At 43.8% G+C, this 54,084-nt stretch carries 41 protein-coding genes, 1 tRNA gene and 2 pseudogenes; 29 read left to right on the top strand and 15 right to left on the bottom strand.

Going from position 1 to position 54,084, the window contains the following annotated elements; genetic code table 11:
- Positions 1 to 443: 443 nt before the first annotated feature.
- The gene (gene ahpC, locus NI461_RS05555) at positions 444 to 1,007 is read right to left on the bottom strand and encodes an alkyl hydroperoxide reductase subunit C (RefSeq protein ID WP_005097370.1); all 564 of its coding nucleotides are present in this window, start codon (positions 1,005 to 1,007) and stop codon (positions 444 to 446) included.
- A gap of 352 nt (positions 1,008 to 1,359) precedes the next feature.
- On the opposite strand from ahpC, the gene hrpA reads away from it, so the two are divergent.
- From hrpA to NI461_RS05530, 5 genes are all read left to right on the top strand, one after another.
- Positions 1,360 to 5,280: an ATP-dependent RNA helicase HrpA gene (hrpA, locus tag NI461_RS05550; protein WP_253156754.1), complete on the top strand. Its 3,921-nt coding sequence runs from the start codon at positions 1,360 to 1,362 to the stop codon at positions 5,278 to 5,280.
- A 30-nt stretch (positions 5,281 to 5,310) separates the two neighbouring features.
- Entirely contained in the window at positions 5,311 to 6,423 is a 1,113-nt protein-coding gene (locus NI461_RS05545; RefSeq protein WP_151203889.1) for a beta-ketoacyl-ACP synthase III, read from the top strand.
- A gap of 493 nt (positions 6,424 to 6,916) precedes the next feature.
- Complete coding sequence (locus NI461_RS05540; protein WP_151203888.1) at positions 6,917 to 8,920, top strand: hypothetical protein; 2,004 nt, start codon at positions 6,917 to 6,919, stop codon at positions 8,918 to 8,920.
- Positions 8,921 to 9,007: 87 nt separating this feature from the next.
- On the top strand, positions 9,008 to 10,723 hold the full coding sequence (locus NI461_RS05535; protein ID WP_253156752.1) for an AAA family ATPase: 1,716 nt from the start codon (positions 9,008 to 9,010) through the stop codon (positions 10,721 to 10,723).
- Positions 10,724 to 10,848: 125 nt separating this feature from the next.
- Positions 10,849 to 11,832, top strand: a complete 984-nt coding sequence (locus tag NI461_RS05530) for an ion transporter (protein ID WP_174659976.1) — start codon at positions 10,849 to 10,851, stop codon at positions 11,830 to 11,832.
- 180 nt (positions 11,833 to 12,012) lie between these two features.
- Here the strand turns inward: NI461_RS05530 and NI461_RS05525 are convergent, their stop codons facing one another.
- Positions 12,013 to 12,465 (bottom strand): DUF441 domain-containing protein, encoded by a 453-nt coding sequence (locus tag NI461_RS05525; protein WP_151203885.1) that lies wholly within the window; start codon positions 12,463 to 12,465, stop codon positions 12,013 to 12,015.
- A 136-nt stretch (positions 12,466 to 12,601) separates the two neighbouring features.
- Between NI461_RS05525 and NI461_RS05520 the strand changes: the two genes are divergently transcribed.
- A complete protein-coding gene (locus tag NI461_RS05520; protein WP_151203884.1) occupies positions 12,602 to 13,309 on the top strand; it encodes a 16S rRNA pseudouridine(516) synthase in 708 nt (235 codons plus the stop codon).
- Positions 13,310 to 13,328: 19 nt separating this feature from the next.
- On the opposite strand, the gene NI461_RS05515 is transcribed toward NI461_RS05520, so the two are convergent.
- The 3 genes from NI461_RS05515 to NI461_RS05505 form a co-directional block, all read right to left on the bottom strand.
- Complete coding sequence (locus NI461_RS05515; protein WP_151203883.1) at positions 13,329 to 13,772, bottom strand: N-acetyltransferase; 444 nt, start codon at positions 13,770 to 13,772, stop codon at positions 13,329 to 13,331.
- A gap of 97 nt (positions 13,773 to 13,869) precedes the next feature.
- The gene (locus tag NI461_RS05510) at positions 13,870 to 14,217 is read right to left on the bottom strand and encodes a type II toxin-antitoxin system RelB/DinJ family antitoxin (RefSeq protein ID WP_151203882.1); all 348 of its coding nucleotides are present in this window, start codon (positions 14,215 to 14,217) and stop codon (positions 13,870 to 13,872) included.
- 114 nt (positions 14,218 to 14,331) lie between these two features.
- Entirely contained in the window at positions 14,332 to 15,240 is a 909-nt protein-coding gene (locus NI461_RS05505) for a pseudouridine synthase (RefSeq protein ID WP_151203881.1), read from the bottom strand.
- A gap of 128 nt (positions 15,241 to 15,368) precedes the next feature.
- Here NI461_RS05505 and tsaE point away from each other — a divergent pair, with 128 nt between their 5' ends.
- The 5 genes and pseudogenes from tsaE (at position 15,369) to NI461_RS05480 (ending at position 20,209) form a co-directional block, all read left to right on the top strand.
- Positions 15,369 to 15,848 carry a tRNA (adenosine(37)-N6)-threonylcarbamoyltransferase complex ATPase subunit type 1 TsaE gene (tsaE, locus tag NI461_RS05500; protein WP_151203880.1) on the top strand — a complete coding sequence of 160 codons (480 nt, stop codon included), beginning with the start codon at positions 15,369 to 15,371 and terminating at the stop codon, positions 15,846 to 15,848.
- Positions 15,838 to 17,808: a DNA mismatch repair endonuclease MutL gene (gene mutL, locus NI461_RS05495; RefSeq protein WP_174659975.1), complete on the top strand. Its 1,971-nt coding sequence runs from the start codon at positions 15,838 to 15,840 to the stop codon at positions 17,806 to 17,808. Before tsaE ends, mutL begins: the two co-directional genes overlap by 11 nt.
- Positions 17,809 to 17,814: 6 nt before the next feature.
- Positions 17,815 to 18,759, top strand: a complete 945-nt coding sequence (miaA, locus tag NI461_RS05490) for a tRNA (adenosine(37)-N6)-dimethylallyltransferase MiaA (RefSeq protein WP_174659974.1) — start codon at positions 17,815 to 17,817, stop codon at positions 18,757 to 18,759.
- Positions 18,760 to 18,852: 93 nt separating this feature from the next.
- Entirely contained in the window at positions 18,853 to 19,374 is a 522-nt protein-coding gene (gene hfq, locus NI461_RS05485; RefSeq protein WP_174659973.1) for an RNA chaperone Hfq, read from the top strand.
- 176 nt (positions 19,375 to 19,550) lie between these two features.
- Positions 19,551 to 20,209: pseudogene (locus NI461_RS05480) on the top strand (IS5/IS1182 family transposase).
- A gap of 240 nt (positions 20,210 to 20,449) precedes the next feature.
- Here NI461_RS05480 and NI461_RS05475 read toward each other — a convergent pair.
- The 4 genes from NI461_RS05475 to NI461_RS05460 all read right to left on the bottom strand — a co-directional run bounded on the left by NI461_RS05475 (position 20,450) and on the right by NI461_RS05460 (position 23,285).
- Complete coding sequence (locus NI461_RS05475; protein ID WP_253156750.1) at positions 20,450 to 20,989, bottom strand: gamma carbonic anhydrase family protein; 540 nt, start codon at positions 20,987 to 20,989, stop codon at positions 20,450 to 20,452.
- 102 nt (positions 20,990 to 21,091) lie between these two features.
- Entirely contained in the window at positions 21,092 to 22,240 is a 1,149-nt protein-coding gene (gene dacC, locus NI461_RS05470; RefSeq protein ID WP_151203875.1) for a D-alanyl-D-alanine carboxypeptidase PBP5/6, read from the bottom strand.
- Positions 22,241 to 22,369: 129 nt separating this feature from the next.
- Entirely contained in the window at positions 22,370 to 22,750 is a 381-nt protein-coding gene (locus NI461_RS05465) for an MCR_0457 family protein (protein WP_174659971.1), read from the bottom strand.
- Between the two features lie 163 nt (positions 22,751 to 22,913).
- Positions 22,914 to 23,285 carry an MCR_0457 family protein gene (locus tag NI461_RS05460; protein ID WP_174659970.1) on the bottom strand — a complete coding sequence of 124 codons (372 nt, stop codon included), beginning with the start codon at positions 23,283 to 23,285 and terminating at the stop codon, positions 22,914 to 22,916.
- A gap of 110 nt (positions 23,286 to 23,395) precedes the next feature.
- Between NI461_RS05460 and surE the strand changes: the two genes are divergently transcribed.
- From surE to NI461_RS05445, 3 genes are all read left to right on the top strand, one after another.
- Entirely contained in the window at positions 23,396 to 24,175 is a 780-nt protein-coding gene (gene surE, locus NI461_RS05455) for a 5'/3'-nucleotidase SurE (RefSeq protein ID WP_253156748.1), read from the top strand.
- Between the two features lie 105 nt (positions 24,176 to 24,280).
- Positions 24,281 to 25,111 carry a peptidoglycan DD-metalloendopeptidase family protein gene (locus tag NI461_RS05450; protein ID WP_253156746.1) on the top strand — a complete coding sequence of 277 codons (831 nt, stop codon included), beginning with the start codon at positions 24,281 to 24,283 and terminating at the stop codon, positions 25,109 to 25,111.
- 91 nt (positions 25,112 to 25,202) lie between these two features.
- On the top strand, positions 25,203 to 26,132 hold the full coding sequence (locus NI461_RS05445; RefSeq protein WP_151204855.1) for a LysR family transcriptional regulator: 930 nt from the start codon (positions 25,203 to 25,205) through the stop codon (positions 26,130 to 26,132).
- A gap of 61 nt (positions 26,133 to 26,193) precedes the next feature.
- Here the strand turns inward: NI461_RS05445 and NI461_RS05440 are convergent, their stop codons facing one another.
- Positions 26,194 to 27,405, bottom strand: coding sequence for an aspartate aminotransferase family protein (locus tag NI461_RS05440; RefSeq protein ID WP_151206099.1), 1,212 nt, complete (start codon positions 27,403 to 27,405; stop codon positions 26,194 to 26,196).
- Positions 27,406 to 27,564: 159 nt separating this feature from the next.
- On the opposite strand from NI461_RS05440, the gene grxD reads away from it, so the two are divergent.
- Complete coding sequence (gene grxD, locus NI461_RS05435; protein ID WP_151204857.1) at positions 27,565 to 27,906, top strand: Grx4 family monothiol glutaredoxin; 342 nt, start codon at positions 27,565 to 27,567, stop codon at positions 27,904 to 27,906.
- A gap of 87 nt (positions 27,907 to 27,993) precedes the next feature.
- Here the strand turns inward: grxD and NI461_RS05430 are convergent, their stop codons facing one another.
- Positions 27,994 to 30,612 (bottom strand): Lon protease family protein, encoded by a 2,619-nt coding sequence (locus NI461_RS05430; RefSeq protein ID WP_253156756.1) that lies wholly within the window; start codon positions 30,610 to 30,612, stop codon positions 27,994 to 27,996.
- Between the two features lie 228 nt (positions 30,613 to 30,840).
- On the opposite strand from NI461_RS05430, the gene NI461_RS05425 reads away from it, so the two are divergent.
- The 4 genes from NI461_RS05425 to rpmE all read left to right on the top strand — a co-directional run bounded on the left by NI461_RS05425 (position 30,841) and on the right by rpmE (position 34,929).
- Positions 30,841 to 32,991: an MFS transporter gene (locus NI461_RS05425; protein ID WP_253156744.1), complete on the top strand. Its 2,151-nt coding sequence runs from the start codon at positions 30,841 to 30,843 to the stop codon at positions 32,989 to 32,991.
- Position 32,992: 1 nt separating this feature from the next.
- On the top strand, positions 32,993 to 33,394 hold the full coding sequence (gene gloA, locus NI461_RS05420; RefSeq protein ID WP_151204860.1) for a lactoylglutathione lyase: 402 nt from the start codon (positions 32,993 to 32,995) through the stop codon (positions 33,392 to 33,394).
- A 128-nt stretch (positions 33,395 to 33,522) separates the two neighbouring features.
- Positions 33,523 to 34,503: a bile acid:sodium symporter family protein gene (locus tag NI461_RS05415; protein ID WP_151204861.1), complete on the top strand. Its 981-nt coding sequence runs from the start codon at positions 33,523 to 33,525 to the stop codon at positions 34,501 to 34,503.
- Between the two features lie 201 nt (positions 34,504 to 34,704).
- The gene (gene rpmE, locus NI461_RS05410; RefSeq protein ID WP_004971624.1) at positions 34,705 to 34,929 is read left to right on the top strand and encodes a 50S ribosomal protein L31; all 225 of its coding nucleotides are present in this window, start codon (positions 34,705 to 34,707) and stop codon (positions 34,927 to 34,929) included.
- Positions 34,930 to 35,018: 89 nt separating this feature from the next.
- On the opposite strand, the gene NI461_RS05405 is transcribed toward rpmE, so the two are convergent.
- The 3 genes from NI461_RS05405 to epmB are packed head-to-tail and all read right to left on the bottom strand — an operon-like array spanning position 35,019 to position 39,946.
- Complete coding sequence (locus NI461_RS05405) at positions 35,019 to 37,187, bottom strand: EAL domain-containing protein (RefSeq protein ID WP_253156742.1); 2,169 nt, start codon at positions 37,185 to 37,187, stop codon at positions 35,019 to 35,021.
- A complete protein-coding gene (locus NI461_RS05400; protein WP_253156740.1) occupies positions 37,169 to 38,914 on the bottom strand; it encodes a GTPase in 1,746 nt (581 codons plus the stop codon). The genes NI461_RS05405 and NI461_RS05400 overlap by 19 nt, the downstream gene beginning before the upstream one ends.
- Before the next feature lie 9 nt (positions 38,915 to 38,923).
- A complete protein-coding gene (epmB, locus tag NI461_RS05395; RefSeq protein WP_253156738.1) occupies positions 38,924 to 39,946 on the bottom strand; it encodes an EF-P beta-lysylation protein EpmB in 1,023 nt (340 codons plus the stop codon).
- Between the two features lie 372 nt (positions 39,947 to 40,318).
- Between epmB and efp the strand changes: the two genes are divergently transcribed.
- The 9 genes and pseudogenes from efp to NI461_RS05350 all read left to right on the top strand — a co-directional run bounded on the left by efp (position 40,319) and on the right by NI461_RS05350 (position 52,614).
- Positions 40,319 to 40,888, top strand: coding sequence for an elongation factor P (gene efp, locus NI461_RS05390; protein ID WP_151204865.1), 570 nt, complete (start codon positions 40,319 to 40,321; stop codon positions 40,886 to 40,888).
- A gap of 172 nt (positions 40,889 to 41,060) precedes the next feature.
- On the top strand, positions 41,061 to 43,160 hold the full coding sequence (locus tag NI461_RS05385) for a carbon starvation CstA family protein (RefSeq protein ID WP_253150583.1): 2,100 nt from the start codon (positions 41,061 to 41,063) through the stop codon (positions 43,158 to 43,160).
- A gap of 11 nt (positions 43,161 to 43,171) precedes the next feature.
- Entirely contained in the window at positions 43,172 to 43,477 is a 306-nt protein-coding gene (locus NI461_RS05380) for a YbdD/YjiX family protein (protein ID WP_171480640.1), read from the top strand.
- A gap of 368 nt (positions 43,478 to 43,845) precedes the next feature.
- On the top strand, positions 43,846 to 44,796 hold the full coding sequence (locus NI461_RS05375; RefSeq protein WP_151204450.1) for a MoxR family ATPase: 951 nt from the start codon (positions 43,846 to 43,848) through the stop codon (positions 44,794 to 44,796).
- Between the two features lie 12 nt (positions 44,797 to 44,808).
- Positions 44,809 to 45,714 carry a DUF58 domain-containing protein gene (locus NI461_RS05370; RefSeq protein WP_253156737.1) on the top strand — a complete coding sequence of 302 codons (906 nt, stop codon included), beginning with the start codon at positions 44,809 to 44,811 and terminating at the stop codon, positions 45,712 to 45,714.
- An 11-nt stretch (positions 45,715 to 45,725) separates the two neighbouring features.
- The gene (locus NI461_RS05365) at positions 45,726 to 47,726 is read left to right on the top strand and encodes a DUF3488 and transglutaminase-like domain-containing protein (protein ID WP_253156735.1); all 2,001 of its coding nucleotides are present in this window, start codon (positions 45,726 to 45,728) and stop codon (positions 47,724 to 47,726) included.
- A gap of 46 nt (positions 47,727 to 47,772) precedes the next feature.
- Positions 47,773 to 47,849, top strand: a tRNA-Val gene (locus NI461_RS05360).
- Positions 47,850 to 49,064: 1,215 nt separating this feature from the next.
- Positions 49,065 to 51,302 carry an NADP-dependent isocitrate dehydrogenase gene (locus NI461_RS05355; protein ID WP_174659955.1) on the top strand — a complete coding sequence of 746 codons (2,238 nt, stop codon included), beginning with the start codon at positions 49,065 to 49,067 and terminating at the stop codon, positions 51,300 to 51,302.
- A 269-nt stretch (positions 51,303 to 51,571) separates the two neighbouring features.
- Positions 51,572 to 52,614, top strand: a pseudogene (locus tag NI461_RS05350) (metallophosphoesterase).
- Between the two features lie 47 nt (positions 52,615 to 52,661).
- Here the strand turns inward: NI461_RS05350 and NI461_RS05345 are convergent.
- The gene (locus NI461_RS05345; protein ID WP_151206108.1) at positions 52,662 to 53,084 is read right to left on the bottom strand and encodes an OsmC family protein; all 423 of its coding nucleotides are present in this window, start codon (positions 53,082 to 53,084) and stop codon (positions 52,662 to 52,664) included.
- A gap of 146 nt (positions 53,085 to 53,230) precedes the next feature.
- On the opposite strand from NI461_RS05345, the gene crp reads away from it, so the two are divergent.
- Positions 53,231 to 53,938 (top strand): cAMP-activated global transcriptional regulator CRP, encoded by a 708-nt coding sequence (crp, locus tag NI461_RS05340; RefSeq protein ID WP_151204456.1) that lies wholly within the window; start codon positions 53,231 to 53,233, stop codon positions 53,936 to 53,938.
- Positions 53,939 to 54,084 lie beyond the last annotated feature (146 nt).

Genomic DNA, 54,084 nt, shown 5'->3' with positions numbered 1-54,084 from the left:
AAGCCTTGTTTTATAACATTTTGTCTTGATAACCAATATGTTACAAATACAAGGCTTTTTTTTATACTCTTTTTTATATCGAACTCAGGTTAAATAAAAAACTGATCACGGCATTCATGGGTTTTATGATTGCGATTTTCCCGATGCTTTTATTATTTCCCAACCGTTCAATTCAATAGTTGCCATTATCTGCGCTAGTGCTATTCCTGTTTATTGCTCTGGCAGGGAGGAAGGAATATAAGCAGCTGGATATTTGAAAAGTTGATGTTTCGAGCCTTTGAACGATGATTTAAAAATTTTCATATGCAGTAAGTTTAAAGAGGTTCTCAATTATGGCTTGGCACTTTCACATCATGGCTAACCGGATAAAGTAAAATTTTTATTTTTAAATAAAAAACCACGCAAAAAGCGTGGTTTTTTTAATCAGTTTAATCTAATACAAATTAGATTTTACCAACTAGGTCGATTGAAGGAGCAAGAGTTGCATCGCCTTCTTTCCATTTAGCTGGGCAAACTTCGCCTGGGTGAGCGTGTACATATTGAGCTGCTTTAACTTTACGAAGAAGTTCTTGAGCATCACGACCGATACCACCCGCATTGATTTCAACGATCTGGATTTTACCTTCTGGATCAATCACGAAAGTACCACGGTCAGCAAGACCGTCAGCTTCGATTAATACGTCGAAGTTTTTAGCAAGAGTCCAGTTCGCATCACCAACCATGACGTATTGGATTTTTTTGATTTCTTCTGAAGAATCATGCCAAGCTTTGTGCGTGAAGTGAGTGTCAGTAGAAACTGAATAAATTTCAACACCTAACTTCTGGAATTCAGCATAGTTATCAGCAAGGTCACCTAGTTCAGTTGGGCAAACAAAAGTGAAGTCAGCTGGATAGAAGAATACAACAGACCATTTTCCTTTCAGGTCAGCTTCAGTTACTTCGATAAATTGACCATTTTGGAATGCAGTTGCTTTAAATGGTTTAACTTCAGTATTAATTAAGCTCATCATTGTCTCCATGATTGAGGTTTGTATTTAATTTCCAAAAGGATAACGGATTTTTTGTTATTGCTGAAACAGTATTTTTACATTATTAAGATCGGAAAAACCGAATTAACTAATATAAAGTTTACAATTCCACCAAATCTGACTTTTTGATCTATTCAATCACCTAAAGATGATAACTGAATGACAAAAGAGCAGTTCTTCAGCCTGCCTAAGAAGATGAAGGTTGAGGCCCTAAAATTCAAGGGTCTAGTTGAGGAAATTATAAAAATATTCAAAAATCCCAAGCTTCCGCTGACTGGCAATACAGCGTAAAATAGCAGTTTATTGTCTTTTTATATTAGGTGTTTTCTCAGTGCAGAGTCCTTTAAATGTAGATCAGCTCGTTATGGCGCGCGACCGCCATCGTTTAAATCGACTCCAAAAAGGTAAAGATGCAAATCTAAAACAATACGAAGAATTATTTGAAAAATCGCATGCCAAAGTCATGCAGCGTATTGAGCGCATTCCTGAGATTAACCTCAATCAGGATCTGCCTGTCAGCCAGTATGCCGACAAGCTGATTGAAGCCATCCAGCAGCATCAGGTGATTATTGTAGCGGGTGAAACCGGTTCAGGTAAGACCACGCAGTTACCTCAGATTGCGATGCTGGCGGGTCGGGGGCTGACGGGTCTGATTGGTCATACCCAGCCACGGCGTCTGGCAGCACGCAGTGTTTCGCAACGTATTGCCGAAGAGGTTGGGGAAAAGCTGGGAGAATCTATTTCCTTTAAAGTCCGTTTTAACCAGCAGGGTTCACAAGACTCTATAGTTCGTTTGATGACTGACGGTATTTTACTGGCAGAGCTGGCCCACGACCGTTTCCTGACCAAATATGACACTATCATTATTGATGAAGCCCATGAGCGCTCGCTGAATATCGACTTTATCATGGGCTATCTCAAGCAGCTGTTGCCACGTCGTAAAGATTTAAAAGTTATCATCACTTCTGCAACGCTGGATGTAAACCGTTTTAGTGATTACTTTAATGGTGCACCAGTTTATGAAGTGGAAGGGCGCAGCTATCCGGTCGAAGTCCGCTATCGTCCGATTTCAGAAATGAGCATTGGCGGCAGTGATGATGATGAGTTTGATGACTTTGAGGAAAACCTGCCGCGTGCTGTGGTTCGGGCCGTTGAAGAGTGTTTTGAAGATGCGCAGGAAAAAGGTCATCCTGAACATGCCGATATCCTGATTTTTGCCAGTACTGAACAGGAAATTCGTGAGCTGCAGGAGACTTTGCAGAAACATGGTCCAAGGCATACCGAAGTTCTCCCTTTATATGCCCGACTGGCGTTGGCTGACCAGCAAAAAATCTTCAATCCTTCCGGTGGGGGACGACGGATTATCATTGCAACCAACGTGGCAGAGACGGCACTGACCGTTCCGAATATCCGTTATGTAATTGATAGCGGTTTTGCTCGTATTTCACGTTATAACTATCGTTCACGGGTGCAGCGTTTACCGATTGAAGCTGTTTCCCAGGCGGCTGCCAATCAGCGTAAGGGGCGTTGTGGCCGTATTGCGCCAGGTGTCTGTATCCGTCTATATAGCGAAGAAGACTTTTTAAGCCGCCCTGAGTTTACCGAACCGGAAATTAAGCGGACCAACCTGGCCTCGGTGATTTTGCAGATGCAGAGTCTGGGCCTGGGCTCCCTGGAAAATTTCGATTTTATCGAGCCGCCTGATCATCGTCTGGTTAATGATGGCCGTAAGCTGCTGGTTGAATTAGGAGCGATGACTGAGAAAGGTTCTTCTAAAGTGACTGAAGAAAAGCCATCGGCGACTTCTTCCGCTTTAAAAAAAGGGGGAACACAGGGTGGATTAACCAAAATCGGTCAGCAGATGGCAAAAATGCCGATTGACCCGCGGCTGGCACGGATGATTCTCGGTGGTGCGCATTTTGGTGCGCTGAATGAAGTGCTGGTTATTGTTGCAGCCTTGGCTGTACAAGATCCGCGTGAGCGCCCCGCAGACAAGCAGATGCAGGCCGATCAGAAACATGCATTATTCCGTGAAGCAGATTCCGACTTTCTGTTTTATTTAAAACTCTGGGAAGCCCTGCACAATAACCGCGAAAGCATGAGTGAAAATAAACGCCGTAGTTTTGCGCGCAATCATTTCCTTAGCTGGTTACGTCTGCGGGAGTGGAAGAAAACCCATGAACAGCTGGTGGATCTGGCCAAAGGTTTAAAGCTGTCTTTTAATGAAAAGAAGACCAGTTATGAGAATCTGCATCGCGCGCTATTAACTGGTTTACTCTCTTTCATTGCCAATAAGACCGATGAGCGCAATGTATTTATGGCGGTGCGTCAGCAAAAGGCACGTATTTTCCCGGCTTCGACCTTACATAAAACCAATACGCCTTGGGTCATGGCCTTTGAAATGGTCGAAACTTCACAGGTGTATTTGCGTACCTTGGCGAAGATTGAACCAGAATGGATTTTGCTGGCCGCGCGTGACTTGCTCAAGCATCATTATTTTGAGCCGCACTGGTCGAAAAAAGCCGGCGTGGTCAATGCCTATGACCAGATTTCTTTATTTGGCCTGATTATTGAGCCAAAACGTCCGGTGAATTATGAAAAAGTCGATCAGGCCGCAGCGCACGAGATTTTCCTGCGCGATGCTTTAACCACGGGTCATCTGGGCATCAATCCGCCGTTCCTGAAGCATAATCTGCTCAAACTGGAAGAAGTGGAGCGAGTTGAAGACAAGTTGCGCCGCCGCGATCTGGTGGTCGATGAAGAAACGATTTACCAGTTTTATGCCTCGAAAGTACCGCCGGAAGTGGCCAGTCGCCGCAGTTTTGAAGACTGGCGTGCGACGGTCGAGCCACATGAGCCGCGTTATCTGTTTGTTGATGATGATGCCTTGTGGCTAAATGACCGTCCGACGACACAGCAGTTCCCTGACTATTTGCGTAATGGTGAATTACGTCTGGCCACCAGCTACCGTTTTGATCCAAGTCATGATGAAGATGGGGCGACGGTGAAGATTCCATTACAGGCATTGCCGCAAGTCGATGAAAATGTCTGGTCATGGGGTATTCCGGGTTGGCGTCTGGAGCTGATTGAAGCGCTATTAAAAAGCCTGCCTAAAGATAAACGCCGTGCTCTGGTGCCAATTCCAGATACAGCGCAAAAGCTGGCCGCCCGGATTGATGCGGTACATTTGCAGGAACATATTTTCAGTTTTCTGGCTTTCCAGTTACGGGGCGAGCAGATCAGCGAAAAAGATTTTAGCTTTGAGCGGGTCGAGCAATATCTGCTGCCACTCATTAAGGTGGTAGATGAAAAAGGCCGTGTGATTGAACAGGGCCGTGATCTGACAGAGTTAAAAGCACGTTGCCGTACAGAAACCCATAGTCCGGTCAAACAGCTGAAAGGTGAATTTAAAACCTTCCCGGAAAACTTTGTTTTTGAAGCCTCGCAAAAAGTCACAGGCGTGATGGTGAAGCAATATCAGGCACTGGTGCCGAGCAAAAAATTTGCTGTGCTGGAACAGAAAGATGAATCTGGTGTGGTCATTCAGACCTTTAATGATCAGGCTGAGGCCGTCAAACAGCATCGGGAAGGAATTATCCGGTTGGTGCATATGCAGCTGGGTGATCTGGTTCGCCAGCTGAAAAAGCAGATTTCCAAACCGTTGGCGCTGGCGTATTCGCCTCTGGGAGACAAAGCCCAGTTAGAGCAAATGTTAGTTTATGCCACACTGCAGATGTCAGTTAAAGAGCTGCCTGTCAATGTGCAAGAGTTTCAAAAAACAGTGGAAGATGTAAAAAAATCTTTCCTGACATATGGGCAAACTGCGCTCAAAGAGATCACGGATATTTATATTCAATGGCAGGAAATTCGTCGTAAACTCCTGGTGCTCGACGCTTCTATATTTGGAAAAAATATCGATGATATTGAGGACCAGCTTGATTTGATGAGTCTTTCTGACTTTGTTTACCAGAAACCATCCGACGTATGGCTGGAATTTCCACGCTATTTGAAAGCCTTGATCTTGCGTTTAGAGCGCTTGCCCAATAACCTACAGAGGGATGATTCCGCCATTGACCAAATTGATCCGTGGATGGAAAAATTATTTAAGTTTAAAAATGACGCTCGCCTTAAAGAATTGTATTTTATGGTCGAGGAGTTAAGGATCTCATTGTTTTCACAACCCATGAAAACGAAAACACCCATTTCTCCAAATCGCCTGCAAAAAGTATGGGAACGTCTGGGAATCAGTTAAGATATAGGTCATTTTGAGAAGGAGTTTTACATGGGCATCCGCATTACAGGTACTGGCTTGTTCCATCCAGAAGAGGTCATTACCAATGAAGAGTTAGTTGAAAGTTTAAATGCTTATGTGGAACTGTATAATCACGAAAATGCCGACAAGATCGCAGCAGGCGAACTGGAAGCGCGTCGTGGTTCTAGCGCAGAATTTATTGAAAAAGCATCAGGTGTACAGCGCCGTTATGTCGTTGAGAAAAGCGGGATTCTAGATCCGAAACGTTTACGTCCAAATTTACGTGAACGTTCAGATGATGAAATCTCACTTCAGGCTGAATGGGGCGTTATTGCTGCTCAACAGGCCATGGAAAATGCCGGTGTAACTGCTGAAGATATTGATATCGTAATTTTGTCATGTTCCAACCTGCAACGTGCTTATCCGGCCGTGGCGATTGAAATCCAGACGGCTTTGGGAATTCAGGGCTATGCCTATGATATGAACGTCGCCTGTTCAGCAGCGACCTTTGGTTTGAAGCAGGCGCATGATGCGATCAAAGCGGGCAGCGCACGTCGTGTGTTATTGGTAAATGTGGAAATTACTTCTGCACATACCGATTTCCGTTCACGTGACTGTCACTTTATTTTTGGTGATGTGGCCACCGCTTCCATCATTGAAGATACAGAGACTAAAACCGGTTTTGAAATTCTGGATACCCAGCTTTTTACCCAGTTCTCGAACAATATCCGCAATAACTTTGGTTTCCTGAATCTCTCAGAAAATGCAGATATTGATGATAAGCGTTTCCGTCAGGACGGCCGTAAAGTCTTTAAAGAAGTGTGTCCACTGGTGGCGAAAATGATCACCGCCCAGCTGGAAAAAAACCAGATTGTACCTACAGATGTAAAACGCTTCTGGTTGCACCAGGCCAATGCCAGTATGAATGAACTGATTTTGAAACTGGTGGTGGGCAAAGAAAATGCCAAACCGGGTCTGGTACCGATCATTCTGAATGAATTCGCCAACACCTCTTCTGCAGGGGTAATTATTGCTTTACACCGTACTGCAAATGAAGTTGAAGATGGTGAATATGGCGTGCTGTGTTCATTTGGTGCGGGCTATTCTGTAGGCTCAATCCTGGTACAAAAGCATGTTGCCTAAGCCAGAAGCGCTATTACAGGTCTACTGCAATGCACATCGCTAATTCATTATATCTAGAGCCTCATTGCGGTTCCGATAATGATGAATAAGGGGTAAAAGAAACATCAAATGGCCATGAGCAGTACGCTGATTATGGCCATTGTTAGGTGCTGCTATACTCAAATAATGCTTTTCCCAACGCTTATCTTTTTTGTTTTTAGCCTATGCGGCCGTAATCTATTGTACATGGGCAGACTTTGGAGGAATTGATCAGCTTTTGTGACCGTTCACAACTCGAAATCTCTGAGGTTTAAGCAATTACTGTCAGGTGTCTGCAAGATCATTTAGCGGTCTTTTTTTAATTTTTACTTTGCTTTACAGTAAGTCGAAATAGTTTAAAAATAATAATTGGTTTTTTAAGCCTGCACGTGCAGAACTGTTTTTAAAGACAATCGCTTCTAGGCCTATGACTCAATATGCTTCAATAGAAAAATAAAATGATGGGGATTCATATATGGAACAGGATAGCCTGCTACGGCGTTTAAAGCAGTCTGCTCAACAAAGTCTCAGTATTTTCCCCAATCTGAACGAACTTTATCTCGATCAGATGGCGCTGATTGGCCAGCTGAATGCGCAAAACCTGTTCAAGATTTATCAAGAGCAGCACCGGATTGATCTGCTCAATGGAATGTTTTATATCCAGTTTTATACGCCCAAGGATTTAGATCAGCAACGGGCACATGTCTTGGCGGAGGCTCATTTTGATTTTAAACAGGCCAAAGCCGAAGCACTGGAAGATTTCTTTTTTCAAGATATTTACTTTTTAACCGGTGATTTAAAACCCCAGCATTCACTTTTTTTAAGAGACAAGGCCAAGTCGTTACGCCAGATTCTTATAGATCAGGTCTATGCCTGGGTAGAGGGGCCGAAGCGGGTTGCTGAATGTTTGAGCCAGATATCAGCTGTTCAAGCCGAAATTATGGACTCTCTGATGATTCAGGCAGAGCTGTATCATCAACCGTTGCTGTATGCCTATGTCCAGCATGGACAAGAAATTCCTGTCGAGATTTTGAACCGCTTGCAGCAGGTTTTTTCCTTACACTACTTACAGTCGAATGAGTTCCTGTCGATTCAATCCTTGATGGATAGTTTAGATGAGTTTTGTTTTAGTGCAGCCGAGTTCCTGCATCCGGCGACTCTCCGGATTATGGCATTATCTTTTGAGAACCGTTTTAACCTGTATGAGCTGAATGAGCATATCGATGATATTCGACTGTTATATCGTCATGCTGAAGAGCAAAGTAATCTGTTGGGCTTTGTTCGTCTAATGAACCGCGAGATCTGGCAACGGGATGACTTGTTATCCAAGCGCAATTTTCTGGAAAATGACAGTTATTTGTGGCAAAAAAAGGTGGCTAATTTCCCCCTATTTGATTGCAAGCGCACGGTTAACTGGCTATTTAAACAGTCTGCCGAGGTGCTGGATTGGCTGAGCATGAATATTCAGCACAGCAGTGTACGGGTGGCCGCGACCGCTTTAAGCTTTATTGATAGCCATCATATTCATCCACAAATCATTCTGGCCACCCTGCAATATTTTCAATATGTGGCAGCGCGTCTGTTCATTCATAGTGCGCATCAATATGCGATTCAATATGGCTGGTTTCAGCATCAGCAGAATCAGAAGGTTGCTCTGAAAGGTACTGGCCAAGCCTATGAAGATCAGCGTATTGCCATTAGCCCCTCCATTTTGTATCTGGATGAGTGGAGAGGCTTATTACGGGATATGGCACTGAATGATCATATGACTAAAAAGGTGTATACCAATTTAAGCCGGGTCATGCAGGCATTTATGCAACATTTATATAAAGCCACTCAGGATCTGCCAGTAGATGTGCTGGCCTATATTCGCCCGCAGACACAGCAGGACCGCGATTTTTATCATGTATTGCAGCGGAACCGCATTCCTTTTGTAGAGTTTCGAAAGCGCTTTTATTTGCAGAACCAGCATGTGCGTGAGTCAGTTTTTAATGGTTATGTGCGTGATTATTTACCGGAATATTTTTCTACTCATGCTGATGTGGCTAAAAATCTGACTTGGAGCAGCCTGTTCGCTCAAGCCGTAGCGTGGCATAACCATATTCAGAAACAAGAAATTGTCGCCAAGCTTAAAAAGGAGTTTGCCCTAGCGAGCTGGACAGCACGTACCCAGGCACCGTTTTTACTGTATTTTAATTGGCGCTTTGAGGAGTTAAAAAGTTTAGACCGGATTCTTGAGGAAGCTCGAATATTCAGGAATTGTCTGGCTGCAAGTTACGCACAGCGGATCGTTGAAGGAGAATATGTGGCCTTTCGGATGTCACATCCCGATATTCATTTACCGCTGATTTTGGGTTGCCAGTTACAGGATGGGCATGTAATTTTTGACCAGCTGGAGTATCCGAACAATCAAAAAGCGGAACTGGAATACATCAATATTGCCCAGCATTTTATTGACTGGCTCAACCTGCAAGCCTGACCGGATTTAGGCCTTTTCCGCCGTGATGCTTAACTTTTCCGCCAAAAATCGTTAGGCTATAGCCGTTCTTTTAGGGTATCTCTTTTTATGAAACAGGAAACTGCGCTTAAGTTATTAAAAGCAGGAGAAAATGTCTTTTTAACCGGTTCTGCAGGGGCAGGCAAAACCTATACGCTCAATCAATATATCAATTATCTAAAAGCCCGTAAGGTCTCTGTCGCAATTACGGCCTCGACCGGTATCGCGGCGACGCACATGAACGGAATGACGATTCACACTTGGGCGGGTATCGGGATTAAGGACTTTTTGTCTGACGAAGACTTAAAGCGCATGAAAGAGCGTAAATACCTAAAAGAACATCTGGAAAATGCGCAAGTCCTGATTATTGATGAAATCTCCATGTTGCATGCCAAGCAGCTGAATTTGGTCAATCAGGTACTGAAATATTTCAAGGAAAGCGATGAGGCTTTTGGCGGCATTCAGGTAATTGTAGCAGGTGACTTTTTCCAGTTACCGCCAGTGGGTAAAAATGATGAGCGTAATCGGGACAAATTCTGTTTTATGTCTGAAGCTTGGGTCGAAGCCAAGTTTCGGGTGTGTTATCTGACTGAGCAGCATCGTCAGGGCAATGATTATCTGAATGATATTTTAAATGCGATTCGTGCTCAGGCCATTACGCAGGAGCATCTGGCCGCCCTGCATAGCACACGTCAGCAAGAAATCGGCGAGACTTATACGCGTCTGTATACCCATAACATGGATGTGGACAGTATTAACTTTAAACATCTGAATGAAATTGATCAGGAGCCACGGCAGTTCGATGCGCAGTGTGATGGAAATGAAAAACTGATTGAAACCTTAAAATCATCCGTGAGAGCCCCCGAGGCTTTAACCCTGAAAAAACATGCCAAAGTGATGTTCGTGAAAAATAACTTTGATATGGGTTATATCAACGGCAGTTTGGGGGAAGTCATTGGTTTTGAAGATGATGATGAATATGGCATTCTGCCTAAAGTGAAACTCACCGATGGAACCACCTTGCTTGTTGAGCCTGAAACCTGGTCGGTCGATAATGAAGCGGGTAAAACCATTGCCAGTTTCCAGCAGATTCCCTTACGTCTGGCCTGGGCCATTACCATTCATAAATCTCAAGGCATGACATTAGAGGCGGCTGAAATTGACCTCAACCATACCTTTGAAAAAGGGCAGGGCTATGTGGCGCTGTCACGTTTAAAGACTTTAAGTGGATTACGCCTGAAAGGTTTTAATGAACAGGCTTTAGAGCTTGACAGTTTGGCGATTAAAGCAGATCGCCGTTTTCAGGAACTGTCTGATGAAGCCGAGGCCAATTTTTCCCATGTCGATTTGACTACTCAGCATAAGGCCTTTATTCGTCACTGCGGCGGAACCTTGAATGAAACTGAAATTCAGCGTAATGAAAGGAAAATTGCCAAAAGTGGCGCTAAAACCAATTATACTGCTGCCACGCTGGATGAAACCCGTGAACTGTTTGAAGAAGGCTATGAAATTGCTGATATTGCGACAGAACGTGGTCTGACGCCTGCAACCATTATTAATCATTTGGGCCGTTTGCAGAAGGAACGAGGACTGGATATTTCAATCGCTCATCCGGGGGAAGAAGTGGTTGAGCAAGTGCGCAAGATTTATAAACGTCTGACTAAACGCCAAAACTCTGATCATTTTAATGATGATGGCAGTATTAAATTACGCCCGATTGTCGAGCTGACCAGTCCGCGGATGGGCTATGATCAGGTGCGTCTGGCCTTACTGTTTGTTGAATAACCTTGCGTGAAGTACTGAAGATGGATGTTTGATGAATACTTTATCATTTATCCGGCATTCCATCTTTTTCAACTTGAATTAACAGATTAAAATAGAAAGTACTCTCAATCACAATCTGCACGAATATGGTATTTACCACGTGGTACTCACTCAGAAAATTCGTTTATAACAATTTACATAATGAAGAATACGAAACAAAATTTAGCCGGATCATTAACTATTTTTTAATTTTACTGATCATTAGTAATGCCAGCGCCGTATTATTGGAATCAGTAAATGATATTTATCAATCTTATTCGTTGTTTTTTGATTTATTTGAATATTTTTCTATTCTAGTTTTTTCCATTGAATATCTCTTGCGTTTTTGGTCTATCGCCGAAGAGAGTCCCTTTGAAAGTGCATGGAAGAATCGCCTGAATTGGGTAAAAAGCGGTGGAGCAATGATTGATTTATTAGCCATTCTACCGGCTTATATCAATTTTTGGGTGCCGATCGACTTACGTTTTCTCAGAATTTTACGGCTGTTACGACTGTTAAAGTTGACACGGTATTTTGTGTCCTTGCAAATTCTCTTGCGCGTGATTGAACGTGAAAAAGGTTCTTTTCAGGCAGTCGTATTTATTTTGAGCATCATGATTGTCATGGCAGCCGCCTGTATATATGTGGTTGAGAGCAAGGCGCAACCAGAGGTATTTACTTCAATTCCGGCTTCTATGTGGTGGGCGGTGGTCACACTCACCACTGTGGGGTATGGAGATGTGACCCCTATTACGCCTGTAGGGCGTTTTTTAGGTGCACTTATTACCATTTTAGGGGTAGGGTTAGCCGCGTTGCCGGCGGGTATTTTAGCCACGGGTTTAACGCATGAGCTAGAACAACGTAAACAAAATCTGGAATTAAAGTTTAGAGAATTATTACAAAATGCTGAAATCGATTTATTGATTGATCAAGAGAAAATTGAAAATATTCGCAAAGAGGTCGGGCTGAGTATGGAGCAGACGCAGGATATTATTTTTCAATTGATGCGTGAGCAACGCGAAGAAGCATTACAGCAAGAGCGGGAACACTATGCTTATTGTCCACATTGTGGGAAAAAACTACCGGATTGAAATGCTTATCCAAAGGGCTTAAAACTATTCTAATAGGTGACTGCTTAAGCTTTGGAACGGAAATTATTGAGTACATGGCTGCGATAAATGGATATGCCAGGAAGCTACAACAGGGATGTTTCAAAACATCTTCTTTTTCCTAGATTACGCTTTGTTACACTTGATGCGAATTCACTCCCATTATCTGGTTCCAATCAATAACGATAAAATTCCGGCTGCAATCAATGGTCCCACCGGTACGCCACGCAGGACAGCTACACCTGCGACTGTACCAATCAACAGGCCGGCCACTACATCTGGCTGATTTGCCATCAGTTTGACCCCACGTCCACCGAGCCAGGCCACAAAAAGACCAATACTAATCGCCAGTAAAGATTTCCAGCTAAGAAAAGATTTCAGAATGCTTTCCCCAGGAATTTTTCCACTCGCAATCGGGGCCAATACGCCAATCGTTAAAATAATAATCCCGATATTTAGCCCGTGCTGCTGAACATAAGGAAGTAGGTCATGCAGTGGCGTAATTTTAAGTACAATCAGCACCGCTGCAGCAATGGTCACTGCACTATTATGGCTAAATATACCGCAAGCCAGTAAAACCAAAAGAACAATCAGGTTTAAATCAAGTTGGGACATAAGAGATAGAAAAATGAAACTTCACAGGATTATAGGCTTTTTAACCTGAGAGGGGGAGAAAAACCGGACAGCGCAGAATCTTGATGGAATTTCAGTATAGAATGCGCCTATCTCCCGTTTAAGCAGGTTCAAACAGATGCTATTAGAGAAAATGTTGCAATCACAAGGTTTCGGTTCACGTAAGCATTGCCAGCAACTAATTAAGAATGGTGCTGTTTCAATTCAGGGAGAAATCATCGATGAACCCAAATATAAGCTCAATCTGCAAGACCTTATATTTAGTGTCTATGGTCATGAACATCGCTACCGGGAAAAAGTCTATATCGCTTTAAATAAGCCTCAAGGCTATGAATGTTCCCATCAGGCCACACATCACTTCAGTGTTTTTGACCTGTTTGACGACATTCTGTTGAATCGCGGCCTGCAATGTGTGGGTCGTCTGGATCAGGATACCACCGGGCTGTTACTGCTGACAGATGATGGTCAGTTTCTGCAAGCCCTGACGCACCCGAAAAAGCATGTGGCAAAGGTTTATCAGATGACCACAGCCGATCCGATTACAACGGAGCAGATTCAGCAGCTGGAACAGGGAGTTGAGCTAAGAAATGAAAAAGGTATCTTTGCAGCGACCCATATCAGTCGTCTGGATGAAAAACGTTTACAAATGACCATTCATCAAGGGGTGTATCATCAGGTTAAGCGTATGCTGGCTGCAGTGGGAAATAAAGTTGAGCAGCTACATCGTGCCCAGATTGGGGCATTGGCATGTAATGACTTGGGGGATGGGGAATGGATTTATTTGACCGAAGAACAGGTGGCTCAGGCAAAATTCCGTTCAGAATAACAAGCTCAAGTTAAAAGGTTTATTTTAAAAAGCAGTGGTAAGTCTGAAACTCATCATCTTTAACAAATCCCATGGATTCATACAAGTGGTGGGACTGGTAATTGTTCTTTTGGGTTTCCAGACTGATTCTTAAGGCCTGTTGATGTTTGGCAAATAAAACTGCTGTATCAATCAACTGTTTGGCTGCGCCCTGACGGCGATAAGCCGGGCTGATATAAACATCATCCAAAATATAATAAGTGGAACAGGCAACTGAGGAAAAACCTAAATACAGCACAATAAAGCCAATTAAGGCCTCATCTTTAGTATTAATGAAAATAACGGTTTGACCATCTTCAAAACGCTGTTTCAGGAATTGATGGGAAAGATCGAAATTGGAAGAAGCACCATAAAACTGGCGATACTCATCAAATAAAACAGCCAGATTATGCAGATCTTCCGACTGGGCACGTCGTACAATCATTGGCTTACTCCATGCTAATTTTGCTTGATCATTAGCATAAAGCATAGCGAAATTAGCCAGAGGAGGGACTTAAGAATTGTTCCTAAGTGCAACAATGTTAAATTTTGTCGCTTTCACCCAAAATTGCATTAAGTTCTTCAAATAAATCAAGATGATCATCATCTGCAACCAGTTCTTGATGATCTGCTGCCTGAGCAGTAGTAACCGGATGAAGGGCTTGCTCTGCTCTCAGTTCATTTTGCTTCAGTTTGCGCAATTTAATCAGCTGCTCCAGATCGATATTCTGGTTCTCGATGGAGAAAGGAATTGACTTGGTAATAACAACCTGTTTAAAAAACAGCCGCACTGCCTGAGCGGGTGTAATCCCTAATTGCTTAAATACTGCAAAAGCCTGTTTCTTTTCTTGGGAATCCAGGCGAATTTGATAGACTTCAGTTTTTCTCATAATATTTTCAAAGCTTTAAATTACTTAACTTTTCGCATTTATTCTAATCATTTAATGTTGAATTTCAATCTTAAAGCGACCGATTTTAGAAAATAATCTGTAATGACAAGCGATTTACAGTGTCAATTCAAATTTTGAACTAAAACTCATCTGTTGTTCTGTGAGCGGATCCTTAAACTGGAGCTGTTTGGCAAGCAGTTTTAAAGGCTGGGAAAAGTCATATTCAGCTTTATGCACCACTTCGGGATAAAAAGGATCATGTTGAATCGGGATATTTAAATGATTCAAATGGACGCGCAGCTGATGCTGTTTTCCGGTATGGGGGTGCAGTTCATATTTCGCCCATTGCCCTTTGTGTTCTAGCAGTTGAATAAGCGTTTCACTATTTGGCTCACCTTCAACGATCTGCATGGTATAAAAAGGCTGCCCTTTTTCCATTTTCAGGCTTAAAGTCATCGGGAAGTTTAAATCAGGACGATAAGCGGCAATCGCATGATAGGTTTTTTGTACTTGCCGGGTCGCAAACATCTGCTGATAGGCACCACGCGATTCTACACATTTGGAAATCAGCACAACTCCGGCAGTTTCACGGTCCAGTCGGTGAATCGGGCTAAGATGCTCATTTCCGGTCTGCTGTTTTAGCCGGACGAGTAACGTTTCCTGTACATACTGTCCGGTGGGACTCATGGTCAAAAAGTGTGGCTTGTCGACCACCAGCAGATGTTCGTTTTCAAACAGAATCTGATGCTGAAAGGGAACATGGGCTTCATAAGCCAAAAAGCGATAGTAAAAACAGTGCGTGTTGGGCTGAAAGGGACTCTCTACCGTTAAGACTTGGCCCTGAGCGTCATACACCAGACCGAGCTCAAAGCGGGACTGCCATTCGCGGGGTTCGATGTGCCGGAACTGCTGACATAAATAAGCATAAATGGTCGCAGGACGGGGGGAAACAGCTTGCAAAAAAACTTTACTCGCACTTACGCCATTCAGCATAGGTGGCTTAAAATCAACAGGCGAATGCATGATTAGGTCGCAAGCTCTCTTATTAAAACAGATGCTGTGAAAAAACACAGTTTCTCACAGAGGTGAATAGGCTTTTAAAGTGCTGCGATGCTATCATAATTATTCTTTTATCGCATGTCGTGAGTAATATGCCTTATTCCTTGAATGTCACTTTAAATCATGAAGAAGATACCCGAAAATTGGCCAAAGTTCTGGCAGAAACCTTTCCTGCTGGTGTTGTCTATTTGATTGGTGACTTGGGGGCAGGGAAAACTACATTAACGCGCTATTACTTGCAGCAGCTTGGCCACAAAGGCTCGGTAAAAAGCCCCACCTATACTTTGGTCGAGCCGTATCAAATTAATGAGCAGGATATTTTTCATTTTGACCTGTATCGTCTAAATGACCCTTATGAGCTTGAATTGATGGGCATTCGAGATTATCTGGAAACGCCGAATGCGTTATTTTTATTTGAATGGCCATCTAAAGGTGGGGATGAAATTCCACAGGCAGATTTAATTATTGAAATTTTAAAATCCGAAGATGAACTTACACGTACTGTGAGTTTGATTTCATCTAATCTGGCATTAAAACAGGCTTTGGAGCGCGAATTTTCACATGGTTCATGATCTCAGTATACGCCGTATCCGTGCACTTGATCCGGCACTTGCCAACCAGATTGCAGCGGGAGAGGTGATTGAACGTCCCGCATCTGTGGTGAAGGAATTACTGGAAAACTCAATTGATGCAGGAGCAACCGAGCTGCTGATCCGGGTGGAACAGGGCGGCAGTACACTGATTGAAATCACTGATAATGGACGTGGTATCCATCATGAAGATTTGCCATTGGCTGTGCTGCGTCATGCGACCAGTAAAATTCAGACTGCGGAAGAGCTGCATGCCATTAACAGTCTCGGATTTCGTGGGGAGGCTTTGGCATCGATTGCTGCTGTATCGCGTTTAAGTCTGACCAGTAGCCAGAATGAAGACGGCATTGGCTATCAGGTCGAAGTCAATGGGACCGCGTTTGAACATCAGGAAATTCAGCCGGTCGCGGCGCCTAAAGGCACCCAGATCCGGGTGCAGGATTTATTCTTTAATGTACCGGCACGACGTAAATTTCTGAAAAAGCCTGGAACCGAATTTGGGCATATTGAAGAAATTGTCCGCCGTATGGCGTTGACCCATTTTAATATCCGTTTTGTTCTGGAACACAATGACAGCATCAAACTGAATCTGCCAGTGGCAGACAGTGGCGCATTACGCTTTCAGCGGGTGCAGCAGTTACTTGGCCGCCAGTTTACTGAAAATGCTTACTGGATGGATGCGGATAGTATTAACATGCGTTTATCGGGTTGGCTCGGTCATCCCTCTGATGCACGTGCACAGGCTGATCTGCAATATGTCTATGTGAATGGGCGGATTGTCAAGGATAAGACCATTTCCCATGCCTTGCGTATGGCGTATGACGGTATTCTGCATGGTCATCAGCATGCGGCCTATTTACTGTTTCTGGAAATTGACCCGGAAAGTATTGATGTCAATGTGCATCCGACCAAGCATGAAATACGTTTTCTGAACCAGCGTGAAGTGCATGAGTTTGTACGGCATTATGCCAAGGAAACCTTGGCACAGTTCCAGACGGCGAGTGCTGATCTGTCAGAGGCAATGAAGACTGAAGGTGAAGCTGTGGCGAGTGCATCTCAACCACGCTATCAGGAGCAATTCAGCCTGCACCAGTCAGTGACAGCCCAAATGCCAGCTCACTCGTCCACTGTTCCTGTTCAGGACGAAAATGCACCTTTGGATATACTGACAGATTTTGAATCCTCACGGCCGCAAACTGTGCATTATGCGCCAGATTACAGTAAATCTTATACTGGTTCACAGCAACTCAATAATGCCTTAAAAAGCTATCTGGCACCCTTGCGAGAGCTTGATACTGTTACCGATGCGTCTGTTGGCGATAGCTTTCAGACTCATCTGCAAAGCAAAGTCGATGAACACCCTTTAGGCATTGCCATTGCCCAGCTGCACGGCATTTATATTCTGGCACAGAATATCGAAGGCCTGATTATTGTGGATATGCATGCGGCACATGAACGTATTTTGCTGCAACAGATGAAAATGGCCTGGGACAAGCCGGAATTCTGGATGTCACAACAATTGCTGATACCTAAAGTCGTGAATATCAGCCGGATGCAGGCCATGCGGATTGATGAGCTGAGAGATCAGCTGGCACGTCTGGGGCTGGAAATTGATCAGTATGGTGATGAGCAGGTGATTGTACGTGGTGTACCGGCCATTTTGCACAAAGCCGATTTTGATGCCTTGATTCCTGAACTTCTTAATGACCTTGATCCCAATGATCAGGCGCAGGGCTTATTGCAGAAACGTGACCAGATTCTGGCAGGCATGGCTTGTCACGGTGCAGTACGTGCCCATCGTATTTTAAGTCTATCTGAAATGAATGCTTTATTGCGTCAGATGGAACACACTGAATTTGCGAGTCAATGTAATCATGGTCGTCCAACCTGGCGAGCTTTTCCATTGGCTCAACTTGATAAACTTTTTGCTCGGGGAGAGTAGTCTTACATGTCCAATCAACTGCCGGTCATCAATTTAATGGGACCAACTGCAAGCGGTAAAACTGCTTTGGCATGTGAACTTTATGAGCAAGGAAATTTTGAACTGATTTCAGTTGATTCAGCCTTGGTTTACCGGGAGATGGATATTGGTACAGCCAAGCCCTCAAAAGAGGAACTGGCGCGTTATCCGCATCATCTGATCGATATTATTAGTCCGCTGGAAGTCTATTCTGCGGCAAACTTTGTCGAAGATGCCTGCAAACTGATTGATGAGATTCATGCCCGTGGCAAGACTCCGATTTTAGTGGGTGGCACTATGCTGTATTTTAAGGCGCTATTAGAGGGGTTGTCGGATAATTTGCCAAGTGCAGACTATACGGTTCGTGCTGAGATTGAAGATCAGGCTATACGTGAAGGCTGGGAGGCCGTCTATGCAGAATTGTGTCGGGTTGACCCGGTCGCTGGACAAAAGTTCAAGCCAAGTGATAAACAGCGCATCATCCGTGCCTTGGAAGTCTTTAGGCTGACAGGTGAGCCGATTACAAAACTACAAGCAGAACAACCAAAAAATCAACCATATCGTTACAGTTTCCATAATTATGCCCTGATGCCAGATCGGGTAGAATTGCACAAACGTATTGAGATACGGCTTGAATTAATGTGGAAAAACGGATTTTTGAATGAAGTTAAGGAGTTAATGGGAAAATACGATTTTGATGATAATTTACCGTCAATGCGTTCAGTCGGTTATCGTCAGGCCATAGAATTCTTAAAAAATGGCAATATAAGTAGCGAAAAACAACGAGAAATGGAAGATAAGGCTTTGTTCGCAACACGACAACTTGCAAAACGTCAATATACCTGGTTGAGATCTTTGCAAGAAAAGCATAAATTTACTACATATTTTACGCTCGAGCAGGCCCAAGAAGACTTGCGAAACTGTCACGGATAAAGCAAAATTTAGAGACTATCTTTTTTATAATTTTTAATTGAAAAATAGAGATAGTTTTTTGCGCTGATTTTTAATTTTTTTTGGAGTTATAACATGTCTAAAGGTCAAACTTTACAAGATCCGTTTCTGAATTCTCTTCGTAAGGAACGTATTCCTGTTTCTATCTTCCTGGTAAACGGTATCAAATTACAAGGTCATATTGAATCTTTTGACCAATATGTTGTTTTATTAAAAAATACAGTAAGCCAAATGGTTTACAAACATGCAATTTCAACTGTAGTTCCTGCACGTAATCCACGTCCTGCTGGTGCACCTGCTGGTCCTCAAGGTGCGGGCTTTGGTGGTCAAGGCGCGGGTGGCTTTGGTGGTCAAGGTGGCTTTGGTGGTCAAGGCGCAGGCGGCTTTGGTGGTCAAGGCGGCTTCGGTCAAGGTGCTGGCGGTTTCGGTGGCCAAGGTGGTTTCGGTGGCCAAGGTGGCTTCGGTCAGGGTGCTGGCGGTTTTGGTGGTCAAGGCGCGGGCTTTGGTGGTCAAGGCGCAGGCTTTGGTGCTCAAGGCACAGGCTTTGAGAATGACTCGAAATTTGAAGATTCTTCAGACGACGAAAACAATCGTTAATCGAATCTGAAATAAAAAAACCTCTCTATTGAGAGGTTTTTTTATAAGTATTAATTTTAAACCTATAAAAAAATTTGATGTTGTAGTGTCGGATCTATAGATATTCTTTTCCCAAAAAATAGCGAGATAGTACAATCAATCGCTAACCCGATTTTACACTCATTACACCTCATACCATGCTGACATCAACGCGGTCTAAGTTAAGAACTATTTTTCTTAATTTTTGTCTTTATACCGAATGAAATTTTATTGAAACTATTTTTTATCCGATTTGACTAGGTTAGTCTTGGTGAGATTTACTTACCGCCTTTAGGAAATCCAATATAATATTCAAGCAGTTTTCTCGATGGTCAAAAATAAACTATTCAAACTATTTAATTTCCTCTGACGTTGCTTCAGAGTGGATATTTATTGGTGCAAGCTAGGCGCACACATCAGTCTGCTACGGGCATTCAAAATCAAGGTATTTCAAAAGTATCGGTGGAGACAGTGCTCAAATTCATTTAGGAGTCGATTTAAATGGTAATCCTAGAATTATCATTGGGGATGAGACAAGCTATAAGGTCCAAGTTTCTCCTGTTTTGGTTGTTTGTTGGGGAGTGGCAGAAACTGATATTATTGCTGATAAAAGTTATGATGGAAACTCACTAAGAGAAAAAATCAATATATTCAAATTTAAATGAATGTTTCGGGAAGAATTCACTCGAAGTCTGGCGGTAAAAATATAGATCGGTATGTATATGAAATGAGGCCTTTAGTTGACAATAGCTTTGCAAGCTTAAAACAGCTTAGAGGTATGGCTACTCGGTATGATCAGCTAAAGCGAAATTATTAAAGTGCGGTTTTTTTTAGCTTGTATTTATATTTGGCTGCCTTTATGAAAGGTTAACAAACCCTAACTTGAGAACCACTTACATATAGCAATGCTGCTGTTTGAGAAAAAAGCATCAACACAGAGTAATTGACTACTATCGCACCCAAGGACTAGAGCAGTGCATTTGGTGTGGTAGCCCAAGCGGTGCCTCTCGTCCTTTTATTTTTTAAGCCAATTTTTATGTATGATGGATAGAGAAGCTCAAGTTTGGTTCAAGTAGTTAGTCGATACCTTGACATAATTCTGTGCGGAATAGGATAAAAAAGCCAATTCTTTTTCAGTTAGTGGACGGGCTTTTTTGGCAGGGCTGCCCACATATAACCAGCCGCTTTCCAGTACCTTGCCGGGCGGTACCAGCGTTCCTGCACCAATCATGACATCATCAGGAATTAACACATCATCCAGAATAATACTGTTAATGCCAATGAGGACGCGGTTGCCAATGGTGCAGCCATGTAGAGTCACATGATGGCCAATCGTGACATCTTCTCCAATAATTAAAGGTGAACCATTTGGTTTGTCAGCTTTTTTATGGCTGACATGCAGCATGGCATGATCCTGAACGTTGGAGTTTTTACCGATTCGAATCGAGTTCACATCACCACGAATCACCGCAAAAGGCCATACTGAGACATTTTCAGCCAATACCACATCACCGACCACAATGCTCATGGGATCGATATAGCAGGAAGTATCGATCTGTGGGCGAGTGTTTAAATAAGGGCGAATATTTGGGTGCATATTGCGGGGTCCGAGGCTTATTAAAAAACATGAAGAGTATAGAACAAAAAAGCATCCATCTGAATGAATGCTTTGGCTTTCGTCTAAGACGGAATGTTTGACTTAGAACAGGTTGCTGAAGAACTGTTTGATATGGTCGAGCATACGTGCAAAGAAGCCTGCTTCTTCAACCGCATTTAAAGCAACTAGCGGTTTTTCTGAAATGACTTTACCATCCAGAGTCGCTACATATTTCCCCACGACCTGACCTGGCTGTAAAGGTGCGGTCAGTTTAGGCTGAACGACCAACTGGGTTTTAATGGCATTAGCCTGACCTTTAGGCATAGTCACATTAAAGTTTTCTGCAAGACCGATCTGAACTTCATCTTCCTTTGCAAACCAGACTTTGGCCTTAGCCAACACCTGCTTGGCGGGTTGAACATTTTTGGTTTCAAAGTTGGCATAACCCCAAGCCAGCAAGTCACGTGTCTGTGAGGCACGTTCTTGCATTGATGGCGCACCAAAAATCACCGAGATCAGGCGAGTTGGTCCGCGTTTGGCAGAGGTGGTTAAACAGAAACCCGCTTCATCGGTATGGCCGGTTTTTAAGCCATCCACACTTGGATCTGTATAGAGCAGGGCATTACGGTTACCCTGTTTGATGCCATTAAAGGTAAATTCTTTTTCTGAATAAATTGGATAGTATTTTGAGCTGTCTTTAATAATGTGCTGTGCCAAAATCGCCATATCTTTTGCAGTTGAATAATGACCTTCTGCTGGCATACCGGTTGAGTTCACAAAGCTGGTATTGACCATGCCGATACGTTTCGCTTCCTGATTCATCATATGTGCAAAGGTACCTTCGTTCCCTGCAATATGTTCAGCCATCGCCTTAGAAGCATCATTACCGGACTGGATAATAATCCCGCGTAACATTTCCAGTGTAGTCGCGGTACCATTTAAGGGCACATACATACATGACTCGGTGCTACTCCCACGGCACCAGGCAGATTCGTTCATACGAACCTGTTCATTTTCAGTCAGCTCACCGCTTAATAACTTCTGTTCGATGAGATAACTGGTCATCATCTTGGTCATTGAAGCCGGGGCAAGTTTTTCATTTTCATTTTTTGCAGCGAGAATTTGCCCTGTCTCGAAGTCCATTAGCACATAAGATTTATTATTCAATTCTGGTGGTGCAGATAAGACAGTTGCTGCAAAGCTGAAACTAGGAATTAATAATAATGCAGCAAGAGCGGTTTTTTGGGTCATTTCTAGTGGGTTCCAATATCTTGATGTAGGCACAAAAGAGCCTAGCATTTTAGGACAAAGCTAGGCTGACTTCTATGGGAAACCCGGGGTTATTTTAAAAGTATTGTAAGTAGCTGCAAGAAAAATGATTTAATTGCTGTAGGCAGTTAATTCATCACAAATCACTTGATTTTTTTTCTTACCGGCCTTTTTGGCATCGGTCTTGGCTTCGGCCAGAATATGGCGAAAATCTGCCTGTTTGCTCAATTGATTTAAGCTCTCTACCGGATTTTTCTGACCTGGTAAATATTCAGCCACCAGCTTGTTATAGCCCTGGTTGAATTTGGCTTTGTCCTTGACCATGCCTGGACAGATTTCAGATAAGACATAAATCGCAGCAAGTTCATGCGGAGTCACAGATTGAACGGGTGTAACTTCAATATTTTCATCAGCAGCATTTGCGGAAGTGCCCAGAAAAGTTGCCACAGAAATGGCGCACAAAGAGAAGGTTTTAAATAAGGTCTTTTTCATTGAAAACTCAAAAATCAGCTTTAGAACAATAATTTGCCTAGCTTAAACCTATTTTTTGAATTGAAAAGTATGAAAATGTAGTGAAGCTGTAGAATTGTGAAGATATCTGTAAGAAAAATAAGACGATGTAAGCACCGTCTTATTTAGGATCCTAAAACTGGGCTCAACCTTGATGGTCAAGAATTTCCTGACAAACTGTTTGTTGTTCTTCCTGAGAAGACTGTTTTGCACCGTCACGTGCTTCTTTCAGTAAAGATTTATATTCTGAATCGGCCTGAAGCGCTGAATAGGTCATGCCTTTAACCGAGTATTCCCCAAGATAGGTTTGGATCAATTGCTGAATTACGCTGTCAAATGTTGCATTTTTACCAATAATGGCAGGGCATACCTCAGCCATGACTTGTGCTGCGGCAATATCTTCTTTAATGATTGTATTGCTTTCTTCGGTGGTCAGATCAGTCGTTGCAAGTACTGAGTGAGAAAAAAGTGCGCTAAAGCACAATGCTACCCCTGATAAAGATTTTTTTTTCATCATGATGAACCAGATTTATTAAAGGTGGATGTAAGGCCACAAATATATATAATTCCTGAACGAATACAATGAAATGTCCTAACGAGTCATTTTCTGGCATAACGAGATTTTTTGTGAATATATTGATTTCAAATGATGATGGTGTGTTTGCCCCTGGTCTTCAGGCTTTGGCACGGGCTTTGAGTGCTTTAGGGCGTGTGGTGGTGGTGGCACCTGAAAATGAACGTAGCGGCTATTCCAGTGCGCTGACCTTGGACCGTCCCCTCCGGCCGATCCAGATTTCTCCTGATGTCTGGGCGGTCAACGGTACGCCTGCAGATTGTGTCTATCTGGCCATGAACGGTTTATTCGATCTTGAATTTGATCTGGTCGTCAGCGGCATTAACAGCGGGGCAAATCTGGGAGATGATGTGCTTTATTCAGGTACTGTAGGGGCGGCCCTGGAAGGGCGACTGAGCAAGCATCCTGCACTGGCGGTTTCGCTATGTGGTGCCAATGTCCGTGGCTATGAATCTTCTGAAGATTACCGGGTTGCGGCAACCTGGGTACGTGATTTTATTGCACAGGGTCTGCCCGTCTTACCGGAGCGACATATCTTTAATATTAATATTCCGGATATAGCCCTTTTAAAAGGTGCCAAGGTGACCTATCAGGGCCGTCGTTCACAATCCAAGCCCATTAGCAGTCATGTGGATCCGCGTGGGCGTCAGGTCTACTGGATTGGGCTGGCAGGTGAGGCAGTTGCAGAGCCAAAAAAAGGCCTGACCGAGATCGAATCTGACTTTTTCGCAGTCGCAAACGGCTACGTTAGTATCACGCCTATCCAGATAGATGCCACAAACTACGCAGTCTTGCACGACTTACAGGCCCAGCTGCCTGAAAACCTTCTATAAGTGTTATAACTTTGTGAAAAAATAACTATTGCAAGTATATTGCAGTAAAACTTTGCTACTCTTAACGCAATTTTGCAACCGTATAAATGTTTAGAGAGGAAGATAATGTCCTTGGTGTCAACGAAAAGCTTCGCGATAGCCTCAACATCCACCTTGATGAAAACCCTGGTTTTATCGATCGCAGCGGCATCCGCAATCATTATGACAGGTTGTGCAACCAAGCCTCAGGTGAATAATCCGGCTCGCTATGCTACAGCTCCTGACTTTTATACGGTTCGTTCTGGGGATACCTTGAGCGGTATTGCGACACGTTATGGCCTGAACTATATCAGTATTGCAGAAATGAATGATATTGCTCCGCCATACCGCATCTATGTAGGACAGTCGATCCGCCTGAAAAAGAATGCCGCACGTCGTACAACGGCTCAGCCTGTTACCCAAGCTGCACCTATCCAGCGTCAAACTATTGCAGTACCTACACCGACACCGGCGCCTTCAGTCAGCACCACTGTACAGACCACTCCACGCATAAGTCCTACACCGGTAACTGCGGTATCTACCGCGGCTGGATTGCGTTGGGTAAAACCGTCAAATGGTCCAATTTTGCAGGCCTATGATCTGGATGCAAATATCAAAGGCACCCGTTATGGCGGCCAAATGGGTGATCCGGTGATGGCAGCAGCTGATGGTCAGGTCGTCTATGCAGCCGATGGCTTAAAAGAATATGGCAATCTGATACTGATCAAGCATATTAATGGCTATATCACCGCTTATGCACATAACAGTAAATTAAACGTGAAAAGTGGTCAAAATGTAACAGCCGGTCAGAAAATTGCAGAAATGGGATCAACAGGTACCAACCGTACCATGCTTGAGTTCCAGGTACGTTTAGATGGTAAGCCGATTAATCCGACAGCAGTTTTACCAAATAATTAAATAAATAATGCAAAGCGCAAATTTCACCGTATAATACAATGAGTTGCTTTTATCAAAAGATGAGGCATCTCATAAGTTTAGAGGGAAATTTATGTTAGATCAACTTCGGGCAATGGGCGTCTTTGCTTGCGTTGTGGAAAAGAACTCGTTTAGCGGGGCTGCTCGTGAGTTAGGGATCACGACCAGTGCTGTGAGTCAACAAATTCGCTCATTAGAACAAGATATGGAAGTTATACTTTTAAATCGTTCGACAAGAAAATTAAGTTTGACTGAAGTGGGGCAAGCATTTTTCCACAGTTGCCAAGAAATGCTATCGGCTGCAGAGCGTGGCAAAGTTCGCATAGATGAGTTACGTGATGATCTGGTAGGTGAACTTCGCATTGCCTCCTTGCCAGAATTATGCGCTAATCATGTAATTCCTGCACTTTCCCACTGGATGTCTGCTCATCGTGGTCTGAGGGTTCATCTGGATACAAGCAGTCATGAGGTTGATTTGTTGGAGGGGCGTATCGATATTGCCCTGAAATTTGACCAGAATCAGGACGACCCGAACCTGCAGGTTGTACCATTGATCCAGATTGAACAGATTCTGGTTGCTGCACCAAGTTATATTAATCAAAAGTCAGTCATTTCACGTCCTGAAGATCTGAAAACTCATGATATGTTGCCACTGACTCATTTCAAGCAGTATCAGCGCTTCTATTTTAAGCATATTCATAGCGCAGAACAGGTGGAGTTTGAGCTAAATTCACGATTTAGCACCAACAATGGTCAGGTTGCCAAAGCCATGTGTTTACAGGGAAATGGCATTGCCAAGATTTTATATCTGGATGGAAAAAAAGACTTAATGAATGGTTCTCTGGTTGAAGTGTTGCCTGAATGGAAGCTTCCACCACTGACACTTTATGCCGTCATGCCGAAACGAGAACAACAGCCGACCAAAACGCTTCGTTGCATTGATACACTGAAACAATATTTTAGCCAGATTGCTGGGGGACGCGTGTTACAAGTGGCCTCATAAATATCCAGACTATAAAAAAAGCCGCTAGAAAGCGGCTTTTTTGGTTTAAAGCTTATCTGTCTTAAGCTAGATAAGCTTTAATCATTTTAACCAGACGCTCCACCAGCTGGTCTGCCTGTTCTTGAGTGATATTCAGGGTAGGCAACAGACGCACGACATTTCCTGCGGTTACATTGATGATCATCTTGTATTCATCACGTGCAATATCCACCAGCTCGGCACACGCTTTCGGTAATTCAATTCCAATCATAAGGCCAAAACCGCGTACGGTCACGTTATGGGCTGCAAGTTGGGTGCGTAGCTGTTCAACAATATAAGCACCTTTTTCCGCTGCATTTTCCACGATATTTTCTTTTTGCATAATATCGATAATGGTATAAACCACACGTGAGCCTAAGGCGGTCCCACTATAAGTCGAGCCATGATTACCCGCAGTTAAAACGCCTACACCACGGCCTTGGGTCATGACAGCACCGATCGGGAAGCCATTGCCCAGACCTTTGGCTGTGGTCAGTACATCTGGAATAATATTGGTATGCTGATAGGCAAAATATTTTCCTGTACGGCCATTTCCGGTCTGAACTTCATCGAGCATCATCAACCAGTGGTGCTGGTTACAGAGCTGACGGATTTCTTCCAGATAGCTAAAGCCCTGCGGAGCTGTATTAACTCCACCTTCGCCTTGAATTGGCTCGACCAGAATCGCGACAATATCAGGATGGTTGATCGCTGCTTCTTCAATGGCTTCAATATTGCCAAAAGGAACACGGATAAAACCTTCAACCAGAGGGCCAAAACCTTCTTGAACTTTCTTGTTGCCTGTTGCAGATAGGGTAGCCATGGTACGGCCATGGAAAGAGTGCTCGGCTACAATAATTTTAGGGCTGGCAATGCCTTGCATATGACCGAATTTACGCGCAATTTTGATGGCGCCTTCATTAGACTCTGCACCACTGTTAGAGAAGAAAACCTCTTCCATGCCTGCTACTTCGGCAAGTTTTTGGGCTGCAGCAGTCTGCCAAGGTACTTCAAACAGGTTGCTGGTATGGATCAGGGTGGCTGCCTGTTCGGCAATCGCTTCAGCAATGACCGGGTGTGCATGGCCCAAGCCACATACGGCAATACCGGTTAAGGCATCCAGATATTCCGTACCATCCTCGGTATACAGATATGCACCTCGCCCTCGGATAAAGCTGATCGGTTGACGGCCAAAGACTGGCATCAAGTGAGAAGGTTGATCAGTTTGCACCGGAGCGAGACTAATATTGTTCATGACTGACTCTTTAGTGGAGGTGGAAATAAAAACTTATATAAGCAAAAACCTGAGCAGATTTAAAGGGTAAATGTAAATAAAAATGGATTTATTGCATTAGCCATACTGTTTTTCTCGGATTTCGGTATAATGCCAGACAGATTAGTTGAGGATTTATCAATGACTGAACAAGTACGCGATACCGAAGCGTTAATTCGTGACCAAATTGCTAAACATGCAGTACTTCTTTATATGAAAGGTACACCACAATTTCCACAGTGTGGTTTCTCTGCGCGTGCGGTAGAAGCACTCAGTCAAATTGGTCGTCCATTTGCTTATGTGAATATCCTTGAAAATCCGGATATCCGTGCAACTTTGCCACAAATCGCAAACTGGCCGACATTCCCACAGCTTTGGATCAATGGCGAGTTGATTGGTGGTAGTGACATCATGCTCGATATGTTCCAGAAAGGTGAATTGAAGTCTTTAGTTGAACAGTACAGCCCGGCACCTGAAGCTTAATTGATTTAATTAAACTCACAGCTGTAAAAAAGCGCTTCTTTTTAGAAGCGCTTTTTTATGTGGGTAAAAGGAAAATGGGGGGCAGAATTATTCTTCTGCCTTGTGCCCGGAATTTTCCAGATCTTTTGATTCAGCCGCCAGTGCTTCTGCAAGAGCGTCTTGCTTTGCCTGAATATCCTTTACTGCGGCTTTTTCTTTTTTCTTCTTCTTCTTTTTTTTCTTTTTCTTTGGCTCTTCCTCAAATTCGGCACCATCTTCAATGGCTTGCCAATAATCTAGCTGTTCCATGACGGCTGCATAAATCGAGTCTTTGCTATAACGGCCTTTTTTATCCATTTTGCCGACTGGACGTGCCATCAGAATCTCAAGCGCCTGATCAATGATATCAATGGCATGGATATGAAACTGACCTTGTTCGACTGCTGTAATCACATCTTTGCGTAACATCAGGTGCTGCATGTTTTGACGTGGAATAATTACGCCTTGTTTGCCAGTCAGACCTTGCAGTTTACAGGCGTCGAAAAAGCCTTCGATTTTGGCATTCACTCCACCAATCGGCTGCACTTGGCCCAGCTGGTTCATGGAGCCGGTAATGGCCCAAGACTGGTCAATCGGTAATTGACTAATCGCAGAGATGAGGGCGGAGAGTTCAGCAACGGTTGCACTATCTCCATCGACCTGTCCATAGCTTTGTTCAAAGGCCAGAGCGGCTGAAAAATGCAAGGTTTGTTCACGGCCGAAATGTGCTTTCAGAAATGAAGCCATCAATAACACGCCTTTGGCATGTAAAGAGCCGCCCAGTTCAACACTGCGTTCAATATCCAGAATATCTCCGCCGCCTTGATAGACCGAAGCGGTCAGACGCGAAGGAAGGCCAAATTCGACATCTGCATAATGGATCACTGATAGGGCATTGATTTGACCGAGACGATGACCGCGGGTTTCAATCAGTTGAGTACCGCGGGTCAGATCCTGCCAGTACAGTTCACGTAAATAGCCTAAGCGGTATTTGCGGTGATCCAGAGCCATGTTGATATGCTTTTCAGAGACCATCTTGTCAGCGGCCTGAAAGGCATGATGGTGAGCCTCGCGAATCAGGTCCCCCAAAGTCAAGGCATGCAGGGATAAAGAACTCTGGTCTTCGGCCTGACGGCTAGAGTCAGTGAGCAGGGCGGAAAGGGCGGAACGGTCAAAAGGCAATAATTTATCAGACTGCACATAATCGGCAATCAGCTGCATATAGGCCTGTTCATTTTCTTCATTGCGCTGCAGGGTATCGGTAAAGTCGGCACGGATTTTAAAAATACTGCCTAGCTCTGGTTCAAGCTCCAGAATTTCATAGTAAATTTCTGGTTCAGCCAGCAGTACCACTTTAATATTTAAAGGGATAGCAGCAGGCTCAATCGAAATACTGCCGGTTAGGGTCAGCATGTGTTCCAGAGAAGAAAGCTTCAGATGACCCGATTTAAGCGCACGTTTAAGACCCTGCCAGGCATAAGGCTGTTCCAGTAATTGCTCGGCTTCAAGCATCAGGAAGCCACCGTTGGCTTTATGCAGTGAGCCGGGACGGATTAAGGTGAAATCTGTGGTAATCGTGCCATTTTGGGTCAGCTGTTCTACATGACCCAAGAGGTTGTAATGGGTTGGAAAGTCTTCAAAAATCACTGGTGCGCCAGCATTGGGTTTATGGGACACAATGACATTGGCCTGATAGCGGGCGGGTACACGACTGAAAAGCGCAGGTGTGAAGTCATCTTCTTCCTGTTCCAGTACAATCTCGACATTATTAATAATGTCTTCGGCATATTGCTTCAGATACTGTTCGAGTCCTTCCACATGTTTGAACTTGGACAGGATATGTTCAACCCGTGGTAAAACGACCTGTTTGGCAATATCACGGTTCAGCATTTGCACGCGATCACGTGCATCATCTTCCAGATCACCCAGATGCAGGCCGAGACGCTCCAGCTTCTTGTCCATATAGCGCATATTGGCCGCAATTTCTGCGCGATCCTTGTTGCTGAGGGCGTTCAGGTCATCCTGTGACATCTCCTGAACCTTGTCATCTTTCAGATAGACAGGCACGAAGCAATGTTCATCGTTGCGGGTAATCAGTTTTAAATCCAGATCTTCGCCTTCACGGGTCAGTTCGATGAGCGCCTGTTGCTGCTCGTCTCCCGTTTCCTGGCGAATCATTTCAATCCGGTTGTGATAGCTTTCCGCAGTAAATCGACGTTCCAGTTGCTTTAGAATAGTCTGCCAGCTCTGATGTAAAATTGTCTGGAATTTTGGGCCCTGACCGGCAGGAAGTTGCAGGGCAATAGGTTGGCGCTGGTTCTGGAAGTTATTGACATAGACCCAGTCATTTGGCGTCTCCATGGTTTTTGCATGTTGCTGTAGCAGCCGCTTTACCATGGTACGTTTGCCCAGACCTGCAGTGCCGACAGCAAAAATGTTATAGCCTGAATAAGGAAGCGCAATACCGGCTTCTACCGAGGCACGGGCACGGTCCTGTCCCAAAAAATTATTTAAGGGTTTGATTCTTTTTGTAGAAGCCGGAATTTTTTCGAGCTGGGGGATGTGTGTGAGTTGTTCTGCGCTGAGGCGGGTATGCGCAAGTGTAGGGTGTATTTCGCTTTTTTCAAATACTGAGACTGCTAGTTCAGAATGCTTAGAGAGTTGGGCTGTTGTTGTGTTAGTGGCAATAGAAGAATTAATTTGATCGAGTCTCTGGGTCACTGTTGAAAATCCAAAACGAAATATTACGTTGATAAGGTTTAAGGTATACAGATTTACTTGAAAATTTCAAGCTGCGGCATCGTTTTTGGCAAAAATAAAAAATCCAGAATGTGATAATTATATAAATCTTATTGAAAGATGGCGTATTACAGGATTGAATAGCAGCAATTGATTTTCACGGAAAATAACAAGCTAATGACCACACAAACGACGGATTGGAAATCCGCATTTACAGCATTTTTGGATCGACGTGCCTTGATCATGCTGTTTTTGGGATTTTCAGCCGGTGTCCCGATTCTTCTCATTTTTTCCAGCTTGTCTTTATGGCTTGGTGAAGCCGGAATCAGCAAAAGTGCCGTGACTTTTTTTAGCTGGGCTGCATTGGGATATTCTTTTAAGTTTGTCTGGGCACCGCTGATTGATGAATTACCACTACCCTTTCTAACCAAAGCCTTGGGTCGCCGTCGGGCCTGGCTTCTTGTTGCCCAGATTCTCATTGTCTGTGCTATTGCAATTATGGCATTTTCTGATCCAGCATTGGGTCAGGCACATTTACAGCAAATGGCACTAGGGGCAGTATTGCTCGGCTTTTCAGCGGCAACCCAGGATATTGTCATTGATGCCTATCGTATTGAACTGGCTGAAGCCCAGATGCAGACCGTGCTGGCATCGACCTATAATGCCGGTTACCGCATCGGGATGATCGTGGCTGGAGCAGGGGCTTTGTTTCTGGCTGCCTATCTAGGCACCGCCAAAGGCAATTATATCTATGATGCCTGGAAGTGGACCTATCTGGCGATGGCAGCCGTGATGCTGGTGGGTATTCTGACCACACTATTGATTCGTGAGCCACAAGTAGAGCGTATTCATAAAGACTATCAGCGTAGCGACTATTTTCGTCTGGTTGGTGTGTTTTTTATTGCCGTTATCAGCTTTGTTTCAAGCTATGTGTATTCAGGAAACCTGGTCACCATTATGATAGAGCGCTGGGCTATTCAGGATAGCTTGGCTTTGTTCTGTTTTGAAGCTTTACGTTTTATTGGCTCCGCTGCAGTTGCATTTGGGGTGGGTGCTTTGCTGGTCAAAATGGGCGCTGTGAACAGGCAGATGGCTTATGAAACCTGGGTGAATCCGGTGGCCGATTTCTTTGAGCGTTATGGCTTAAAACTGGCGCTGGTGCTGTTGCTCCTGATTGGCTTTTATCGGGTCTCCGATATTATTGCCGGGGTAATTTCCAATGTGTTCTATCAGGATTTAAATTTCAGCAAGGAGCAGATTGCTGAAGCCGTCAAGGTATATGGGGTGATTTTCTCTCTGCTCGGAGGTTTTCTTGGCGGATTGTTGGCCCAGAAGATGAACATCATGAAGCTGATGTTTGTGGGTGCTATTCTTGCCTGTTCAACGAATCTGATTTTTATAGGCCTGGTTAAATCTGGAGAAAAACTCGCTCAGGTCGAAGTGCAGGTCGGACCGCATTATTATCAGGTTGACACCGACGAAGTCGGTTACTGGAATATTCCGGTTCCCAAAGCAGCGCTTGAACAGAGCGATATTGTGATGGTCAAGGCTCAGTATCAAGATCAGGATATACCCGCAGTGACACTGCATATGCCTTATCTTAAAAGCCAAGCTCAGCAGGCACAATTACTGTTGTTGCCTATTACAACTGACAATATTATTACAGCCAATGAGCAGGACAATAGCATTGTAGTACGCGGACAATATACGGGCGCAGCGCTGCAAGATCAGCAAAAAATTGTAATGACGCTAGATGACCAGAATTTTGATGCCAAACTGGATGAGGCGGGTACGTTTAGTGCTGCAATTCCAGCCGAAAAATTGGTAGCTTCAGCGACCAGGCAGATTAGTGTCAATCTGATGCAGCAAGATCAGGTGGTTTTGACCCAGCAGCACAGCTATATGGTGGATTTGACTCAAACTTTAACGAATGCTCTGGATGTCGAGATTCAGCCGCTCAAGATGGGTGATGCGGATATGGTTGAGGTACAGGGGAAAGTGATTAAGCCTTACAGCTCTGCCTGGCTGTATTTTGCCATAATCGTGGATAATTTGGCTGCTGGATTGGCGGGTGCGGCTTTTATTGCTTTCTTGTCGAGCCTGACCAGTGTGTCCTTTACTGCGGTGCAATATGCCATTTTCAGTTCCCTGATGACCCTAACTCCTAAGATTTTGGGAGGATATTCAGGTACTATAGTCACCAATATTGGTTATCCGAATTTCTTCCTGATGACTACCTTGATGGGTATTCCAATCCTGATTCTGGTGGTCTGGGTCGCAAAACTGCTCGGTGAACACCAACAACACTCTGTAAATAAGGAGGATTAATATGCGCATGCTACATACCATGTTACGTGTAGGCAATTTGGAACAGTCTTTGAAGTTCTATACTGAGGTACTTGGTATGACTTTGCTTCGTAAGCGTGATTACGAAGAGGGTCGTTTTACCTTGGCTTTTGTGGGCTATGGCGATGAAGAAAACCATACCGTACTTGAATTGACCCATAACTGGGACACGGCAAGTTATGAGCTGGGCAATGCTTATGGCCATATTGCCATTGCTGTGGATGATGCCTATAAGGCCTGTGAGGAAATCAAGGCACGTGGCGGTAATGTGGTTCGTGAAGCAGGTCCAATGAAAGGCGGTGTAACCGTGATTGCCTTTGTGGAAGATCCAGACGGCTATAAGATCGAACTTATCCAGCAGGATAGTAATGCACGTAACAACTGATCCATACCGCAAGTAAGATGAAAAATCATTTTTTATTGGACTTGCAAAACGATCTAACTATGTCCAGAATTCGCTAGATATCTGGGCATTTTTTATCAAAGAATAAAACTTAAAGGGAAGTAAGTCAGATGCTTAAGCTCTTAGCATTAGATCGTTTTACAATATTGTTATTTGTAATGATATTGCTGGCCAGCTTGCTACCGGTCTCCGGACAGGCAGCCCAGGTGTTTGGTTGGGTCACAACAGCAGCAATTGCAATCCTGTTTTTTCTGCATGGGGCTAAACTTTCCCGTGAAGCGGTGGTTGAGGGGATTATGCACTGGAGGCTGCATACTCTGGTCTTTGCTTTGACTTTTGCCTTGTTTCCTCTTTTAGGATTATTGGCCAAGCCGATTTTACAGCCAATGCTGGGGCAAGAATTATATTGGGGCTTTCTGTTTATGTGTTTCTTGCCATCGACAGTCCAGTCGTCGATTGCTTTTACCTCAGTGGCCAATGGTAATGTGGCGGGTGCTGTCTGTAGTGCTTCCTTTTCTAATCTGATCGGTATGTTCATTACTCCTGCACTGGTGGCATTTTTCATTTTGGGCCAATCCGAACATGATTTTGATCCGACTGCTTCCATTATCCAGATTACCTTGTTGCTATTGGTTCCTTTTATCTTGGGGCAGGTGTTGCGTCCCTGGGTTTATCCTCAGATGATGAAAATGCCAAAGCTCGTCAAGGTTTTTGACCAGGGTTCAATTTTGCTGGTCGTATATGGTGCTTTTAGTAGTGCAGTGGTTGCTGGACTATGGAACGAAGTCAGCATCAGTACCTTGTTGTTATTGCTCTTGGCATGTTCGGTTTTATTGACGATTGTTATGCTGTTATCGCTGTATATTCCACGCTGGATGGGCTTTAACCGCGCCGACCAGAAAACGGCATTTTTCTGTGGTTCCAAAAAAACGCTGGCCAGTGGGGTACCGATGGCACAGATTCTATTTATTGGACAGCCATTGGGTATGATCGTATTACCAATTATGATTTTCCATCAAATTCAGCTGATGGTCTGCGGAGTTGTGGCTAATCTCTGGGCCAAAGAACCCGAGGAACCGGCTCAAGAATAATTCGCTTATTGAATCAGTTTGCCGTATAATATTGTCCAACTTGTTGTGCTTAGCTCTGACGGTATCTGTCTCGGTGGGCCAAAAGAATGGTCTGTTATGGTGTTGATCTGCCAGAATTTCGGTTTCGGCTTTCCTCAGGTTTGAGAGTGATCAATTGCGATGACAGCAAAACCTTCTTTAATCTTTATGGAGTAATCGACGATGCGCGCCGATATTCACCCAAAATACGAAAAACTAGTTGCTACTTGCTCTTGCGGTAACGTAATCGAAACTCGTTCAGCTGTTGGTAAAGAAACTCTTTATCTAGACGTATGCTCAGCTTGCCACCCATTCTACACTGGTAAGCAAAAGAACGTTGACACTGGCGGTCGTATCGACAAGTTCAAACAACGTTTTGCTGGTATGTCACGTTCTATCAAACGTTAATACCCAAAATAAAAAAACGGGCAATATGCCCGTTTTTTTGTGCCTGTGATTCAGGAAATTTCTCCAGCTTCACAGGTTGGTACAACACCTTAATGGTCTTGTACGTCAATCAGATGGTCCAGTTTTTTCTGGAAATAATCCCCCTGAATAAAGCGGGCATCCACGTTCCAGGCATTTGCGAATAAAGTCATGTCATTCAATTCGCGAATCAGGATATTCAGCGGTCTGATTTCGTTATAGCTGGTAATCTTTTCTTGTAACTCTTCAATTTCAGTATCATGATTCAGCATCTGGGTTAAGCTGGAATGCAGGCTGACGCCATCTAGTTCCAGTTCTTGCAGTAGATTTGGGCTATAGATAGACTGACCAAAATCACGCAGGGAAGTCAGTGCACCATGTTCATGCAGAACACGCAAATACTTCTGGGCATCTTGCTGATTCAGTAAAACATCCTCTTCCGAGAATTGGAGGGTAAGCGGATGCTGGTTTTTACTGCGGATAATCGTAATCAGCTTGGAGATAAATTCCGGGAAGGTACGGTCTTTAAATAATACTGCCCGATTCAAGTTAACAATTAAGCTGGCATCTGGATATTGGGTAATAAAGTTATGTAACTGTTTGCTGGCTTCAACCAGAATCCAGCGATCTAGTTTAATGGATAACTCGTCATCTTCACGCAGCTCAAGGATTGATGAAATATCCTGCCATTTATTGTTAAAGATAAAACCGCTGGTGACTTCATATCGATAGAGGCGAGTATCTTCTTTATCATACAGTTGTTGATATTTTAAATGAATTTCGCCACGATCCAGACATACACGCAAGGCTTTTAATATAGAAGGCGTTCCATCCAGAACTGAAGTAACTGCCGGGCTGATGACCGCCGTTGTTGGACTGTCAAGAGGTACTTCTTTTGCCACACTAAAGTCTATGCCTGGCATTTGAAGCGCTTGAGGGGTTGCTGGCGCAGAGGTATCTAGAATAAATTCAGGAGCTACTTCTGCTTGAGGCAAAGCAGTCGAGAAAGCTTGTGCCACCAGATTATTGTAGTGGCTTTCGTCATTCAGGCCATCTTCCAGCATGATATAGCCGATGCGAAAATTCAGCGGGAACGAGTTTTGTCCAACAGTAATGAGTTGAGGCTTGCTGAGGGCATTTAATCCAATCAGCTTGGACTCCAGGATTTGCTTCGAGTCCGCCTGAAACAGGCCAACAAAGACATCATATTCCAGTTTAAAGAGCGGAGCATGAGTCTGTTCTTTCAGGAAAGCTCTAATTTCGTTGAAGTAACTACTAAAAGTGTGCCAGTCAGAGGAGAGCACTGCGGGGTCATAAGAGGTCAGAGAGAAGGTGACCAGCGCATTAAAAGGCGCAGGCTGCTTGCTCATTTTCCGTTTAAGTAGCTGGAAAGCACCGGGTTTACCTAGAGCTTTGTCTGTGCCTGATTGTGACTGTGCTTGTGTATCAATGGTGATTTGCAGGGCATCTTCTTCAGTCGTTGAAGCAAGAAATTCAAGTTTTAAGGGATTCGCCGCGGAGATTTTGGGGTTGACAGATACAATATCAAAACGGCCTAGGTCAAACTGCCCTTGAGAAATCTTTTTAAAGCGTGTTTTGAACTCGTTTAAATCTTCTGGCTGTAAGAGGTCAAGCAGGGGTAACCCGATCAGATCATCTTCACTGTGCAAGCCAAAAAGCTTCAGATAGTCAGCATTCGCCTGAATATGAATCCCTTCCTGAATGGTGGCGACGGCGCGGTTACTGTCTTCAACCAGAGACTGGGCCTGATTTTGGGCAGTTTCCAGTTCATTCATCAAGTGTTGTTGGGTTTGCAAACCGCGGCTAAAAGACAGCGCGCGCACCAGACCAATATAGAAACGTTCTGGATAATCCAGATTCAGAATGTCATAAATCCCTTTATGGACATATTGTGCGTATTGCTCAGCCTTATAATCTTCAGGCTTGAGTAAAATAATGGGAAGTTCAGGCTGGTGAGAAAGACGAACCAGACTCAGCGCCTGCTCATATTTCAGGTCATAGGCACGACCGAAAATAATCAGATCCCAATTAAAATTCAGCTGTTTTTCAAAAGACTGTAGATCATCCAGCAGGACGGCATCCACCTGATATTGATTATTGCTCAGAAGGTCACGGATTTGGTTATATCTAATTTGATTATCATCAATAATCAGTAAACGTGTTTCAGTACGTTTCAACTTTTTAGACAATAATGGATTTCTCACTTTAATGCTTCCCATAAATCGTGATTTCTAGCTTCATTTGTATGCTTATGAATAAAGCGTTCAATAAGCTCTTGTTCCTGATCATTTAATAGTTCGTAATCAAAGCGGATAAAACTTTGGGTAATCAGGTGGGCCTTGGTTAGATAAATCTTGAGCTCTTGCTGGCCAAGGCGTAAATGAATGGTTTGTTTTTCCCGGAACATCTGTGAACCCGGCACAATGATGCTGGTCGAAACCTGATCCAGTTGCGTGGTCTGGACCAACAGAGCTGGCTGGTAATTGGCCTTATGAAGTTCTGTACGGGTGTAGACGGCACATGGATATAGCTCCTGTGTCAGCATTTCCAGACCAATTTCTAGGCTTTTATCTGTAGATTGCTTGATCCAGCGAATCACACCGCCGCGCCATTGACTCTGTGATTTTTCCTGTACCAGAATAAATTCACCAGTTTTTAGAAGGGGCGGTGTTATGCCAGACCACTTAATCCGGTAACCATTGACACTAATATCCAGCACTTCGGCACTATGAATTTGTTTAGTTTCCCGGTCCAGTGCCTTGATACTGCTAAATCCATTTGGAATGGCGCTTTGCAGGGAGCTGACAAAGCTGCTTTCGCTTTGTAAGTTGTAATTGGCCTCTAAGTCCAGTGTCTCATTAAAATTCTTACCTTTGGACAGATAAAAATGAGCAACCGTCAGGCCAAAGCAGATATTAATTTGTGCCGAATATTCATAACGTTCATGACGGCGTTCTACATTATTTGAAAGCAGATGATAAATATGAAAATGCAAGGCAGGGGTCAGGAACAGTTTTTCATTGCGTGACAGGTATTGGGCATTTTTGGTTTGCGTACCAGCCAGATGTTCCATCAGGCTCTGGGTAGCAATAAAGAAACTTGGCTTAAACTGCTCGCCCTGATGAGCGTTGAGTAAAGGTGGATGATCCTTGCTGGCATCTACCACATAACGAGACAGAGTGGTCTCTTTGGGCAGAATCTGAACCCGTTTCGCCCAGTCCGCACTGCATAAATATAAGCCCTGAATTTCTGCGGGACGAATCTGGTTGGTATTAAAAATATCCAGCAAGATGAGCTGTGCATAGGCTTGGGCAATATTCTGGATGTCATGTTCTGTTCCCAGAATCTGGTTGATATTGACCTGGTAGAAGTTATGCGCCATGGCACCTTCAAGCAACTGATGGGCAGCCAGCCATTGTCCCGGCCCGGGTGCGCTATACAGCATGTTTTGCTGGTAGAACAGCAGGCTCAGTTGCTGTAGCGCATAATAGGTGGAAACAATCCGGGCGGTTTGCAGACTTTTCTTTTTGCCTAGAGAAAAGAGCGAAAATTTTTGATGACTCAGCTGGTAATTGCAGCGTTTGACAATATCAATATAGATTTTGGTAAAGTAAGTACGTAACAGCATCGCCAGTTCAGTGATCTGGTCATTGCGGTCAGTCGTAATCAGGCCCTGATTAATGAAATGCTTTTCCAGACTGCCCAGCACATTTTCAAGCGTGGGATGAAGGATTTGAATCAGGTCAAAGCGTAAGGTCTCAGCACACTTCAGTTCTGAAATTTCAAGTAAGGCGCTAAACAGGGATTTAGAAGAATTACCCAGTTGCAAGACTGAAATACCGGTAACCCACTCCTGTAAAGCCTTGGCATTGGTCGCACAAAAGCTTAACTCGTCGAGTTGAAGCTCAGTCGGTGTCTGAAAGATATCTGAAGTAAGTTTACTCATCTTTATTATTTAACTCAAAAATGTTGAATCCCCAAAAAGCGGTGTCTTATTTTTTTCACCCGCTATTTCTCTCACCAGTTTAGGAACCAAATACCCCGGTAGGCTCGCTAAAACTTCAGTGTAAATTTCATGAATACATTCAGGTGATAAATCAAAATGCTGCGCACCTTTTACTTTATCAAGTACATGTAAATAATAAGGCATTACGCCGGCATCGAATAAGCGATAGCTTAAGTCAATCAAAACCTGGGCGGAATCATTGACTCCTTTTAATAATACGGCCTGATTGAGTACGGTGATATGTTGCTGAACCAGTTGATTTAACTGCGTACAGGTTGAATCATCCAACTCCGATGCATGGTTTGAGTGTACCACTAGAATAATTCGTAGCCTACTGTTTTTCAACATGGTCAGTAGCTCTTCATCGATCCGATTTGGGATCACAATAGGAACTCGTGAATGTATTCTTAAGAATTTGAGATGTGGTACAGATTCTAGACGCTCAATCCATAATTTTAATTTTCGGTTTGACAGTGTTAAGGGATCACCCCCGCTCAAAATAACTTCATTAATTTCTGGCTGGCTTTCCAGATACTGCCTGATATTGATCCAATCTTCATGTTTAGGCAGGTTTTCCTGATAAGGAAAATGCCGGCGGAAACAGTAACGGCAATGTACGGCACAGGCGCCTGTCAAGGTCAGCAGGAATCGGGAGCTATATTTATGTAGTACGCCTAGCTGCTGATTCGCCTGTTCTTCGCCCAGCGGATCTGTTACAAAGCCGGGATGCTCTTCCAGTTCCAGATGATGAGGCAATACTTGCAGTAACAGCGGGTCTAGAGGATCTCCAGCCTGCATCCGTTCTACAAAAGCACGAGGTACGCGTAATTTAAACTGCTTGGACGCCAGCAGAGCGCCGGATAAAAGTTGCTCAGGGGAGAGTTTTAAAATTTCGAGAAGTTCAAGCGGGTCGGTAATCAGGTCACTGAGTTGTGACTGCCAATTATGTTCTTGGTATAAATACTGTGTCATGCCGGAAGATTAAAAGAACTGAAAATTAAATGAAGCGAGCAGTTTAGCAGTTTGTCGATCAATGAGAATAAAAGCCGGCTGCAAAATTTTTAAAAATCCCTGTAATTTGCTATGGTAGGAGAAACTTGGTGCTTTTCTGCTTTGTGAGCCTCAGCAAGTACACAGCTTTGTGATAGCTGCTGTTAAGTTAAGCAGAGTCAGCCAGTTAAATCAGATTTTTTCGTTGCGGCAAAGTGTATTGCTCATTTAGAATACGCAGCATTAAATGAATGTGCATGTGGCAAACCATGTTCTTGTCAGACTTGCTAAATGACATTGCAACAGCCCATAGCATCAATAGATTAAAGTTAGTAAGTTTGGAGTGAGCCAATCATGGCCTATTATTCTACGAACGATTTCAAGTCTGGCCTTAAGGTTATGCTTGATGGTAACCCATGTGCAATCATGGAAAACGAATACGTTAAACCAGGTAAGGGCCAGGCGTTCAACCGCGTTAAACTACGTAACCTTCGCAGTGGTAAAGTTTTAGAAAAAACATTTAAATCTGGTGATTCACTAGAAGCTGCGGATATTGTAGAAGTAGAAATGGAATACTTGTACAACGACGGTGAAATGTGGAACTTCATGGATCCAGTATCATTTGAACAGATCGCTGCTGATAAAACAGCAATGGGTGATGCTGCCAAATGGCTAAAAGACGATTCAAATGAAAAATGTACCATTATGTTATGGAATGGCGTGCCGCTTACCGTCAGCCCTCCTAACTTTGTGGTATTAAAAATTGTTGAAACTGATCCAGGTGTACGTGGTGATACCTCTGGTGGTGGTGGTAAGCCTGCGAAACTGGAAACAGGTGCTGTGGTACGTGTTCCATTGTTTGTTCAGCAGGAAGAAAACGTTCGTGTAGACACCCGTACTGGTGACTATTTAGAGCGTGTATAATGGTTTAAAAATAGACTATTATCAAAGGGGTGATGAAAATCATCCCTTTTTTTATGCCAAAGTCTTAGAGGAAATTAGAAAAAATTTGCCTAAAGTCGCAAAGGAAAAAACAGCAGTACCTCGAATAACACAATTATGCTGATTTGTATGCATCACAAATATGAGGGATTAAATGGAAACTTTACAGCAGAAGTCGACGCTGACTTCAAAAATCATCTGGCTTTTAGTAGCCATCGTCGGGGCAGTCTCCTTTGGAGTTCTAGCACTGAGTCGTGGTGAGCATGTCAATGCAGTCTGGCTGGTTCTGGCCGCAGCTTGTGTGTATAGCATCGCTTACCGTTTTTATAGTTTATTTATTGCCAATAAGGTTTTTGAACTGAACGAGCGCCGTCTGACACCTGCGCATCGCTTGGTCGATGGTCTGGACTATGTGCCTACCAATAAGAGTGTCCTGTTTGGCCACCATTTTGCAGCAATTGCCGGGGCTGGCCCATTGGTCGGTCCAATCCTTGCCGCACAGATGGGCTATTTACCGGGAACTATCTGGCTGCTGGTCGGTGTAGTGTTGGCCGGTGCGGTACAGGATTTCTTAGTCCTGTTTATTTCTACACGTCGAGATGGCCGCTCATTGGGTGAAATGGCGAAACAGGAACTCGGTACTTTTGCCGGGATTGTGGTCATGCTGGGTGCGCTGGGCGTGATGATTATCATTCTGGCGGTACTTGCACTGGTGGTGGTCAAAGCACTGACCAACAGTCCATGGGGGGTCTTCAGTATTGCCGCCACCATTCCGATTGCGATTTTTATGGGGATTTATATGCGCTTTATCCGTCCGGGTAAAATTGCAGAAGTTTCCATTATTGGTTTCGTATTGATGATGCTGGGCATCATTTATGGTGAAAACATCGCACAGCATCCGTATTGGGGTCCGTTCTTTACGCTTTCTGGCACTGAGCTGACCTGGGCTTTGATCATTTATGGATTCATTGCATCGGTACTGCCAGTGTGGTTGTTACTTGCACCACGTGATTATTTATCTACTTTCCTGAAAATTGGAGTGATTGCGGGTCTGGCTGTAGGTATTATTTTTGCAATGCCAGAAATGAAATTACCGGCCGTGACTCAGTTCATTGATGGAACAGGTCCGGTCTTTGCGGGATCTATCTTCCCATTTCTGTTCATTACAATTGCCTGTGGTGCCATTTCGGGCTTCCACGCCCTGGTTTCTTCGGGAACCACGCCTAAACTGGTCAACAATGAACGCGATATCCGGATGATCGGTTATGGCGGTATGTTAATGGAGTCCTTTGTGGCGATCATGGCACTGATCTGTGCGGCAGTGCTGGATCCGGGGGTATATTTTGCCATTAACTCGCCGGCGGCATTGCTGGGTACTACGGCAGAAAGTGCGGCAGAAGCGGTGCGTAATCTTGGCTTTGTTGTTACCCCTGAGGCCCTCACTGTACTGGCTCAGGAAGTCGGTGAGAGCTCGATTCTGTCGCGTACCGGAGGTGCACCAACCTTTGCCATTGGTATGGCGCATATCATTACTGAAATCTTCAATAGCCGTGAAATGATGGCCTTCTGGTATCACTTTGCCATCCTGTTTGAAGCACTTTTCATTCTGACTGCCGTCGATGCTGGTACGCGTGCCTGCCGTTTCATGGTTCAGGATACAGTCGGAATCGTGATTCCTGCGGTAAAAAAATCGCATAATTTTTTTGGTAACCTGCTTGGTACAGCTGTGGCTGTTGCCGGTTGGGGCTTCTTTGTCTATCAGGGCGTAGTCGATCCACTGGGCGGAATTAACAGCTTATGGCCGCTATTCGGTATTGGTAACCAGATTCTGGCTGCAATGGCACTCATTCTAGGTACTGTCATCCTGTTCAAAATGAAGAAAGAAAAATATGTATGGGTCACTATTGTTCCCACCATTTTCCTGTTTATTACTTCGATGACTGCGGGCTGGCAGAAGATTTTCCATGACAATCCAAAAATCGGCTTTCTGGCGCAAGCAGAGCGCTTTAATACTGCTATTGCCAAGAACGAAATTCTGGCACCTGCCAAAACAATGGCTGAAATGCAAACTGTCGCAATGTCCAACCAGATCAATGCGGTACTGTGTGCCTTCTTTATGATTGTGGCTTTTGTCATGCTGTTTGCCGCAATTGGGGTTATCCGTCGTGCACTTGCAAGTCCTGTACCGACTGTCAACGAAGCAGAAGCGGTTTATCGCGATCCCGAAGACATTCAGCCTGTAAAAACACATTAAGAGGGGTATGACTGATGAACCTGAAGTTTGCCAAAGCGGGTAAAACAGTGATGTATAAAATCATCAAGATGACGGTGATGGCCCAGAAGGAGTTAATTCTGAACCCGAAAAACTGGTCACGGATTGCAACTTTGTGGCAGCGTTTGCAGCAGAGCTTCCGCCTGATGGTGGGCGTGCCAGATTACCAGACTTATCTGGCGCATATGCAGCAGCATCATCCTGATCTGGAGCCAATGGATCCTAAAACCTTTTACCGCCATTGTGTGGATTCTCGCTATCCATCCGCTGGCGGAGAGATGAAAAAATGTCCATGTTAGTCGGTTGAAAAATAAGCGCCTTTCGGGGCGCTTTTTTATGCAGGTGATTTAATGCTTGAACAAGATAAAAAATAGTCATTAATTTTGACATTTAAGCCCTTATATTTTCAGTTATTAGGTTATCTGGGTAAACCTTGGAAAGACAGTTTTTCAGTAAAACATAGAGCATTTTAAATAATTTTTTTGATTGGTTTATCGAAGAAAATGGTTTACGAAAGTCTATGGGCTTATAGCGTGAGAGTTTAAAAACCTGTTATCTGACAGGTCAGTGATCTGGAAAGAGGAGCGGACATTTGGGGGAATATTAAAAAAGAGTGTATGTTACTCTTAAGCCATGTTTTATTGGGGAAAATACTGTGATCTGGGGCATGAAACAAAAAGAAAAATTAGATATTGCACACGTTAATGATGCGCTTGAACAGAAGGTGGTCAGTTATGCACCCAAAATCCAGCAATTTTTTGAAGAAATTAATGCCATTATTTTAGATAAACAGGCAAAAACCCGATTGGCGCTGTGCTGCCTGATTGCAGGGGGGCACGTACTATTTGAAGATTTGCCTGGTCTGGGAAAAACCACTTTAGCAAGCAGTCTGGCGCATCTGACAGGGCTGCAATTTCAGCGTATCCAGTTTACTAATGACATGCTGGCCAGTGATGTGATTGGGATTAACATGTTTAATCAGAAAGAACATCAGTTTGAGTTTAAGCAGGGGCCTATTTTTACTCAGATTTTGCTGGCAGATGAAATTAACCGTTCCAGTCCTAAAACTCAAAGTGCCTTGCTTGAAGCCATGGAGGAAGGCTATGTCACTGTCGATGCTGTACGTTATGCCTTGCCGAAACCATTTTGGGTAATTGCCACCCAAAATCCACTTTTCCAGAGTGGCACCTATGCTTTGCCTGAATCGCAATTAGACCGCTTTTTAATGCGGTTGTCTTTGGGCTATCCATCCCGACATGCAGAGAAAATGCTACTACAGCAGGAATCACGCTTTGCCCTAATTGCCAGTCTGGCGCATGTCTTTACAGAACATGAAGTATTGGCATTACAACAGCTGACCCAGCAGATTTTTATCAGTGAAGCGGTACAGGAGTATATGCTGGATCTGGCAGAAGAAACCCGCAAAAAACAGCATGGACTGTCTACCCGCGGCTTATTGGCACTCAAGCGCGCAGCACAGGCCCATGCCTTGATCCAGCAGCGGACCTTTGTCACGCCTGATGATATACAGGCGGTATTTGTGGCGGTCGCCTCACATCGTCTGGGTTTAAGTGAAGCAGAAACTTTAAACCTAATGCAACAGGTTGCAGTGAGCTAAAGGAGTTTTCTTTTGGATAAAACCTGGCGAAACTGGCTCACCAAGCGCTTTCAGTTTAGACAGCAAAAACAGTTTTCACAGCGCGATATTCTGGTCTTTATTTATCGGCAGGGTTATCTGTACCTGATTTTGATCCTGATTACTTTTATTGCTGGTGTGAACTATGCCAATAACCTGATTTTGGGATTCTGCTTTTTAATCAGCGCCATATTGTGTATCAGCTTTTATTTAACTTTTAAACAGTTACATGGCTTACAGATTGAACTGGTTGCAGATGAAGTGGGGCAGGTAGGGAATGATATGAATCTGCATTTTTATTTTCAGCAACAGCCACCACGACCACGTTATCTGTATATTCAGGCAGGTGAGCAATTACATAAAGTATATCTGGATGAGTCCAGGCAGCACTGGATTCTCCCTTTTTATGCCGAACAACGTGGGAGGTTTGACTATCCTCCGATTCGGATTTATTCAGTTTATCCTTTTGGGCTGGTGCGGGCCTGGACCTATTTATATCATCAGAATTTTGCCTGGGTTGCGCCTCAGGCCAAAGCTTTCAGTGCAGAACATCGTGCTTATCAAAACCGTTTTGAACCAGATATGGATGAGTTTCGCGAACTGCGTAACTATCAGTCTGGAGATTCTTTGCAAGCCGTCTCCTGGAAGCAGTTTGCGCGTGGACAGGGCTTATACGTCAAGGTCTTTGAACAGTATCAGGATGAGCACAGTATTGAAATTCATTATGAGCATATGCCCAGTCAATCGCACGAGGAAAAGCTGGAATTTGTCATGGGGCTGATTGAGCAGTGTGAGCAGCAGCAATGCGCCTATATGCTGCATTTACCGCAGGCAGCATTGCCCAAAGGCGCTGGCGAGGAACAACTACGCAAAGCTAAGCAGCTTTTGGCACAGGCATAAGGGTACGGGCAATGGAGAAAATCAATACAAAACTACGAGTATCGGTCGTGTTAAGTTTGGGATTCATCCTGCTGGCCCAGATCGCCTTTTTACCCGTTTTATTGAGTCTGATTTTTGCCATTAGTTTGATCTGTATCTGGATTTCACTCAAAAGACAGAGAGCCTTTTCTAAAAAATGGACCTTCTCGCTGACAGTCTTGGCATTAGCCAGCATTTATCTGGATTATCAGAGTTTTTTAGGTGTAGAGGCAGGCGTAGCGGTACTGACAACTTTTCTCTATGCCAAATCCCTGGAAACCCGAAACAGACGTGATCTGATTATTGTTTTTAATTTTGCACTATTTGTGGCTGCCAGTTCATTTTTATTTAGCCAGTCGTTTATGATGGCATTGGCCATTATATTGTGTCTACTCAGCTGTCTAATTGGGTTGTACCGAATCCAGACCAGCGAGTTTGAGCAAGACCAAAGCTCCCAGCGCCAGGCTTTGCAGCAAGATGCCAAATATGTCGGTAAATTTATCGTCTATGCCATTCCATTTTTTCTGCTGCTTTTTATCTTTTTTCCGCGTTTGCCACCCCTCTGGCATATTCCTATTCCTGAAAATAAAGGCATAACCGGCATTAGTGACAGCATGTCGCCCGGTGATATTGCTGAACTGTCTCAGTCTAGTGCGTTGGCATTCCGGATCATCGGGGACATGAGCAAGTTACCGCCGCGTTCGGAATTATATTGGCGAGCCTTGGTACTAGATGATTATGACGGCCAGCGCTGGACCAGCCATCCTGTGAATCAGCAGCCTTTAATCCAGCAGTCGCGGAGCCTTGCTGCAATGAATCATCGCTGGGATTATCAGTATCTGGCAGCTGACCCTTCAGTGTTCTGGATCATGGGGCTGGAAAAATCCATCCCCTTGGAACGCCGTTATTATAATTGTCAGGACTGGAGCATTGTTCCAAGACGCCTGACCCAGAGGGTGGAGCCGATTCATCTACAGTGGATAGATCAGCCAAATGCAGGCCAGGCGTTGGTACCCCACTATATGCAGCGTATCAATACCCAAATACAGTCCGGTTTAGATCCTGAGGCCCAGCGACTGGCTCAGCGCTTATATCAGCAAAGTGGTGCCGAGCCACGCCGTTATATACACAATGTGCTGAACTGGTATCAACAGAATGGTTTTGTCTATACCCTCAAGCCCGGCGTCATGGGAAAGAATCGGATTGATGAGTTTTTATTTAAATCCCGGCAAGGTTTTTGCGAGCACTATGCTTCCAGTTTTGTCATGCTGATGCGCTACGCAGGAATTCCGGCCAGAGTAGTGACAGGTTATCAGGGGGGGCAAGCTGCGCCTGATGGACGCAGCTGGGAGGTACGGCAACTGGATGCACATGCTTGGGCCGAAGTCTGGATAGATAACACATGGCAGCGTTTCGATCCCACTGCAATGGTCGCGCCACAACGCATTGATGACGGAATGCAAAATCTGATGACTGAGGATGAGCGAGTTCGGGTCAATTCATCCGGCTGGCCTACTCGGCATCATCTCTGGCTTACCACAATGCGGGTCTGGAGTGATTATGCGAGTTATCAATGGCAAAGCAAGGTGGTGGGTTATAATACAGAATCTCAGCAAAGCTGGATGTCTAAACTCGGTCTAAATTCGGTTTATTCCAGTATTATGCTTATGGTTGCTGGTATCGTCATTCTTGCTTTACTGTATGCGTTCAGCATTTATTGGAAACTTCGGCAGGCACAATCACCTTTAGAACGCAGCATACAGCAGTTAAACCAATCCTTAAGCCAGCCTTTAAAGCAGCAGTCTGCTGAAACCTTTCGCCAGTGGATGTTGCGTTTGTCGAAACAGGCAAATGATACGGATCTGGCTTTATTTTCTGATGCCATTCAAATTTTTGAGAAACAGGCCTATTCAGGTCTGCAATTAGACGCCCAAGAATTAAGCAGATTCAAGGATTTGCTTAAAACTTGTGCATCTGTTTTAAGAGCTAAATAAAAATGCTTGTCTTTGTCAGAAAAAATTTATAAGATGCGTGGCATATAGGCGTATAGCTCAGTTGGTTAGAGCGCTACGTTGACATCGTAGAGGTCTCCAGTTCGAGTCTGGATATGCCTACCATATTTACTGAGTAATCAGTTGCTTAAAACCCACCTTATCAGGTGGGTTTTTTGTTTTGGGATATCTTTGGAGGAAATTAATAGTTGTCGAGTGTGGACAAACACCCATGTTGAATCCGTTGATTCTCAAATGAAGACTCCTTTATTCAGGATAAAACTTTTAAGTTGAAAGACATAAAATTATTTTCATCATTAAATATGATATGTATTGGTGATTATTATCATTTTTTCTATTGAAGTTTTTGTCCAGCTTTGAAATTCATATTTATTTCCCCGCATTTTATAGAAAGCTAAAAACTAACTCTCTAACCAACCAATAAAACTTATTAAAAAAATATATTATTGATTTTGTTTGGTTTATTTTGAGTTTGCCATATGGTTTTTATAGAGTGAATTTACCAATAAGTAAAAAGTGTAAATATTCCGAATTTCCAACCTTGAAATATTCCTATAAATTTAAGATTTTATTGAGCATTTTAGCTTTAGCTATTTAAGTCAAATTATGAGAAAATAGGCTGAGCAGCAGGGGAAAGACTTCCTGTTTTAGACTTAAAATGTCTAAGATAAGAAACACGAACTCTTATTCTATTGTTGGTTTACGCAATGGGACGATAAGCTGCTATTTCGTACGAAAAGCATATGAACTATACCAGGTTGTGCTGTGTCGTACAGATTTGGAAAAAATCCGATTTTAACGTCAGTGTAAGGGCTTCAGTTTTGCAACTGCTGTTAAGAGCAGCCAGACCATGCAACGCTATCTTTGATCTGATGGTACGGTTCGAGCATTTATCTCAATATGATGAAAGAAATAAGGTGATCCCATCAGATCTATATCCTTATAGGCTGGCTTCATGAGCTAAAGCATCATTTCGTTTATTTATGGTGAAGGTATTCATTTCTCTACTGAGATGTCTATTCAGCCAAGTAAAATAGTTTTAAACCTATATAAGTTTCATGGAAACTTAACCATGTATATCTATAAATAAAGCGTAAATATGCGCAAAGAAGGGATTACATGAGGAAAAAGCTAGAAACGGAATGAAAAAAAGAGTCATTAAGTACTATTTCGTTTCGAAATGTCATCATCACAGGATATTTCGTTGACTGGAATGCAATCAGGCCCGATACTCTCAGGGTTTATTTAAGCAAATCGGTTCGCAGGAACTGGGTCAAAAGCTCGGTTCTTAAAAACTCAATCTAACGCAAGGGGCTATATATGGCTGGTGGAAAGTCAACCATCATTTACACACTGACTGACGAGGCGCCATTGTTGGCGACTTATTCGCTGCTGCCGATCATTGAGACCTTTACGAAGCCGGCTGGTGTTAAAGTTGTTAAAACTGACATCTCTGTGGCTGCACGCGTGCTCGCTGAATTTTCAGACTACCTCAGTGAAGAACAAAAGGTAGCAGACAATCTTGCAGAGCTAGGTCGTCTTACCCAAGATCCAGATACGAATATTATCAAACTTCCGAACATCAGTGCTTCTGTGGCTCAGTTGATGTCTTGTATTAAAGAGCTTCAATCTAAGGGTTATGCAATTCCTGACTATCCGGAAAATCCTGCGACTGAAGAAGAAAAAGCAATCAAGGCGCGTTATAGTAAATGTCTGGGTTCTGCAGTAAACCCTGTATTACGTGAAGGTAACTCTGACCGTCGTGCACCAGCTGCAGTGAAAAACTATGCGAAAAAACACCCGCATTCAATGAATGAATGGAAACAGTGGTCACAAACTCACGTTTCTCACATGGATGAAGGTGATTTCTACCACGGTGAAAAGTCAATGACTCTGGACCGTGCGCGTAATGTGAAAATGGAATTGATCACCAAGTCAGGTGAAACCATTGTTCTGAAGCCAAAAGTTGCGCTGCAAGACGGTGAAATCATCGACTCTATGTTCATGAGCAAAAAAGCGCTTTGCGACTTCTATGAAAAAGAACTAGATGATTGTAAAGAAGCTGGCATTTTGTTCTCTTTACACGTTAAAGCAACCATGATGAAAGTTTCACATCCGATCGTATTCGGTCATTGTGTGAAAATTTACTACAAAGATGCTTTTGAAAAACACGGTAAATTGTTTGATGAGCTGGGTATCAACGTAAACAACGGTATGGCGGGTCTTTACGAGAAGATCGAAACTCTACCGACATCTTTACGTGAAGAAATCATCGAAGATTTACACGCTTGCCAAGAACACCGTCCAGCACTGGCAATGGTTGATTCTGCAAAAGGCATCACCAACTTCCACTCACCAAACGACGTGATTGTAGATGCTTCTATGCCTGCAATGATCCGTGGTGGCGGTAAAATGTGGGGTGCTGACGGCAAGCCTTATGACTGTAAAGCAGTTATGCCGGAATCGACTTTCGCGCGTATTTACCAGGAAATGATCAACTTCTGTAAGTGGAATGGTAACTTCGATCCACGTACGATGGGTACTGTACCTAACGTTGGTCTGATGGCGCAAAAAGCCGAAGAATACGGTTCACACGACAAGACTTTCGAAATTCCTGAAGCGGGTATTGCGAACATCACTGACCTGGAAACAGGTGAAGTGTTAATGTCTCAAAACGTGGAAGAAGGTGATATCTGGCGTATGTGCCAGGTGAAAGACGCACCGATCCGTGACTGGGTAAAACTGGCAGTAACACGTGCACGTAACTCTGGCATGCCTGCAATCTTCTGGCTTGACCCGTACCGCCCACATGAAAATGAACTGATCAAGAAAGTTCAGGAATACCTGAAAGATCACGACACTGAAGGCTTGGACATCCAGATTATGTCTCAGGTTCGTGCGATGCGTTATACACTTGAACGTGTTGCTCGCGGTCTGGATACGATTTCTGTAACCGGTAATATTCTGCGTGACTACCTGACTGATTTGTTCCCGATCATGGAGTTGGGTACTTCAGCGAAAATGTTGTCTATCGTGCCGTTAATGGCAGGTGGCGGCATGTACGAAACAGGTGCGGGTGGTTCTGCACCTAAACACGTACAGCAACTGGTAGAAGAAAACCACTTACGTTGGGATTCTTTGGGCGAGTTCTTGGCGCTGGCTGTTTCTCTTGAAGAAATGGGTATTAAAGAGAACAACCCGCGTGCGAAACTGCTTGCAAAAACGCTAGATGCTGCAACTGGTAAATTGCTGGACAATGACAAGTCTCCATCACGTCGTACTGGCGAGCTGGACAACCGTGGCAGCCACTTCTACCTGGCTAAATTCTGGTCTGAAGAACTTGCTGGGCAAGATGAAGATACAGAATTGAAAGCGAAATTTGCTCCGATTGCTCAAGCTTTAGCTGAAAATGAAGAGAAGATTGTCGCTGAGTTGAACGAAGTTCAAGGTAAGCCTGCAGACATCGGTGGTTACTATGCAGTAGATCCGGCGAAAGTAAATGCCGTGATGCGCCCAAGTGAGACATTGAACCAGATCATTGGATCGCTACAAGCTTAAGTACAAGCTGTGCTGATCTTCGGGTCAGTCAAGTGAGATAAGAACCGGTGCCTAGGCGCCGGTTTTTTTGTTTTTTATTTCTAAATTTTAATAAGATGAGTATTCAAGCTGTTAAGGAATAATTGGAAATTTTCTTTTTCAATACAACATGCTGTCAGCAAAAATCTGCCAAAAATTGATTTTAAAAATATTTTTACTTTGGCCATATTGATTTAAAAAACCTGCATTACACTGAACCTACCTGCTCTCATTTCATTGAGGATATTGTCATGAGTCATGCATTTATACAGCCAACTTTCACAGGCCCAGTTGATATTATAGGGGATATTCATGGAGAGATTGAGGCACTGGATCGTTTGCTACACGTGTTGGGCTATGATGAGGAGGGGAATCAAGCAGAACAGCGCAGGCTGATCTTTGTCGGAGATTTATGTGACCGTGGTCCGGATAGCGTGGCGGTACTCAAACGGGTTAAATGCTTGGTAGAAGCGGGTCGGGCACAATGCGTCTTGGGAAACCATGAAATTAATCTACTCACTGATACGTTTAGAGAGGGGAATGGCTGGTTCTTTGGCTCAGCACATCAGGATGATTTTAAAGCTTTTAATTCAGTTCCAGCATCCGAAGTACATCGAAAATGGATTCTGGACTTTCTAAACAGCCTGCCTCTGGTTTTAGACGCGCCGCATTTAAGAGTGGTACATGCCTGTTGGGATCAACGCTCGGTTGATCAGTTGCGATCATCTTCTTTTTACTCACTGCGTCAGGCTTATGAGTATTTCCTGGAGCAAACTGCGCTTGAGCTACAGGCTCTGGGAATAAGTGAACAGATTCAGGCAGAACAGCAGCAATATCAGGGGCAATTGAAGGACCCCACTGCAAGCATTCCTTTATTAAAATCTCTCGCAGAAAAAGAGTGGCGCGACCAGATGCAGAATCCGATCCGAACCTTGAGTTCAGGTGCGGAAATAATTGCTCAGAAACCGGTTTATGCCGGCGGGCGCTGGCGTATGATCGACCGTCTGGCGTGGTGGGAGAACTATGCAAATAGAGTACCAGTCGTAATCGGGCATTACTGGCGTAACTTTAAAAGTGCTGAAGAAAAGTCTGGCCTGTTTAAAGATATTGATGCGGTGATGTGGTTCGGGCAGCACAGTAATGTATTCTGTGTTGACTACTCAGTTGGTAAGCGTTATCACGACCGACAGCAGCAGGCTGAGTTCAGTCAACATCTGGGCATCTGGGCGCTTTGAGATTGCCGGAACAACGCCTGATCTTTGAAAATGGCAGGCAGTATCAGACGCACAGATAACATAAAAAAGCAGCCTGAAAGACTGCTTTTTTAGTGAAATCAAAAGATTATTCTACTTCAATGATTTCATAATCATGGGTAATTTCGACACCACCGTCAGACAGCATTTTGCTGGCAGAACAATATTTTTCCGCAGACAATTCTACCGCTTTGGCCACTTGCTTGTCTTTAATTCCTTTGCCACTAACCACAAAGTGTAAGTGAATTTTGGTAAATACGGCAGGAATCGTATCAGCACGTTCAGCTTTCAGTTCGCAGCATACATCGCTAATATCCTGACGTGCTTTCTTTAAAATCGTCACAATATCAAAAGAAGCACATCCACCTAAACCGGTTAAAATGAGTTCCATTGGACGCGGGCCACGATTTTCACCGCCGTATTCTGCTGAGCCATCCATGATGATACTATGTCCACTTTGGGTTTTTGCCTCAAAAGCAACATTCTCTAGCCAATGAACACTTGTTTGCATTGCAACTACCTAAAAAAAGCTATAAATTTGTAAAGTAACTGTACACTAACATAAATTGGGTTGATACGGAATTTCATCCCACTGTGTGATACGTTCACATTAGGTCTTGTGCGATCTATAAATTATCCATATTCGGAACCGTAAGCATGACTTCAAACTTTTCACAATTAAGCACAGACGCACTTTCTCCGGGGCAATTACCGGAATCTGTGAAGGCGTTATTAAAACGTGCATATATTAATCGTTATCCGAAACGTACCACGATCGTGGATGCAGGATCAGAATCTAAATCTTTGTATTTAATTCTGAAGGGGTCTGTATCTATCATTCTTCGAGAAGATGATGATCGTGAAATTGTCGTTGCATATTTAAATGCGGGTGATTTTTTTGGGGAAATGGGTTTATTTGAAGCAAATCCACAGCGTACCGCGGAAGTGTGTACTCGTGATGTCTGTGAAATTGCTGAAATTACCTATGACAACTTTCACGAAATTAGCAAGCAATATCCAGACCTGAGTTATGCCGTATTTGCCCAGCTGGTACGCCGTCTGAAAAATACCACACGTAAAGTGACTGATCTGGCATTTATTGATGTGTCTGGCCGTATTGCACGCTGTCTGATTGATCTGTCATCACAGCCTGAAGCAATGATTTTGCCGAATGGCCGTCAGATCCGTATTACCCGTCAGGAAATTGGCCGTATTGTCGGCTGCTCCCGTGAAATGGTCGGTCGTGTCCTGAAAAACCTGGAAGAGCAGGGCATGATTGAAACTGATGGTAAGGCCATTCTGATTTTTGATGCCTCTTTGGAAGAGCCGGAAATCGTGGACACGGACGAGCTTGAAGACGAATAATTCCAAAGACAAAAAAGCAAATCTCCGGATTTGCTTTTTTTTATTCCTTTTAAATGCTGTTTTTCTTTAAAATATAACAATTAAGTACAGAATTTTTGGAAAAGGTGATTTAGTCCTTCTTATAATTGCTATAGGTTAGACCTTAC

The organism is Acinetobacter sp. S4400-12 (assembly GCF_024129495.1).
Taxonomy (GTDB): Bacteria; Pseudomonadota; Gammaproteobacteria; order Pseudomonadales; family Moraxellaceae; genus Acinetobacter; species Acinetobacter lwoffii_C.
Note: the sequence above shows the minus strand (reverse complement) of the source record. Positions and strands in the feature narration are given on the sequence as shown.

Bases quoted from the DNA above. Each gene is read 5' to 3' on its own strand.
- ahpC (WP_005097370.1), bottom strand. From the start codon at position 1,007: ATGAGCTTAATTAATACTGAAGTTAAACCATTTAAAGCAACTGCATTC.
- NI461_RS05545 (WP_151203889.1), top strand. From the start codon at position 5,311: ATGGGCATCCGCATTACAGGTACTGGCTTGTTCCATCCAGAAGAGGTC.
- NI461_RS05540 (WP_151203888.1), top strand. From the start codon at position 6,917: ATGGAACAGGATAGCCTGCTACGGCGTTTAAAGCAGTCTGCTCAACAA.
- NI461_RS05535 (WP_253156752.1), top strand. From the start codon at position 9,008: ATGAAACAGGAAACTGCGCTTAAGTTATTAAAAGCAGGAGAAAATGTC.
- NI461_RS05530 (WP_174659976.1), top strand. From the start codon at position 10,849: ATGGTATTTACCACGTGGTACTCACTCAGAAAATTCGTTTATAACAAT.
- NI461_RS05525 (WP_151203885.1), bottom strand. From the start codon at position 12,465: ATGTCCCAACTTGATTTAAACCTGATTGTTCTTTTGGTTTTACTGGCT.
- NI461_RS05520 (WP_151203884.1), top strand. From the start codon at position 12,602: ATGCTATTAGAGAAAATGTTGCAATCACAAGGTTTCGGTTCACGTAAG.
- NI461_RS05515 (WP_151203883.1), bottom strand. From the start codon at position 13,772: ATGATTGTACGACGTGCCCAGTCGGAAGATCTGCATAATCTGGCTGTT.
- NI461_RS05510 (WP_151203882.1), bottom strand. From the start codon at position 14,217: ATGAGAAAAACTGAAGTCTATCAAATTCGCCTGGATTCCCAAGAAAAG.
- NI461_RS05505 (WP_151203881.1), bottom strand. From the start codon at position 15,240: ATGCATTCGCCTGTTGATTTTAAGCCACCTATGCTGAATGGCGTAAGT.
- tsaE (WP_151203880.1), top strand. From the start codon at position 15,369: ATGCCTTATTCCTTGAATGTCACTTTAAATCATGAAGAAGATACCCGA.
- mutL (WP_174659975.1), top strand. From the start codon at position 15,838: ATGGTTCATGATCTCAGTATACGCCGTATCCGTGCACTTGATCCGGCA.
- miaA (WP_174659974.1), top strand. From the start codon at position 17,815: ATGTCCAATCAACTGCCGGTCATCAATTTAATGGGACCAACTGCAAGC.
- hfq (WP_174659973.1), top strand. From the start codon at position 18,853: ATGTCTAAAGGTCAAACTTTACAAGATCCGTTTCTGAATTCTCTTCGT.
- NI461_RS05475 (WP_253156750.1), bottom strand. From the start codon at position 20,989: ATGCACCCAAATATTCGCCCTTATTTAAACACTCGCCCACAGATCGAT.
- dacC (WP_151203875.1), bottom strand. From the start codon at position 22,240: ATGACCCAAAAAACCGCTCTTGCTGCATTATTATTAATTCCTAGTTTC.
- NI461_RS05465 (WP_174659971.1), bottom strand. From the start codon at position 22,750: ATGAAAAAGACCTTATTTAAAACCTTCTCTTTGTGCGCCATTTCTGTG.
- NI461_RS05460 (WP_174659970.1), bottom strand. From the start codon at position 23,285: ATGATGAAAAAAAAATCTTTATCAGGGGTAGCATTGTGCTTTAGCGCA.
- NI461_RS05450 (WP_253156746.1), top strand. From the start codon at position 24,281: ATGTCCTTGGTGTCAACGAAAAGCTTCGCGATAGCCTCAACATCCACC.
- NI461_RS05445 (WP_151204855.1), top strand. From the start codon at position 25,203: ATGTTAGATCAACTTCGGGCAATGGGCGTCTTTGCTTGCGTTGTGGAA.
- NI461_RS05440 (WP_151206099.1), bottom strand. From the start codon at position 27,405: ATGAACAATATTAGTCTCGCTCCGGTGCAAACTGATCAACCTTCTCAC.
- grxD (WP_151204857.1), top strand. From the start codon at position 27,565: ATGACTGAACAAGTACGCGATACCGAAGCGTTAATTCGTGACCAAATT.
- NI461_RS05425 (WP_253156744.1), top strand. From the start codon at position 30,841: ATGACCACACAAACGACGGATTGGAAATCCGCATTTACAGCATTTTTG.
- gloA (WP_151204860.1), top strand. From the start codon at position 32,993: ATGCGCATGCTACATACCATGTTACGTGTAGGCAATTTGGAACAGTCT.
- NI461_RS05415 (WP_151204861.1), top strand. From the start codon at position 33,523: ATGCTTAAGCTCTTAGCATTAGATCGTTTTACAATATTGTTATTTGTA.
- rpmE (WP_004971624.1), top strand. From the start codon at position 34,705: ATGCGCGCCGATATTCACCCAAAATACGAAAAACTAGTTGCTACTTGC.
- NI461_RS05405 (WP_253156742.1), bottom strand. From the start codon at position 37,187: ATGGGAAGCATTAAAGTGAGAAATCCATTATTGTCTAAAAAGTTGAAA.
- NI461_RS05400 (WP_253156740.1), bottom strand. From the start codon at position 38,914: ATGAGTAAACTTACTTCAGATATCTTTCAGACACCGACTGAGCTTCAA.
- epmB (WP_253156738.1), bottom strand. From the start codon at position 39,946: ATGACACAGTATTTATACCAAGAACATAATTGGCAGTCACAACTCAGT.
- efp (WP_151204865.1), top strand. From the start codon at position 40,319: ATGGCCTATTATTCTACGAACGATTTCAAGTCTGGCCTTAAGGTTATG.
- NI461_RS05385 (WP_253150583.1), top strand. From the start codon at position 41,061: ATGGAAACTTTACAGCAGAAGTCGACGCTGACTTCAAAAATCATCTGG.
- NI461_RS05375 (WP_151204450.1), top strand. From the start codon at position 43,846: ATGAAACAAAAAGAAAAATTAGATATTGCACACGTTAATGATGCGCTT.
- NI461_RS05365 (WP_253156735.1), top strand. From the start codon at position 45,726: ATGGAGAAAATCAATACAAAACTACGAGTATCGGTCGTGTTAAGTTTG.
- NI461_RS05355 (WP_174659955.1), top strand. From the start codon at position 49,065: ATGGCTGGTGGAAAGTCAACCATCATTTACACACTGACTGACGAGGCG.
- NI461_RS05345 (WP_151206108.1), bottom strand. From the start codon at position 53,084: ATGCAAACAAGTGTTCATTGGCTAGAGAATGTTGCTTTTGAGGCAAAA.
- crp (WP_151204456.1), top strand. From the start codon at position 53,231: ATGACTTCAAACTTTTCACAATTAAGCACAGACGCACTTTCTCCGGGG.